Source organism: Shewanella sp. AC91-MNA-CIBAN-0169 (genome assembly GCF_040310165.1).
GTDB lineage: Bacteria > Pseudomonadota > Gammaproteobacteria > Enterobacterales > Shewanellaceae > Shewanella.
In genome coordinates this window covers 1-57671 of record NZ_JBEOPM010000023.1, presented here as the reverse complement: position 1 = coordinate 57671, position 57671 = coordinate 1, and the positions used below count along the sequence as shown (strand labels likewise).

Here is a 57671-nt window from a genome sequence, read left to right as displayed (position 1 = left end):
AATCGCTTCAGCCGAGAAGAAACTGACACCACATTCACCAAGCTTTTTCGATAAAATTTCAGGGAATTTCAACGAGCCGCCAGCGCAATCAGATAAAATCATGTCAAGCTTATGCTCACGTAAACGCTCAATAAGGCTATCGTGGGTTGATTCATAACACGCCAAATGAACCGAACCATCATCTGGAATAACAGTTAACAACACTCTACTCACTAAAGCTTTAGATAAAGCATCGGCAATACCTACCTCAAACAGCAGTGAATCATCTTTTTGATAATTAAGTATATCGAGCATTTCATAGCTCAAGCTAAACATTTTATCGGCATAACGAAATACTAATTCGCCCAACTCTGTAGCAACTAAATTACGACCGACACGCTTAAATAACGAGCCTTTTAATCGCTCTTCTAATGCACGAATTTGCCCCGTTATGGTTTGCGGGGCCAAACACAATGCTTCAGCCGCTTTAGTCACTGAGCCTTTTTTTTGTACCATCCAAAAATAATATAAATGGTTATAATTTAAATGCTGCATATCAATCATTAACCTAACAAAATTTACTCACACTACTATAGCAAATAAACCGCTACTTCTATTGCTCATTAATCTATACCAATCAACGACAATATTAGTTCACCATAGATAGTTCACCATATTGATTAGCCAAGATTAGTCATAAAAAAACGCAGCCAAATGGCTGCGTTAAGTAAAGACGTAGTTACTGACTCCGTCGGCAATCCATCAAACTAGTGATCACTGACTCAAGCTCATCACTGTTATTGACATTGTTCAACGACACCTGCTCTGTGAGTGCTGATACAATTTCAGATTTCACCGGTATATGACTAGCGCAATAATTCAAATTCGCCGATTGATAACGTTTTCCTGCTCGGTATTTTAGTGCTCTTGACTCGTAATCGTTAGGATCTATTCTTTTCTTTGCCAAATCATCACGATACATTAGTGCACCATCTACCACACCTTCTAGATAACTTTGGCAAGTCGGTGAATCAGATGATTCTAAACAAACATTAAATGATTCAGCCGATACAGGAATAACAAAACTGGTCAGTAGTATTCCAAAGGTTAATTTATTCAATTTCATGATTTTACTCCATTTTCAGGCAGTACCTTGGCCAACCAAAAGTAGCCAATCACAGCCGCAAATAACGATCCTGTTAAAATACCTAGTCTTGCATAATCACCAAATGCAGCGGGTGAGTTCTCAAATGCTAACGAAGCAATAAACACCGACATGGTAAAGCCGATACCACACATAACAGCAACCGGTATGATATGCCTCCAACCAATCCCAGGTGGTAGTTCAGCTAACTTAAGTTTTACTGCTAAATAACTAAATAACAGCACCCCGATCGGCTTACCCAACAACAGACCCATGATGATACCTAGGGTGATAGGTTCAGCAAATGTATCAAATGACATATTAGTTAATGACAGACCAGCGTTGGCAAAAGCAAATACCGGCAGGATCATAAAGGTGCTCCAAGGGTGCAACTTATGCTCTAAATGCTCAGATGGCGAGGAACCATCTTTTGCTCTAAGTGGAATACAAAATGCAATAATTACTCCGGCCAATGTCGCATGTACTCCAGACTTCAATACTGCAACCCAAAGAATAAAACCGAGTAAACCGTAAGGCAGAATTGAACTGACTCCTTTCCTGTTCAGTGCGACCATCAGCACGATCGATACCGCGGCAATAACCAAACTAAGCATTGATAAATCAGTGCTGTAAAACAGAGCAATAATAACAATGACTCCTAGATCGTCAATAATTGCCAGTGCTAACAAAAACACTTTTAACGCCACGGGCACACGACTACCGAGCAGTGCCATAATACCTAGCGCAAAGGCGATATCAGTAGCAGCAGGAATAGCCCATCCGATCTGAGTTTCTGGGTTTGAGTAATTAAATGCTAAGTAAAATAATGCCGGAAACACCATGCCACCAATCGCAGCAAAGCTGGGCAATGATGCCTTAGCTACGCTCGATAGCGCACCTTCAAGTAATTCACGCTTTACTTCTAAACCGATTAATAAAAAGAATAATGCCATCAAGCCATCATTGATCCACAGTAAAAGCGGCTTATCGATATCAAGATCACCTACTCTAAGCTGCACTTCGGTGCCTAAGAAATCTTGATATACACCCGCTAACGGTGAATTGGCTAAAATCATCGCCAACGCGACGGCAACGATTAATAAAATGCCACCCGCAGACTCTTGGCTTAAGAAGTTCTTAATTGCTCGTTCCATATAACACTCCTAAAAAAACAATGGGATCAGTCTATCTGATATGTTCAAACAATAATAATCGATTGTTTCTTGATGTTAACTCGGCTTAACCGAGGTGTCGATCGTAAAGTTAGCTCTAAAAGTAAAAATAATTAATTGAACCTGCATTTCATTTGGCAATGATTTGCCGGCCTTGATTAGGTATAATCGATAAAAGCAAAAAAGGAATTGGGACCAATGAAACAGTATTTAGACCTGTGTAAACGCATTGTCGAAGAAGGCGAATGGGTTAATAATGCACGAACAAACAAAAAGTGCCTAACTGTCATTAATGCCGACTTAGTTTATGATGTTGGTAACAATCAATTCCCTTTGGTGACCACACGTAAAAGCTTTTGGAAGTCTGCCATAGCGGAGATCCTCGGTTATTTACGTGGCTACCAAAATGCGGCCGATTTTAGGGCATTAGGCACTAAAACATGGGACGCTAACGCCAATGAAAACCAAGCATGGCTAGATAACCCAAACCGTAAAGGGCCCGATGATATGGGACTGATATACGGAGCGTTAGGGCGTGCATTTCCAAAGCCTGATGGTGGTCATGTCGATTTACTGCAACAAATCGTCGATGATCTCAGTAACGGTATAGATAATCGTGGTGAAATTTTAACCTTCTTGCACCCTGGCGCATTTGACTTAGGCTGCTTACGACCATGTATGTACGAGCACCATTTTTCATTACTCGGTGATACTTTATACCTTAACAGCACACAACGCAGTTGTGATGTTCCACTAGGGTTAAACTTTAATATGGTACAAGTATATGTATTGCTTGCGTTAATGGCTCAGATTACTGGCCATAAACCGGGTAAGGCATACCATAAGATAGTCAATGCTCATATTTACGAAGATCAACTCGAACCAATGCGAGATGTTCAGCTCGCGCGTGAACCCTTTGCATCGCCTAAGTTAATCATCAATCCAAAGATTAACACCCTAAAAGACATCGAAACCTGGGTAACCTTGGATGACTTTAGCGTTGAAGACTATCAACATCACGATGCGATTAAGTATCCTTTCGCTGTGTAATAGCTGTTAGGTTAACTAAAAACGCCTTTGTTCAACTACTTGAACAAAGGCGTTTTTGTAATCATTTAGAACAATTTAGAATTAACTTAATAGTAGTTTTAGCCCTACCACAACAAGCAAACAAGCAAATATTTTTTTCAATACTGGTGTCGGCCAAGAACTCGCCGCTTTTACGCCAATAGGCGCACACAACATGGAACTAATGATAATGCCGATTAATGCCGGCAAATAAATAAACCCAACCGAGCCCTCGGGTAAATTGGGTACATCGAAACCTGCGATAATATAACCAATGGTACCGGATACTGCGATAAGCATCCCGGTTGCCGACGAAAACCCAACAGCTTGACGCATTTGCAAACCGCAATAACTTAAAAATGGCACCAGCAGAACCCCGCCACCAATGCCCATTAAACCAGCAATTAACGCTATCGCTGTCGATATCACCAGTAACACGGCAAAATTTGGCATACTGCCACCCGTTTTGACTTTAAACGGAAATGCCATTTGTACAGCCATTAACACCACAAAAATAGCAAAAGCCTGTTGCAAATCATCTGATGCAATTTGCTCAGACACAAAAGCTGATGCTAACGACCCTATTACGATACCCGGAAATATAGGCTTAAATAGCTCCCAAGGTATATTTCCACGTTTGTGATGCGCGGTGGCTGATGACATAGACGTTAAAATAATCGATGCCAGTGACGTAGCGATAGCGACATGAGTAATTTGGGTTGAACTGATACCTACTGAAGGTAAAATATACAATAGCGCAGGCACAATAATTAACCCACCACCAATACCTAACAGCCCAGCCAAAAATCCCACGACAGAACCTAAAACAAGGCAAATTAAAAATACCTGCAGTAAACTATCCACGATGACATCCTTAAAATGACGCTTGATTATGTTACGAACCACTAGGAAAATCATTTAAGGTTTTCCGAAGCAGATTCAATCGTACTGCTAATCGATGTTGATTAAATCTAAAAGGTTATGTTTTCGCAAGAAACTGGCTAACAAACCGCGAACCTGGTTTCCATTTGACTGTTGTAAAATAGATTCTAATAACTCAGTGAGCTCTTGCTTTGATACACGCCTGAGTAAAAAATTGATTCTGGCTAAGCTGCCTTGGTTCATACTAAGTTTGTTATAGCCCATTGCGACTAAAAGCAGTGCACCATAAGGTTCACCCGCAAGTTCACCACAAACACTCACATCTAAATCATACAATTTACACTCATCGACAGCTCGTTTAAGTGCCCTAAGAATACCTGGATGATAACTATCAAATAACGAACTCACACTCGGATTATTACGATCGACGGCCAGTAAATATTGCGTTAAATCGTTACTGCCCACCGACACGAAGTCGACCCGTTTTGCCACATCTTGCAATTGATACAACAATGCAGGAACTTCAAGCATAACGCCGACCTTCGGCCTCACTAAAATAGTCTTTAGTTCTTGGCTTAGTTCGGTAAACGCTTGCTCTAAATATTTTAATGTTTGATCTATCTCATCCAGATTACTCACCATTGGTAGTAATATTTGCAATTGATTGCCGTTTCCAGCAGCTTGTAGCATCGCGCGCAATTGCACTAAAAACAACTCAGGATGATCAAGCGATAAACGAATGCCACGCCACCCTAAAAATGGGTTATCTTCTTTAATTGGAAAATACGGTAACGGTTTGTCGCCGCCAACATCCAATGTACGCATGACAACAGGTCTATCACCAGCGGCACTCAATACCTGACGATATACATTGATTTGTTCACTCTCGCTCGGAAAGCGCTGATGGAGCATAAAGGGAATTTCAGTTCGATACAGCCCAATACCATCTGCGCATTCAGCAATTTCAGAAGCGATACCACTCAATAAACCTGCATTTAAATACAAATGGATCCGCTGACCATCAGTAGTCACTGATGGTAGGTTTAATTCGGCAGAAAATTGCTTTTGCTTTTCAACATCGGCATCAATCAGTAATTGGTACTCTTCAATCACTGCTGGCGATGGCGATACCAATAGCTGGCCACGATTCGCATTGAGGACTAATAGTTTTTGATCGATGTCGATTGATAACACATCATCAACGCCAACAATGGCAGGTACACCCAAGGCTCGCGCTAAAATAGCCGCATGAGCATTAACCCCACCACGCTCAGTGACAATACCAGCGAGCTTTTGCCGTGGAAACTCAGCCAATAAAGTGGCATCCACTTCTTTAGCGACTAAAATAACCGGTTTATCTGGCTCTAACTCTAACCGACCCGGTTCAATAAGCTGTCGAAGTAGTTTTTGCCCAAGCTCACGAATATCACTGGCGCGCTCTTTTAGATATGGATCTTCCATTTCTAAAAACTGTTTGATATAGCGCAATGACACTCGGCTTACCGCAGACTCAGCCTGCCAGCCTAAAGCGACTTCACGGGCATATTCACCACCAAGGCTAGAGTCGTCTAGCAATAATTGAAATGCGGTAAAGATAGAGGCCACATCAGCAGACTTTTCACGCTCAAAACGTTGCGATATAGACGACAACATGTCTTTACAACGCTGCATGGCCAACTTTAAGCGGTGAATTTCAACATCTATATCGAAGCAGCTGACCTCGGGTTGTTCCAGAGAAATAACACCGCCTAATACCAGGCCATGAGCAATCGCAATACCACTTGATGCATTAACACCACTGAAAACCACTTGCTGTTGCACATTAGTAACAGCCGCTTTGTGTTTCAAGCTGCGCACAACCACCGCCAACTGAGCGGCTAAGGTCATTAAAAATGCTTCTTCACTTTCGCTGAACTGACGGGCTTCTGGCTGTTGCACCACAATAACGCCCACAACCTGTTTTTGAAAAATAATCGGCACAGCCAAAAATGCACGATATTCTTCTTCTTCAGCTTCGGGAAATAATTTAAAACGAGGATGAATACGGGCATCGGCAAGATTAACGGCTTCTTCACGCTCAGCAACTAAGCCTACTAAACCTTGCGATAATGGCATGCTCACTCGGCCAACGGCAGATTGCTGTAAACCTTCGGTAGCGGATAACACTAGATGTTGTTGTTCAAGGATATAAATAGAACAGCAATGGGTAGCCATCGCTAATCGAGTTTGTGACACTAATATATTTAATGCACTTTCAAGGCTGCTGGCTCTGGCAACAGCTTGAGTGATATCCCTGAGCATATTTAACACTGTTTCAATCCTCTTTGAAATCAGTTAACTCCGTTGTTTGCTTCGTTTTTTACTAAACTCGCGCGTTTGCAGCGCTAATGTCGTCGATGCGAACTCTTTCATTACCTTTCTATATACGTCGCGCTTAAAAGACACAACCTGACGAACAGGATACCAATAACTCACCCAACGCCAATCATCAAACTCAGGATGACCAGAAGAATTCAAGTTAATAGTATTATCGTGACCTTTCAATTGTAGTAAAAACCATTTCTGTTTTTGGCCAATGCAAACAGGTTTGCTTTCTTGGCGTACCAAACGCTTGGGTAACCGATAACGTAACCAAGATCGAGTGGATGTTAAAATTTGAACATGCTCAGGTCTGAGTCCCACTTCTTCGTAAAGTTCGCGATACATGGCTTCTTCTACTGATTCGCCATCATCTAACCCACCTTGTGGAAACTGCCATGAATGTTGACCAAAACGTCTGGCCCACATAACTTGTCCAAATTTATTACAGATAATGATGCCCACATTTGCGCGAAAGCCGTCGCTATCAATCACATGGACTCCAAAAATAACAAATTTTATATCGTCTGATTGTTTCACAAAGCATGCCTATCGGCAAACCTCTATTTACTGTGGATAATTGAATAACAATGTTAATAAATCAAAATTATCAACAATTAAACCAAGCTACCCTGTGGATTATCCACAAAATCTGTGGATATCTCTGTTCGAAACTTTGCTAAAGCTTGATAACAGGCTAAAATTTAGTTGCACCCTTTCTAAGGTAAACTGCTTTTTATTATAATATACTGCAATATAATTAGTAACTTAAAAAAAATTATAAATTAACATTATAGCAAATCGCCGCTATCGTACAAAAAACAAACAACACCAATTAAGATAGCCAATCACTCATTTAGCAACTTAAGTTATACACAAATAACAAGGCTTATTTTAAATTAAACCGGCTAAAAAGCTGTTTTATTGCGTTGACTTGGTGTTTTTAATCAGTTAAAGACAGGTTTTATTACACTTATCCATTAAATCTGTGGATAAGTATGTGTGAAATGTAGGGGAAAAACGAGTGTAACTCGGGACAAGTATAATATAAAAACAACCACAACCTAAAAAAAACTTTTAAAACAACCAATTACAAAGGAATTCAATCAAATAACTTTAACCAACTAAAACATGGTCGTTTTTCAACCACATCGCAAATAACTAACTAAACTTGTTCTCGACGAATATTACTTGATAGCATAGCCTGTTGATTTTGATCGTCTATTCATTCTTTTTTCCAGAGGAAAATACTCATCCATGGCTAAATCATCGCCATTAAATATAAGCGAATTAATGCAAAGAGCGCACAATATGGCTGGCATTCGTTTAGCTGATATTGCGGCCGATAATGACATCATTGTACCAGCCGATTTACGCCGAGATAAAGGTTGGGTAGGCCAACTGATTGAATCTGAATTAGGCGCGCTGGCAGGATCAAAGCCTGAACAAGACTTTTTACATTTAGGAATTGAACTCAAAACGATCCCGATTGATCGCAAAGGCAAACCGCTTGAGACCACTTATGTCACCGTGGCACCGCTGACAAACATTCAGGGTATGACTTGGGAAAACAGTTTGGTTTATCATAAATTGCAGAGAGTGTTATGGGTTCCTATTGAAGGCGAACGTAGTATCCCAGTCGGTGATCGTCGTATAGGCACCCCCATATTGTGGCAACCGAATACGGCACAAGCCAGACAGTTGCAACAAGATTGGGAAGAGATAATGGAGTTAATTGCACTAGGTCAAGTTGATAAAATTACTGCACGTCATGGTGAAGTACTGCAATTACGTCCAAAAGCAGCTAATAGCAAAATACTCACCGAAAGCATCGCCGAAGACGGCAGCATTCAGTTATCTAATCCCAGAGGCTTTTACCTTAAAATTGATTTTACTCAACAGATATTAACCAATGCCTTTTCATAATCTGCCGTTGTTACATTGCTTGCTATCTAGGGTCTGTTGATCATTAACATCAATTTTTCAGTGGTACGTGGCAATGTTTTACAAAGCAGAGCTTACGACATCTCGTGATACAACATGAGTAAGCGATAACACACAGAAAAAAGCCAAAAATGCAGCTCAAACGAACCAGCTAAAAGGTGTTTTTAATCTTTATCGAATAAATTGGTGACAAACCGTTAGCCTAATTGAAAACTTCGTCTCTAATATTTATGCCGCCTAGTTAAATAACAAGCCGTTTATCTCGAACAAATTTCAGCCACTAAAGTTCAACAAGCCCTAGTAATGTTGAAAAAACTTTGCGTTAGTGCACATATTTCTTCACTTCTATTGATCTAAATCACAAATAAACTATCACATGTAAGCAAATTTTCTATAGACTACCCCCCTTATATACTAAGTCATTTGGGCAACCACATCCTCCGTGAAAGCACGCCGTCAAACTCAAAAATTATTGTTCGCTATTTTTGCCTGGTGTGTAGCAATGGCTTCTTTCGTTTTTTTTCGCTACTCACAGTCATCGCAACTGCCTGAATGGGCTGTTGGCAATGCCGATCTCGCCACGCTTGCCATAATGATGGGTGTTGTATTTGGCGGCTTGCATTGGATGTCCAATCTCATTGCAGATTTTAGCGCCATCAGCCGTTTACCTTATTTATTTTCAGTGGTGTTTAAAGGATTGTTTTTGCTCCTTGGGGCAACAACCTTGGCGTATGTGACACAATTTTTAAACATGTGGGCCATAGAGAACCACATGGTGACATTACGACAAATGCTCACAGTACAGATTATTTATAGCCCATCGTTTCAGGCATTAGTGGTTTATCTTGTTGTGGTAAGGGTCAGCTTAGCTTTTATCGAACAAATGTCACTGTTGGTTGGCCCTAAAGTCTTGCTCAATATAGGCCTTGGCAAATACCACAAACCACGTTACGAGCAACAATTATTCTTATTTATCGATATGGTCTCATCAACAGCTCATGCAGAAACCTTAGGTGATTATCGCTTTAGCCGCCTAATTCAAGATAGCTTTAGCATGTTAGCGGACACAGTAACCGATAATGAAGCTGAAATTTATCGTTACATGGGTGATGCCGTACTTATCCACTGGCCATTAGAGCAAGGTATTAAACAAGACCGTTGTATGAATATCTATTTCGAATTTTGCCAGCAATTGCAGTGGCAAAGGCAATATTTTGAACAACAATATGGTTTTGTGCCAAAATTCAAGGCTGCAGCGCATTGTGGCCAAGTTGTAGCTGCGGTAGTCGGCGTACATAAACAAGAGATTAGTTTTTTCAGTGATGTATTAAATACCTTGGCACGGCTACAAGACCAATGTAATCCGCTCGGTCAACGAATGTTGCTATCTGGAGATGTTGTGCATCGACTTGAGCAGCAAAATAGTCAATATGACCTGACTGATTTAGGCCCAATCATGCTTAAAGGTAAAAAACATCCGACTGAAGTGTATGGCGTTGCACCGATAAAACTGACCAACGCCTAAAACTGAGGTTAATTGAGTTTAGTTAAGCTCAATTTCAATCATAAACATGCCTGAAACGCACAGTGCTACGCGACAGATAACAATAAGGCTATTGACGCTTCATTAGCCTTATTAACGACACAAATCGCACCTTTGATATTGCTAACCGGAAATAAACCATTTTATCGATTCATCCCATCTCTCATTTATCCCAAGTTGCGGTTAACCTGGTAACGATTGTGCTAGCAGCTTTTGTTGAATCGCTAAGCCTAAGGTTCTAAACGTTGAAATACGGCTGGTAGTTTGACGCCAAACTAAGCCAATATCACGATAAGGAGCTTCACCCGGCGGATCCATTGCAACAAGATCAGTATCAGTTAAAATACCGGTATCAATGGCCATTTGGGGTAAAAATGTGGTGCCTAATTTACTGTTTACCATCTGCACCAAGGTATGCAAACTGGTTGCAGCAAATGGATTGATTTTGGCACTATCACCCAATTGGCATGCTGTTATCGCGTGACCGGTAATGCAATGTTCAGCTTGGAGTAAAAAGATGCTTTCGTCTGGCATTTTTTGATAGTCAATGGGTTGCAAAAATTGTTGCGATACCTCTTTATGCATCACCATTTTAAACGGATCGATGCCGACTTTCATGCTATGAAAACCACTGGTGTCGACAGGTAACGCTAATATTAATAAATCCAACTCACCTTTTGCTAAGGCATCTAATAGACGCTCGGTCGTGTCTTCTTTTAATAACAAACTGAGTTTGGGGTAGTCTTGCTGGCATAACTTAACGACTCGGCTAAGTAAGAAAGGCGCGATAGTGGGAATACAGCCTAAACGAATTTCTCCGGTCATCGGTTCGCCTTGATTTTTCACTAATTCAACTAAGTCATCAACATTAGTTAAAATATTTCGAGCACGCTCAACCACTTCTTCACCGATAGCGGTAAACATAAATGATTTATGATCACGTTCAATCAACTGATAACCCAGTTGTTCTTCAAGGTTTTGGATACCACTAGATAAAGTCGATTGACTCACAAAGCACATCTTAGCAGCACGATTAAAATTTTGCTCTTGATGTAAATGAACCAAATAATAAAGGTTCTTGAGGCTAGGAAGATTTTTCATATAAACGATTACCCTTATCCATATTAATTCAAATAATGAATTAATTTAGCCAAAATAACAAGACACTGATGGTCAATATTGAACAAACGGCCATAAAAAATGCCTCTTCAATAAAGAGGCATTTCAACAAACCGATTGTAGGCACTAATGTAGATGTTAATCTAAACTGATTATGCTGCCTACTCTACTCGTAATTACGCTTTCGCTTCTAAGTAAACTTTCAGTTGTTGTAAATCTTGTGCAGCATGCGCAACGATTTCAGCAAGCCATACTTTATGTTCTGTTTCCCATTTAGCTTCTTCACCGTGTTGTAGTAACTGTGAAAATTGCTGAATGCGTTTAAGGCCAACAGATCCTGCTGCACCTTTAAATTTATGAGCTTCTGCACATAACGTTTCTTTATCATTTGCATCGCCAGCTTTCACTAGGCTACTGACATACTCAGGCATTAACTGCTCGAATAACACTACGCTTTTCAATAACGTTCCAGCACCAATGGCACTGATATATTGCTCAAGCGTATTGAGATCCAATATTGAGTCTAACTGCGTTGTGGCCATAAAGGCACCTCTATCAAAATCTAACTCTATAAAATTACAAATATGATACCGAGTAAAATACCCTATGCAAGGCTTGCTAATATTTAGCCGCTATTTAATGGTAAAAAATCACATTTTTACAACATAACTACTCAACTGGTATTACCAATGTTTAAAAAACACTCACTTTGGTAATGTTTCGTCCAATTTATAACTAATAATAGCGATTAGTCTGATACATCTTCACAAAACCTAGCGCTATCTTTACTTTGTCCATATTCAACAGAGACATAATATATCTGCCTAAATACACCACACTAGGCCGTTTTACTTTGGCTAAACATTAATGCACTGCCTTGGCCACCGTATTCTTTAAGCTCATCCACAATGGCCACTAGTCCATCCCATCTAAATGCGCACCAATCAGGGGCGAGTAACATTGGTTTTTTGGCATAGGCGGTTACGCGGTGAAAGATAATCTCTTTTGGGGTGTGGCGGATAAGTTTTGCCGCCTCATAGGCATACTCTTCAAGACTTATTAGCGGCATAGGATGATAGCGCCATTGTTTCGCCATAATACTGCCTTCTACAATATGCAAAGGGTGCAGTTTTAGTCCGTCAACGCCAATTCCTAATACGGTTTGTAAACTATTAAAATAATCAGCAGATGTTTCACCCGGCAGCCCTAATATTAGATGGGTACACACCTTAATGCCTTTAGCGCGAGCCTTTTTAACTGTCTGACGATACTCACACAATTGGTGACCACGATTAATCCGTTTTAACGTGTGATTATTGGCCGTTTGTAGGCCAAGTTCCAACCACACCTCAATACCTCTTTGTTGATACTCAACGAGTAAATCAAGTACTTCATCGGGTACACAGTCAGGACGAGTACCTATATGAAGCCCGACAATATCGGCATCTTCAAGTGCTTGATCATACTTTTGCTTTAGCACTTTATACTCGTCGTAAGTACTGGTATAAGCTTGAAAATAAGCGATGTATTTAGCGGTAGGAATAGAATTAATATCCGCAGAGGTAGTACATTTTTTTGCAGATTGGGCGCGTACTTTACCTTCGGTTAACTGCATCGCAATCGGCTGTTCTCTACCTTGTTCGCCACTAAATGAAACAACATTACAAAAAGTACAACCGCCTACCCCTAACGTGCCATCTCGATTGGGACAGGTAAATTGGCCATCAATAGTTAATTTTTTTACTCTTTGGCCATATAAATGTTTGCAATGTGCCCCAAACGTATTAACGTAATCATCTAAACCCACAACTTACTCTCATCATCATTCCAAAGTTCGCCAGTGTAGTCAGACGGTAAACATCTGTCTTGGTGCTAAATCAATAAATGCTCTATCAATTCAAGCGCTCGCTAAAGTTGTGCACAAACTCAAAAAACGTTTAAAACAATTTAAGTAATTTATACATCACCTAAAATGAATATTTAGTCATTTAGAATAATTTTTTACCCAAAGACTGTATTTGAAATAAAATTCACTATTTTTATTTCAAAAATAATTCCCTGTTGTTGTTGCAAAAAGGTAAACAATTGTTTGAATATTTTCTAAAATTCTTTTTATTCAGAACGTTATAGGTGATATATCACAGTTTACGTTAACGTAAGGTTGGTGGCTTATAACGTTTTTTTAGTAATAATATTTCAGTTTGTTGCATTTTTTTGGTTTGACCTTTATTCATTCTCAGTTTAATTTGAATGGTTCGGGTGCATATCTATGGATATTCTTCAAATTTACCCCGAGTCGTATCAAGTAGAGGTTTAGGGGGTTTTTTGTATGAGCTTGTATCATCCCAGTTTTGAGCGTGACAATTGCGGATTTGGTTTGATTGCACAAATGGACGGCGACGCGAGTCACCGCATTGTGCGTACCGCGATTCATGGTCTCGATCGAATGAAGCATCGTGGTGGTATTGCAGCTGACGGACGCACAGGTGATGGCTGTGGTTTATTAATGCAAATGCCTACAGATTTTTTTGAAGCTATTGCGGCAGAAAACGATTGGCATTTAAGCCGAAAGTTTGCCGTAGGTATGCTATTTCTCAGCCAAGATGAGCAACGCGCTGATGAAGCGAAGTTTATCTTAGAAAAAGAACTACAACGAGAAACACTCAGTGTCGCTGGCTGGCGTAAAGTACCGATTAATCCGGATGTCTTGGGGGAGATTGGCCGGGAAAGCTTGCCACAAATTTATCAAGTATTGATCAACGCGCCGGTAGGCTGGCGGGAAAAAGATCTTGAGCGTCGCCTATATATGGCTCGTCGCCGTCTTGAACAACAGATCACCGATGACAAAGACTTTTATGTCGCCAGCCTTTCTGGACAAGTCATTGTCTATAAAGGCTTAATGATGCCAGCAGATCTGCCATCATTTTATACCGACCTAGCAGATATTCGTTTGAAAAGTGCGATTTGCTTATTCCACCAGCGCTTTTCAACTAACACATCGCCAAAGTGGCCATTAGCTCAACCGTTTCGATACCTCGCTCATAACGGCGAAATCAATACCATTACCGGTAACCGCCAATGGGCAAGAGCGCGCGCCTATAAGTTTAATTCGCCTTTACTACCAGATTTACAACAAGCCGCCCCTTTTGTTAACGAAACAGGTTCAGACTCGTCTTCTTTAGACAATATGCTTGAAATGTTGTTATCTGGAGGGATGGATTTATATCGAGCCATGCGCTTGCTTATTCCACCTGCATGGCAATCAAATCCTGAAATGGATGACGAGTTAAAAGCCTTTTATGATTTTAACTCAATGCACATGGAGCCGTGGGACGGCCCTGCAGGCATTGTAATGACCAATGGTCGCCATGCTGCCTGTGCGGTAGATCGTAACGGTCTACGCCCTTCTCGTTACGTTATAACCAAGGATCGTATCCTCACCTTAGCGTCTGAAGTCGGTATTTGGGATTATTCCGCCGATGAAGTGATTGAAAAAGGCCGCGTTGGGCCCGGTGAGTTACTAGTACTAGATACCTTGAATGGTCGTTTGTATCATTCATTTGAAATTGATAATGACTTAAAGCGTCGCCATCCTTACAAAGAGTGGATGGCTAAAAACAGTCAGACATTGATCCCTGCTGAGGATATGGCTCCAACCAAACAAGGTTCAAGTGGTTTTGATAGTAAAACATTACTGCAATATCAAAAACAGTTTGGTTTTACCCGTGAAGAATTAGAACAAGTTATTTGGGTACTTGCGAGCAAAGGTGAAGAAGCCATTGGCTCAATGGGTGATGATACGCCTATGGCAGTATTGTCGAAAAAGTCGCGTTCACTATACGACTATTTCCGTCAAAAATTTGCTCAGGTAACCAACCCGCCTATTGATCCATTACGTGAAAAACACGTGATGTCGTTAGCCACTTGCGTCGGTCGCGAGCAAAATCTATTTAGCGAAACCACCGGTAATGCTTACCGAGTGATGTTCAATTCACCGATTTTGTTATTCAGTGATTTTAATCAGTTACTGGGATTAGACAGCACTAACTATCGCGCCAACACAGTTGATTTAAACTATGATGCCAATGAAACACTAGAGCAGGCTATTCGCCGTATTACCGACGAAGCTGAACGCTTAGCTCGCAGCGGCACAACATTGTTAGTATTGTCTGACCGTGCAGTAGCGAAAAGTGCTCAAGTTATCCCTGCCGCTATGGCTGTGGGTTCTGTGCAAACTCGATTAGTCGATAAAAGCCTACGTTGCGACACTAACATTATTGTTGAAACCGCTTCAGCACGCGATCCGCATCATTTTGCGGTATTAATTGGTTTTGGTGCCACGGCTATCTACCCTTACCTCGCCTATGAATCTATTTCAGCGATGGCAAAACTGCATCAAGTCGATGATGTAACCCATTTAATGCTTAACTTCCGTTACGGCATTGAAAAAGGCTTACGTAAAATCATGTCTAAAATGGGCATTAGTACCGTAGGTTCATATCGTTGTAGCCAACAATTTGAAGCTGTGGGTTTAGCCAGTGATGTGATTGAGTTATGTTTTAAAGGCGTGATAAGCCGTATTGAAGGTGTCAGTTTTAACCATATTGCCGATGACCAGAAAATACTCCATACCGCCGCCTATCGAGCCCATGTACCGTTACCACAAGGTGGTTTATTAAAGTACGTTGAAGGTGGTGAATATCACTGCTTTAATCCAGACGTGGTGAATACCTTACAAGCATCATTAAAAGACAAAAACTACGCTGAGTACAAAAAGTTTACTCACTTAGTTGATGATCGCCCAGTGGCCACTTTACGTGATTTAATTGGTATTAAAGGTCAACTTAACGCCATTGAAATAGACACGGTAGAAGGCGCTGAAAAGCTTTACTCTCGCTTTGATAGCGCAGCCATGAGTATCGGTGCATTAAGCCCTGAAGCTCATGAAGCGTTAGCGGTTGCGATGAACCGTCTTGGTGGACGCTCAAACTCAGGTGAAGGTGGCGAAGATGCACGTCGTTTCAATAGCGAACGTAACTCGGCCATCAAACAAATTGCATCGGGTCGCTTTGGCGTTACTGCACATTACTTAGTTAACGCTGATGTACTGCAAATTAAAGTAGCTCAAGGTGCAAAACCGGGTGAAGGTGGGCAATTACCTGGCCATAAAGTTAGCGTTGAAATCGCAGGACTTCGTCATGCTCGTCCTGGTGTGACCTTGATTTCACCGCCGCCGCACCACGATATTTACTCAATTGAAGATTTAGCTCAGCTGATTTTCGATTTAAAACAAATCAATCCAAAAGCCTTAGTGTCGGTCAAGCTAGTATCAGAACCCGGTGTTGGCACCATTGCAACCGGTGTTGCAAAAGCCTATGCCGATATGATCACCATATCAGGTTACGACGGTGGCACTGGCGCAAGCCCTATCACCTCGGTGAAATACGCCGGTTCTCCTTGGGAGCTTGGTTTAGCGGAAGTGCATCAGTCGCTAGTAGAAAATGGTTTACGTCATAAAATCCGTCTGCAAGTAGATGGCGGGTTAAAAACCGGTACCGATGTTATTAAAGCAGCCTTATTAGGTGCCGAAAGCTTTGGCTTTGGTACAGTGCCGATGATTGCGCTTGGGTGTAAATACTTACGTATTTGTCATCTTAATAACTGTGCAACAGGTGTCGCAACCCAAGATAAAAACTTACGCGAAAACCATTATCACGGCTTACCAGAACGTGTCATGACCTACTTTGAATTTGTGGCTCAAGAAGTGCGTGAATGGATGGCTGCATTAGGGGTAACTCAGTTCGAAGATTTAGTCGGACGAAGCGACTGGTTATATACACTTGAAGGCCAAACAGACAAGCAACGTGGTCTTGACCTTGCGCCAATTTTATATAAACCCAAAGTGCAGGCAAACTCGTCACTCACATGGAAAGAAATTAACCCTCCATCTGATATTGGCAAGTTAAACCAAACATTGGTTGCAGATTGCAGTGCTGCAGTTGATGCGGGTGAACCGTATTCAGGTCAATATGCAATCAACAATACCGACCGTTCAGTTGGCGCGGCATTATCTGGTTATATTGCAACTAAAATTGGTGTCGCAGGCGCAAAACAACCAATCAAACTTGGCTTTAGCGGTAGTGCTGGCCAAAGCTTTGGCGTATGGAATAGCCCTGGCCTTGAACTTAAGCTGTGCGGCGATGCTAATGATTATGTCGGCAAAGGTATGTCTGGCGGTAAGATCGTTATTCACCCACCTATTGGTAGCCCGTTCCAAAGTGAACGCAGTGCTATTATGGGGAACACCTGTTTGTATGGTGCTACTGGCGGCAAACTGTTTGCCGCAGGTCAAGCGGGTGAGCGTTTTGCTGTGCGTAACTCAGGGGCCATCGCGGTCGTTGAAGGAACGGGTGACAATGGTTGCGAATACATGACCAGTGGTATCGTGGTTATCCTAGGCAAAACGGGGGTCAACTTTGGTGCGGGGATGACTGGCGGATTTGCCTATGTATTTGATCAGTTTGGTCGCTTTAATCGCCGAGTAAACACCGAAATGGTCGATACTCAAAAATTAGAATCGACCATCCACCAGCAACACTTAAAAGGCCTGATTGAAACTCACTATGCTGAAACCGGCAGTGAACATGCTCATATGATTTTAAGTGATTTTGAAAACTGGTTGGATTGTTTCGTATTAGTTAAACCAAAGAATATTGCCGTTGCTGACCTGCTAAAAATTGAGCAGAAGAGTCCGGAATTAGTAGTAAAGGCAGGGTAATTATTATGAGCAATGACTTTCAATTTATAGAAGTGGGTCGAGTAGACCCCATTAAACTTGAAGCGAAAAAACGTGCTACACAATTTATTGAAATTTATCAGCCGTTTACGCAACCAGAAGTAAAACAACAAGCCGATCGCTGTCTTGACTGCGGTAACCCGTATTGCGAATGGAAGTGCCCACTGCATAACTACATTCCAAACTGGTTAAAACTGGCAGAAGAAGGTCGCATTATGGAAGCGGCAGACTTGGTGCATGAAACCAATACTCTGCCAGAAATATGTGGCCGGGTGTGCCCACAAGACCGTTTATGCGAAGGTGCTTGTACCTTAAACGACGACTTTGGTGCGGTCACCATTGGCAGTGTTGAAAAATACATTACCGATACTGCAATTGCCCAAGGCTGGCGCCCAAACATGAAGGATGTGACGCCACGTAAAGAGCGTGTTGCCATTATTGGAGCGGGTCCTGCGGGTCTTGGCTGTGCTGATGTGTTGGCTCGTAATGGTGTGCAAGCCGTGGTGTATGATAAATACCCACAAATTGGTGGTTTGCTCACTTATGGCATCCCTTCTTTCAAGCTTGATAAAGATGTTATGGCCACTCGCCGTTCAGTGCTTGAAGGCATGGGCATTCAATTCAAAATGGGTGTAACTGTCGGCAAGGATGTGAGTTTTCAAAGCCTATTAGACGAGTACGATTCTGTCTTTCTGGGTATGGGTACTTACACGGCCATGAAAGCTAAACTGCCCAATGAAGATGCTCAAGGCGTGATTCAAGCGCTACCGTATCTTATTGGCAATACTCATCACATTATGGGTACTCAAGACGACGCTACACCCTATCTAAGCCTTGAAGGTAAAGATGTGGTGGTGTTGGGCGGCGGTGATACTGCAATGGATTGTGTGCGTACAGCCATTCGTCAAGGCGCGAAGAGCGTGACATGTGCTTATCGTCGTGACGAAGCCAACATGCCGGGCTCTCGCCGTGAAGTGCAAAATGCGCGCGAAGAAGGCGTTAACTTCTTATTTAATCGTCAACCAGTGGCAATTAAAGCTGAAAACGGTCAAGTAGTCGGGATTGAATGTGTTGAAACTCAAATGGGTGAAGCTGATGCTAGTGGACGTCAACGCGCCGAAATCATTGCTGGTAGTGAACAAGTATTAGCAACCGATGCGCTGATTATCGCCTTTGGTTTCCAAGCGAGCCCTGCTGCTTGGTTTAGTGATTTTGGCATTGAAACCAACGAATGGGGATTAGTTAAGGCCAAGAAAACCGACAACAACCCTTTTCAAACCACTAACCCTAAAGTGTTTGCCGGTGGTGATATGGTGCGAGGTTCTGACCTCGTTGTAACGGCTATAGCAGAAGGACGAGATGCTGCATTAGGCATTTTAAACTATTTAGATTAACAGCTTGCTAGCCTATATAGGGCTAAAGACAGGCTAAAGGTAGCTTACCTTTAGCCTACTTTCAGACTAACAATAAAAGCTGTAATACCGTGTTTGCTTGTGAATTTTCGCGCATCTTTTGATGCGTTTTTTTTTATCTTTTTTAAGGACGATGATTCACACGGATAGCCCACAACTAGGATTCACTTAGGGTCATGATTTTGTAGTTGAACTGACTAAAAAATAGCTGAAAATATTATCTTTTAATTGTGGATGCTCATCTGAAAATTTCACCCCAATATTCAATACACCTTCAATGTTTTGAACTTTGACCATGCTACCCGTTAAGATCCCTGAAAGATCAGTGTTAATAGAGATAGCCACATGTATCTCTTCGCCTTGTTCAATATTCACCGTTTTGGCGTCTACCGTCAGTAAGCAGCCAGTAGAAGAAAAGTCGAGCATTTTTGCACTGATTTTATTGTCATTGTGCATAATAAACACTTCTTGCTCGATATTAACTCGCAACTGCTCTCTGACTTTTTTCTTGATGATGGTTTTAGGCACACTAAGGCACAGCATTCTAATCGGTTGATTAACCACAGAGAATATGGTCGACTTAAAAGCAATAATATCTTTAAAACCACTATTCGTCATCGCCCTTACCACAATTTCAGCATTCACTAGCATATGTTGATAAGCCTCAGAAAAACCTTTATTGGGATACTCAATCAAGATAAACCGCCCAACCTGATAACCAATTAAGCTCGAACGTGACTGCACTGTTTTACCATTGGCAAAATGAATTTCAATAAACAATTCCATACCTATGTCAATTAGGCGAAGATCAGCATATAACGAAGCACTTACTGGCGTTGTCATTGGTTATTTACCATAGTGTTACTCATCATAATGGACCTCATTTCTATCAATCTATCGACTCCAATAACACTTAATAACATTAACATATCAGGTTTAGTTTGTTAGTCACTAGCGTAGTGCTAATCCTAGCTAACCTCAAGCCTGAGCAATCGATACAAAAATCATTAGCGGCCATGGATAATTATTTCGAGACTGGCTGATGTCGAAATTATGATAGCAAATTTGGCATGTATTTTATTAATAATACGTATTGGCACATCAATCGTTAACCTACAGTAAGTCCATAAAATGCAGATAACAGCACAAAGGCTGTTTCATAACCTTCAGTTATAAACATCTAAGGTCACTTATACCAAACAGCAATAATTAATACTGACTATTGTATATCAGCAAGGCACAAGGCTAATGCTTATATAGTACCAATATAACAATTATCTAATTGTTATAAATAGAAAATATCTATTTAAATGCTGTCTCGACATAATTATCCATGGCCAACAATCTCACCTCAAACCGCTTTTTACACTGACAGTATTATCTAACAAGCCTTCAGAGTGATTGATTAGCCTCAAGCAAGAAAGTAGAATAGAAATCATTATCATTTATTTAATTTAGTTTAAAGAATAATTCCTTCATTCCTATTAAGGCAATACCTTGAATACTTTCTTAAGCAGCTTCACGTTATGGCGACAACAGCTCACATCTTCGGTCTTCAATAGATGCCTATTGATTGTCATTACTTCGGTGTTTTCAACTTCTTTATGGGCACAGAGCCCGGCAGTCTCATCACAAGAGATATCACCAGAGACATCGCAAGATCTCTTAAAACAAACACGACAAATTCTTCAATTAGCTGAATACATTGGTGTTGATTACTCAGAAGCGGTGACCGAAGGTCGTATCTCTAATCCTGATGAATTTGCTGAAATGCAGCAATTTGCTAGCATCATTATCGAAAAAACTAACCTGCTCGCCAATGATGTGCCAAATTCGTTAACAGCCGATGCATTGCAATTACAGCAAGCCATTGCAGAAAAAACATCACTGGATGTTATTCAAGGGCTTAGCCAAAAAATACGTAACCAGTTATTAAGCCAGTCTCCAGCATTAGTGTTACCAACACAGCTATTAGCCAAAAACCATGTTAAACAGCTGTTTATCGAAAATTGTTCGACCTGTCATGGTGATTTAGGCCAAGGCGATGGGCCTCTGGCAAAATCATTGTCACCAGAGCCAACCAATTTCACCGATCAAGAAAGAGCAATGAATCGTTCATTATTGGGACTTTACGATGCGATTTCCGACGGTTTAGATGGCAGTGCTATGCGTGCTTTTAGTGAGTTAAATGATCAACAGCGTTGGTCACTGGCTTTCTATGTAGGTAGTTTAGCTTTTGAGCCAACAGCTGCCACCACGGAGCACATTAAGCATGATGCGAATATTGAATTACAACAGTGGGTCAATAGCAATCCAACCCAGTTAATTCAGCAAAATGTCGGAATTGATAAAACCCAATTATCATCACTACGCTCACAACCTGAGCGACTGTTTCAACATGCTGACTCACCTATTTCAGTCGCGCGTACTAACTTGCAGGCTGCTGTAAAAGCATATAAAGCCAATGAGTTTGCTCAAGCACAAACCTTAGCAGTGAGCGCCTATCTCGACGGTTTTGAATTAATTGAAAACAATTTAGATGCTCATGACAGTAGTTTACGTAAATCAATCGAAAGCCAGCTGCTTAATTTTAGAAACATCCTAAAAACAGCAGGACAGGACAGCCAGGTAAATCAACAGTTGACCAGCATATTGGCTCAACTAGACCAAGCCGACACCCTATTAACAGGGCAATCACTATCGAATAACGCCATGTTTTCGGCTGCATTAATCATCCTGCTACGCGAAGGATTAGAAGCACTGCTCGTTATCATTGCTTTAATGACAGTGTTAATTAAAACCGAACGTCAAGATGCGATTAAATTTGTTCACTTTGGTTGGATATCAGCACTCGCTGCTGGCGTATTAACCTGGTGGGCAGCAGATAACCTAATTAGCATTAGCGGAGCCTCAAGGGAGTTAATGGAAGGCGGCGCGGCATTGCTAGCCGCTTTGGTGTTGTTTTATGTTGGTTATTGGATGCACAGTAAAACCCAAGGTTCCAAATGGCAAAGTTACATTAAAAATAATGTCGACCGCCATTTAAACACTGGCACCTTATGGGGTCTCACTGGGCTGGCATTTATTTCGGTCTATCGTGAAGTCTTTGAAACGATTTTGTTCTATCAATCATTACTGACACAAGCCATAGGCTCTGCCAGCAGCAATGAACAAGTCAGTTACTTGGTTTACGGCTTGCTAGCAGGTATGGCTATTTTAGCGGTGATTGCTTGGTTAATGATGCGCTACTCAGTTAAATTACCATTAGCCCGCTTCTTTGCGGTGAGTTCTTACTTCATGCTTATTTTAGCGTTTATCTTGGCAGGAAAAGGGATTTCAGCGTTACAAGAAGCAGCAGTAATTAGCCTTACTCCCTTCCCTATAGATGTGTCGATTAGCTGGTTAGGTATAGCATCAACATGGCAAGGCTTGAGTACGCAAATGGTGATTGTAGTGTTATTTAGCTTTTTGGTTATCCGTAATCGTGACACCAAATAAGGTTTAGCTTTGACAACTAAACCTTGAGTGCTTAACGCTTAGCATTAGCGTTTAACATTGAGCGTCTAATAAAAAGGCCGGCTAAATATATTTAGCTGGCCTTTTTGTGTCGATAAATCGTTAGTAATTTATTTCACTGTAAACTTAGTGTCTTCATCTCTTAACATGTACAACGCAAAACACGCGGCCCACATTGGCCATGCTGCAAAAAACAATAAATTATTAAATGCATCAAAATATAGATTAAATGCCGATAATGTTGAAGCGCCATGCATCAGAAAGATAACCCCGTAAGTAATACGCTTTTTAATACCTAATACAAACGCAAATACTAAGGCTAATTGCAGTGCGCCCATAACATAAGCAGCAACCTCACTCATTCCGCCGATGCCATAAAACTTTTCGAAAATCTTCATACTATGGCCAGGATTGACAAACTTATCTAATGTCCATACCAGCATCACCACAAACACGCCTAAGCGTAAAGAAAGTAACGACCACTGCAGTTTTTTCTGAGTATCATTGCTAATTGATGTTTGCATCTTAATTCCTTAAAAAATATATAAAATAACATCATCTAGGGTCTGTTGACCGTCTAAATAAGCTAAACTGACTGTTACTGAAAATCATCAGCCGTTAATTGACCGAGTAAAACGCAACTATGTTGCACTAGCAGTTATGCCATTTAGATCTAACACAATTAAAATTGGCATAACATGATTGAAATAAACTTGTTAACAACAAGGTCTCTTTCACCAAGTTCATTACAGCAGAAAAAATTATGCCTATTTATCGTTATCCTAATCGTTCACTTACCGCACTCGCTATTAGCCTAGCCCTGTACTCATCAATAACGTCATCAATGGCTACAGCAGCCGAAAAACCTGAATCTATTGAAGTCATTCAAGTATCAGGTAAAGCGATTAACGATAAAGGCATGTCACCTAAAAACAGCACTGTAGATGGCCCATTTGGTGATGGAATAGCATTGAAAGATATCGCACGTTCGGTTACGCCTATCACCAGTGAAATGATTGAACAGCTCAACATCACTGATTTATCTGACATACAAAAAGTCAGCCCAAACAGTTATTCAGCCAGCGGCTTTGGCGCATCAAGCCTACCCACTATTCGTGGTCAGTTAGGTGAGTTATATCAAGACGGTGTGCGTCGCCAAGCGGGCAACAATGGCTTTGGTGTACCCATGTCATTTAACGCTGTCGAGCAAATTGATGTGGTAAAAGGTGCGCCGCCAGTGCTATTAGGCACCAGCCAACGTAACGGTGGATTTGTTAACATACATTCTAAAGTCGCGCCTACTGACGAGCAATTTAATAAGCTCACCCTATCTGGCGGCAGTTGGGATCATTACCGAGCTCAAATAGATGTTGGCACTGACATTGTCGCCAATCAAAGCGGTGTTCGCTTAAGTGCAGAACATATCGATAATGGCAGCTACTACGATTATTCAGGCTTTAAAAGCGACAGTATTTTTGTGGCATTTCGTTTACTGCCAGACGATGCCAGCACCTGGGACATTAATGTCGAATACTATGATGTTGAGTTTACCGACAACGCGGGGATTAACCGTCCAACTCAAGCATTAATCGACAACGGTTTATACGTTACAGGTCAAGGTGTACAACCTAACGGCAGTACTATTGCTGGCGCCAATGCTATCGTATCGCCAACAGGGTTAGTTGAGATAGATCGCAGCCAAGTATTAACCGACCCAGACAATATCAATAACGCCCAAACCTTCTTACTTCACAGTACTTATGTGCGTGAGTTAAGCGATAAAGCGACTTTTAAAAACATTACCTATTATCAGCATTTAGAACGTGAAGAAATTGCTCAAAATAGTTTTGTTGAAATTATTGATGGTGCAGATACTGCACAAAACAGAGTTGAATTAGCCTATAAATGGAGCGATGCTCAAAGCACCATTACTGCGGTGGATATCCGCTACAACAAAGTGTTAGGTTACAGTCAATTTACCACCGAAGCTGACTTACCTATCGATTTAACTGGCCCCATTGAAAACCGCCGTATTCCGCTTACTGCAGCACAACAAGGTCGATTAGTTGAACTGCGCCCTGGTGTGTTTGTGTCACCCGGAGCGCAGTACGATACCAATGCCGATGGCAGCGGCGATTTTTCATTATCTGACACCACTGACTCTACCAGTTGGCAAACCGGTCTAGCCATTCAACATAACAGCCAATGGACAGATAAGTTTTCCACCAGCGTAGGTTATCGTGCCGATTTTTATAATGTAGATGCGCGCGATGCTATTGCCCCACAAGGACAAGTTGCTGCTAGCGATTCGATAAGTGAAATGCTTGAATCTGGTCAAGTCAGTTTGAGCTATCGCCTTAGTGACGATATCACTACCTATGCCAGTGCCAGTTATAACGAATCAACCTCAAACAGCATGGCTGGCGGCACCACGTTAGGCGCCAACAACCAAATTAGTAGCCAAAACTTTGCCACCGAAAATACCTTAACCGAAGTGGGCATTAAATATTCACCCACGGACAGTGCTTGGTATGTTGACGCTGCAGTGTTTGACCAAAAACGCAGTCTACGTAACCGTGATGGCAGCAATACCGGCATTCGCACTAAAGGCTTTGAAGCCCAAGCTTTTTATGATGCCGATCCGTTTTGGTTAAGCGCGGGCTACAGTTATTTAGACGCTCGCTATGATGATTCAGCCAGTAGCCAAGATACGGTACAAGTTGCCGATACATTTGATAACTCAAGACCCGATATCATTCAAGGCACAGGTATTGGCGCACCAAACTTCGCTTCATTTGCACCGTCGGACCGCCGTGTACAAGGCTTACCTGAACAAACGTTCACAATTAATGGCGGAATGTCGATTACTGAGAAATGGAAAGCCGGTTTCTCCGGTCTATATACCAAGAGTTACCCATTGGACTATTTAGCGACTGTGTATATTCGCGATCAATACACGCTTAACATTAACACTCGCTATGATTTTACCGAGCAAACAAGTTTAAGGCTTGACGTCAATAACGTGACTAACCAAAAGAACTGGCGTCCGGTGTTTGAAGGCGGTTATTTCGGATCAACATTGGTTTTTCCTGAACTACCGGTTAACGCTACCCTTACCTTACAGCACTCATTTTAAGGCTATAAATTATGTTTAAAAAAATTGTGTTATTACTGATTGCTGCATCATTAGTGGGATTATTTTTCCACTTTAACTTGCATCAATTACTGACCTTAGAGGGCTTAAAAAGCTCGATGAATGACTTTAGTCAATTACGTGAAGAGTCACCTTTGTTGGTTATTGGCGGGTTCTTTTTATTGTATGTGGCAGTAACAGCATTGTCCTTACCTGGTGCCGCGATTCTTACCATTGCATCGGGTGCCTTATTTGGCATCGTCGAAGGATTAATTATTGCGTCGTTTGCCTCTAGTATCGGCGCAACACTAGCATTTTTAGTGTCGCGTTATTTATTGAGGGATTCAATTAAACAACGTTTTCCTGAGCGCTTAGCGGCTATTGATGCCGGCATTGAAAAAGAAGGTGGCTTTTACTTATTTACCTTACGTTTGGTACCAATATTCCCGTTCTTTTTAATCAACATGTTAATGGGTGTGACCGCCTTTAAATCGTGGACTTTTTACTGGGTAAGCCAAGTTGGTATGTTTTTAGGCACCTTTGTTTACGTTAATGCCGGTACCCAGCTGGCACAAATTGACAGCTTATCGAACATTTTATCGTTTAACCTTATTGTGTCATTTGCACTATTAGGTTTATTCCCCATTATTGCAAAAGGTATTGTTAACATGATCAAAAAACGTCGCGTATACAGCAAATGGACCAAGCCAGCTAAATTTGATCGCAACATGATTGTGATTGGCGCAGGTGCTGGTGGCCTAGTAACCAGTTATATTGCTGCCGCAGTCAAAGCTAAAGTGACCTTAATTGAAGCCGGCGAAATGGGCGGCGACTGTTTAAACTATGGCTGTGTGCCGAGTAAAGCGATTATTAAGAGCGCTAAAATTGCTCAACAAATAAGAAACGCCCATCATTACGGCTTAGAAGACAGTACTCCTGAATTTTCATTTAAAAAAGTCATGGCGCGCGTGCATCAAGTGGTTGCCGATATTGCTCCTCACGACAGTGTTGAGCGTTACACCAACTTAGGTGTCGACGTAGTTAAAGGCTATGCCAAATTAGTTGACCCATGGACAGTTGAAATTAGCCACCCAGACGGTCACACCAGCCGCTTAACCGCGCGCAGCATTGTTATCGCCACAGGTGCTCGTCCGTTTGTGCCACCGTTACCAGGCATAGAAGAAGTTGGTTATGTCACCAGTGATACCTTGTGGGACGAGTTTGCAAAACTCGATACAGCACCACAAAAATTAGTGGTACTAGGCGGCGGCCCAATTGGCTCAGAACTGGCACAAAGCTTTGCCCGTCTTGGTTCACAAGTGACTCAAGTTGAAATGGCTGAGCGCATCATGATCAAAGAAGATCTTGAAGTGTCTGAGTTTGCGACCCAAGCCTTGCAAAAAAGTGGTGTGAATATTTTAACCTCACACCAAGCGCTGCGCTGCGAACTGCGTGACGGTAAAAAATATCTTATCGTTAAACATCAAGAGCAAGAGTTAGCGTTAGAATACGACCAACTATTATGTGCAGTCGGTCGTAGTGCTCGCTTAAGCGGTTACGGGTTAGAAGAGTTAGGCATTGAAACAAACCGCACTATCGTCACCAATGAATACTTAGAAACCTTATACCCAAATATCTATGCGGCAGGTGACATTGTTGGGCCTTATCAATTTACTCACGTAGCAGCACATCAAGGCTGGTACGCAGCAGTCAATGGACTGTTTGGTCATTTGAGAAAGTTTAAAGTGGATTACCGCGTTATCCCATGGACTACGTTTATCGATCCAGAAGTGGCTCGTGTGGGTATTAATGAATATGAAGCCAAACAGCAAGGTATTGATTACGAAGTGACTCGCTTTGATTTTGCCGAGCTTGATCGTGCCATTACCGACAGTGCTACCGAAGGGTTTATTAAAGTGATTACCCCTAAAGGTAAAGATAAAATATTAGGTGTGACCGTGGTGTCTGAACACGCTGGCGACTTAATTGCTGAATTTGTGCTGGCGATGAAGCACGGCTTAGGGCTTAACAAGATTCTAGGCACCATACACAGTTACCCAACATGGGCTGAAGGCAACAAGTACGCTGCGGGTGAATGGAAGCGTAACCACGCTCCGGAAACCGTATTGCGCTGGTTAGAAAAATACCACACTTGGCGTCGTGGCTAACCCTACAGAGTAATCGCTAAGGCTCGTGAAAATGGGCCTTAGATTATTGCTCCTAAAAAGATGAAACTTAAGTAAATGCTCTTGATTATGACGCTTAGAAAATAACTCGAGATAACGGTTCTTACAAACTCAAAGTAGGTCTCAGATAATGAAAAAATTAACACGATGTACTCAATCGTTTGTACTGACAGTCGGTCTATTGCTGAGCTTGCTTGGCAGTAATGCGGCTATTGCTGCAGTGGATGAGTCTGAAGCGCTTTCTGATGCGAATCGTCTTGTGCAGACCCAGACGAAAATGGTGCTACATGATGAGTGGAACACCTTACTCAACCGTCATGTTAAACCGATTAATTCAGGTCACAGTAGCGCGATAGATTACGCAGCGACACAACAAGATCGAGCCATATTGACCGGGTATCTCAACCAACTGAGTCAGATAACCCAAGCTGAATTTGATGCTTGGGACAAAGAATCGCAATTGGCATTTTTAATCAATGCTTACAACGCGTGGACCGTGGAACTTATCTTAACTAAATACCCTGATATAGACTCAATCAAAGAGTTAGGCGGGTTATTTAGCTCACCTTGGGATAAAAGTTTTATTCCATTATTAGGTAAAACCCGCAGCCTTAATGATATTGAGCACACACTCATTCGTGGTAGCGATCGTTACAACGACCCAAGGATCCACTTCGCGGTAAACTGTGCCAGCATTGGTTGCCCTGCACTGCGTGAAGAAGCCTACACAGGCGCTAAACTCGAACTGCAATTAACCGAGCAAACTGAACGTTTTCTTGCCGATAATAGCCGAAATTATGCCAAGGGAGACAGCTTGTATTTGTCTTCTATCTTTAAATGGTATGGCGATGACTTTACCAAAGGGTTTCGTAACACTCATTCGATTGAAGCGTTTTTACTGCTTTATTCTAATAGTGATAAAGGTGTTCTGACACTTACGCCAGCACAGCGTCAAGCGGCAGAAAAACAACAACTTGATATTGAATTTTTAGATTATGACTGGTCACTTAATGTTGCTGGCTAATTTACGCTGGCAGCATATCGTTAGCACAGCCTTTTACTGCAACCTTATAAAATCTAAGGTTGCAGTAAGCTTTGGGCTTAGTGCTTTTTTGCTTACTGCTAGTCTTTGGGCTGGTATGGCTAATGCATCTAGCAACGGTGTTGTAAATGTTGCAGACAAGCCGTCAGCACGAATTCAAACATCAACATCAATCCGCGAGTCTGCTCAAACATCAGTTCAAGCATCAGTTAAAACAGCACAAACATCAAAGTCATCATGGCCAGAGGTTGAATCTCGAGGCGCTAATCAAGATGTGTACTTTCATGCTTGGGGTGGCGATCCGCAAATAAATCGTTATATTCAATGGGCCGCGAAACAAGTTAAGCAGCAATATCAGATCAATTTACACCATGTAAAACTCACCGACACCAGCGAAGCGGTCAGCCGAGTATTAGCCGAAAAATCAGCAAGCAATGATCATCAAGGCCAAGTCGATTTAGTGTGGATTAACGGTGAAAATTTTGCCGCCATGGCCAAGCATCAACTGCTAGCGCCAAATTGGGTTACGCAATTACCCAACTTTGGTTTAACCGATCCAGATAACAATCCCGCGATGACCCGTGACTTTGGCGTGCCAACACAAGGGATGGAAGCACCATGGGGTAAAGCTGCGCTGACGTTTTACTACGACAGCATAGTGACCACATCACCACCGCAAACTTTGCAACAACTAAGCCTATGGGCCAAACAACACCCAGGCAGATTCACCTACCCTAAGCCACCTGACTTTTTAGCCACCAGCTTTTTAAAGTACGCCTTAATTGTACTGAACAACTCACAACCTGGGGCGATTAAAAATCTGCTTTATCAACCCGCAACAACGCAAAGCCAGGCTTTGTTATTACCGGTATTGTGGCAATATTTAGATGAGCTACATCCGCATCTATGGCGCAAAGGTCAACACTTTATGTCCAGTGGCATGGAGCTACGTCGCTTAATCGGCGATGGTGAAATTGCCCTAGCGTTTACCTTTTCAGCCGCCGAAATTCCCGCGGCCGTTGCACGTTTTGAATTACCCGACAGCAGTCGTAGTTATCGTATGCAAGATGGCAGTTTGAGTAATATTCACTTTATCGCCATTCCCTATAATGCCGCTCACCTGGACAGCGCTAAATTGGTAGTCAATTTTTTACTGAGTCCACAAGCTCAAGCACACAAACAGCAAGCGAATATATGGGGCGACACCAGCGTGTTAGCACTATCAAAGCTGACAGCCGAACAGCAAACTTGGTTTGAGCCACCCGCTCAGTCACATCCCAGTGCCACTATTGCTAACCAAGCAATCAGCCCAGCGTTAAGTGAGCCAGATCCAAGTTGGAGTAAGGTTATTACAAAGCTATGGTTACAACGCTATGGAGTGATGCAATGAACACGGTAGCCAAGCTGTTCAATCCAATTGTGCGCTTCAGTCCATTTATGATGATGGCTTTGTTACTGATCCCGGTATTGGGTGGGTTAATTGGCGTTATTCTGCCTGCATTTGGTTGGATCCCAGCACTGGATCAAACCTATTTTAGCCTGAATGGTTTTAGCCAATTATGGCAAACACCAGGCATTGGCCACATGGCGTTATTGAGTATCACCACCAGCTTTGTTAGCACCTTGTTGGCCTTTTTAATCACAATATTGATCCTAGCAAGTTACTTTACCAGCCCGTGGCTGGGTTATATTCAACGCCTTTTAGGGCCAATTCTGGTTATCCCTCATGCTGCCGCGGCCATTGCTATTGGATTTCTGATTACCCCGTCGGGCATGTTGTCTCGCTTGGTATCGCCTTGGTTAAGTGGTTGGGATGCACCACCCGATTGGCTATATCCACACGATGCGATGGGACTGAGTATTATTCTAGGCGTGACCTTAAAAGAACTGCCTTTTTTATTGCTGATGGCGCTAGGCGTATTAGCACAACCCGACCTTGGGCAAACACTACGGGCGCAACATAAAGTGGCATTGAGTTTAGGTTATTGCCCAATGACAGCATTTTTAAAAGTGGTGTTGCCAAGCCTGTATCCTCACTTACGCTTGCCAATATTGGCAGTATTGGCTTACGCCAGTGCCAGTGTAGAAATCCCCTTAATTTTAGGCCCCAACAATCCGCCGACATTGGCTGTAGCGATTATGCAGTGGTTTCATGACGTGGATTTAAGTTTACGGATCAAAGCGTCTGCGGGGGCGATATTACAAATTCAACTGACGTTATTCGTATTAGCCTGCTGGTGGTTACTGGAACGCTTGGTGAGTCGATTCGCTCAATCGATGTTAACCAATGGCCAGCGCGAATACGGCGGCGCTATCATCCAAAAGATAACCCATGTCATCACCGCCTTAATGTTGACCATCATAGGTTTGGCATTAGTGGGAATGCTGTTGTGGTCTTTTGCTGGCTTTTGGCATTTCCCTGATGCCTTGCCGCAACAATTTGTAATGCTGCACTGGCAAACGGCATTGCAACAAATGCACACGCCACTTATCGACACGGTACTGATTGCCCTCTGCGCAACCGCCCTAGCGATAACCTTAACCTTACTCACTTTAGAAGCGGAGCAGCACAGCGGAAAACCGCTATCGCTGCTGGGCAGTGTATTAATTTATCTGCCCTTGCTTATTCCAAGTATCGCGTTTTTATTTGGTTTGGTGTGGTTACTTGAGCAAGTAAACAGTCAACATACCTTTATCAATGTGGTACTGGCCCATTTGTTATTTGTATTACCCTATGTGTTTTTATCGTTGGCCAGTAGCTATCGTCGTTTAGACCCACGCTTTAGTATTGTTGCGGCCAGTCTTGGGGCCACCAAAGCAAAAATATTTTTCCGGATTAAACTGCCCATGCTAATTGGGCCGATATTCATTGCTTGCGCATTAGGTTTAGCCATTAGCTTTAGCCAATACTTACCAACCTTACTCACTGGTGGTGGACGCATCAACACCATTACCACTGAAGCTGTTTCGCTCGCCAATGGAGGAAGCCGCAGGATCAGTGCAGTATATGCGTTAATGCAAATGATCCTCCCAGCTTTAGGTTTTTTACTGGCTTGGCTATTGCCTAAAATGTTAGTCAAACACCACCAACAAGGATAATAATGCAAACATTCGCGAGTACAGCCAACGGCTCAAATACCACCTCAACATCAGAACTCACCATTGATGGGCTGATCTTGCGTCGTCAGCAACAAAACTTATTATCATTAAGCGCGACCATTCGTGGCGGTGAAATATTGACTATTATGGGCCCATCTGGCAGCGGCAAATCAACGCTATTAAACTGGTTAACTGGCATGTTGCCAGCGGGATTTAGTGCTGAAGGTCAGTTACATTTAAACGGCCAAAATATCACCACAACAGCCAGTCATCTACGCCATATTGGTTTGCTCTACCAAGACCCATTATTATTTCCGCATTTATCCGTGGCAGGAAACATCGGCTTTGCCATGCCGCCAAGCCCCAAAGCACAGCGACAAGCCGCAATTAGTGAAGCGTTAACCCAAGTGGGTCTGGGTGGATTAGAACAACGTGACCCGCAAAGTTTATCTGGCGGTCAGCAAGCTAGGGTGGCATTGCTGCGGGTATTGCTTAGCCAACCCAAAGCCATATTATTAGACGAGCCCTTTAGTAAGCTAGACAGTCAGTTACGTCAAGAAACCCGACAATTAGTATTTGATCAAATACGCCAGCATCAGCTACCTGCCATTATGGTGACTCACGATCAAACAGATGCTGATGCAGCTCAAGGTAAAGTCATCTCACTTTGAGTTGTGGTACTAAATGACTAAAACCCTACTCAAATAGAAAGTACTGTAATCAACTGTACTGATGTAGGTAATACACAGATAGCTAAAAAATAGATAAGTCGTGACATAACAAACTCGCGACTTTAAAAAATTGAACAGATAATCAAGAGATTAATTGGAATGACATCATGTTAGATAGATTTATCACCCCAGTAATAAAGCCACTGTTAGCCCCAGTTGTGCTGCTACTAGACAAAAAGAATGTCCATCCCGATCAGCTCACATTGGTCGGTTTCGGTTTAGGCATGTTGGCAGTACCGTTACTGGCATTACAACTTTGGTATGGCGCCTTGTTTTTTATCGCACTGAATCGGATTATCGACGGACTCGATGGCGCCCTTGCCCGTCACCAAAAACACACCAGTGCCGCAGGTGGCTATTTAGATATTTGTGTCGACTTTCTGTTTTATGCGGCCATTCCGCTAGGATTCGCCTTGGCCAACCCTAATGAAAATGCCTTAGCCGCGGCAGTATTGTTAACCGTATTCATTGGCACAGGCTCAAGCTTTTTAGCCTTTGCCATACCGGCCGAAAAGCTGAATCTGCCTCGACCACAATTTGCCAATAAGAGCTTTTACTTTTTAAACGGCTTAACTGAAGGCACCGAAACCATCGCCTTCTTTGTCGCATTTTGTTTGTGGCCGGCTTATTTCCCAGAACTTGCCTATAGCTTTGCATTTTTAGGCGCAATTACCATTTTCACCCGTATACATGGTGGCTATCACACTCTGAAAAATCATACGTTGAAAAAAAACACTTCAGTTAATCAATCTCAACGAGGTAAATCAACATGATGGACGATATTTCATCCATTCGACTCGGGGCATTTTTAACGATATTGATAATCATGCTTTTACTGGAGTTTTGGTTGCCTGCTAGGCATTTGCCCAATAGAGCCAACGCACCGAAACCAGCTACGCGTTGGGTAGGCAATATCGGTATATTGGTTATTTCAGCAATAGCAGCCCGAATGGTATTACCAATAGGATTAGCAGGTATTGCACTGTACTGTCAGCAACAACAATGGGGACTGTTCAATTATATTGCATTACCTGATTGGGCTAGCATCACCATAAGCTTATTGTTATTAGACCTGCTTATTTATTGGCAACACAGGCTGTTTCATCGTGTCCCATTATTGTGGCGATTACATAAAGTTCATCATGCTGACGTTCATGTCGACAGTACGACTGCGTTGCGATTTCACCCACTAGAAATTATCGCCAGCATTGGGGTTAAAGCATTAGCGATCATCCTACTAGGGGTACCAGCCAGTGCAGTGATCTTATTTGAGATTTTATTAAATGGTTTAGCCATATTTAACCATGCCAATATCCGACTATCACCAAGGCTAGAACGCGTCGTCAGAACCGTATTAGTAACTCAAATATTGCACCGAATTCATCACAGCCAAATAATGTGCGAAACCAACAGCAACTTTGGTTTTAGTATTGTGTGGTGGGATCGTCTATTTGGTACTTATTCTGCTAAGGCCAGTAAAGCAGACGAGGATATCGACATAGGATTAATTGAATACCAAAACGCGAAACAAAACGCTTGGTTAACAGGGTTGCTATGGATGCCGTTTACCCATAAAAAATAACGGTTTACGTTGTTCTTGACCAGCACTAATGATTAAGCAATAAACAGAATAATACTACGATCTTATTTAATTTATAAATAGGACTTGGTACGGTTAAAGGTCAAAGATTAGAAGTATTTATTATGCATTTTTGTGATATGTGACTGCTGAAGCACTTGATTAATCGATGATAGTTTATCAAAATATTATTAATATATTGCTAAAGGATAAAGATACTATGATCGGTTTTACCCAAAGTTTGAAAACTAAAATAGCCGACTTAGAACACCAATTAGTCACTCATAAACAGCAACATTCAGATGAATTAAATCAATTACAACAGACTATTACGCAATTAAGCCAGCAATTAAACCATTCTAATAGCCAATCTGAATACGATACCGCACGCGCTAATTTACAATTGCTGGGCGCAACAATGCTCAATGATATTCGCGACACCACCTTGGCAAACTCAATTAAGTTAGACGAAGAAAAACAAATGCTATCTGAATTAGATAAGTTATTTAATCAAACACATGTCGCGATTGGCAACTTAAAAAAACGAGCTGGGCATCTAAATGACCATGCAGAAAAAAGCATGGCTACTGCCGCAGAATTAAGTCTTTCGGCTAATGGAATAAGTAGTTTAGTTTCATCTATCCAGCAAATTTCAGAACAAACCAATCTACTTGCTCTTAATGCAGCCATTGAAGCAGCACGAGCTGGTGATGCAGGCCGTGGCTTTGCAGTGGTGGCAAGCGAAGTGCGCCAACTGGCCAGTAATGCTCATGATGCCAGCGCTAATATTGAAAAATTAGTCGCCACAGTTATTGAACAAACTGAACAAATTAAGAATGTAGTCATTACCAACCAAACTTGCTCTAGGGATATTGCTGTATCTTCAGAACAAATTGATCAAGTGGTGACTGATGTATTACAAAGCTCAGGCGTGATGAAACGAGTCATTGGAGAAGCCTCTATGACTGCTTTCTTAACCACGGTAAAACTAGATCACAGCGTATGGAAAAGTAATGTATACAGCGTGTTGGCAAATAAAGATCTAAATGCCAGTGTTAATAGCCACACTGAATGCAGACTTGGTAAATGGTATTACAAAGGCGAAGGTCAAAATTTTGCCAGTTTATCCAGTTTTAAAACTATCGAACAACCACATACAACCGTACACAGTGCAGGTAAAGCAGCTGTTATAGCCATGCAGTCGGGTAATGAGTCGACTATTTTGGCTCATCTTGAAACCATGGAACAGGCCAGTATCAATGTGGTTCGCGCAATCGATCATTTGCTCACGCAAAGCCAGCAGTAAAATTAACCTCACAACTTCATGAGCCTACAAAATAAATAATATCGTGTTGCATGATTTCCCCTCTAAATAACGTCAATGACACTTTAATCTGCAATCCTGAGGCTAGCGCCTTGGATTGAGGTTATTGTGCTGTCATTAATTAAGGTTAAAAAGAGCAACCACTTCCAATTACTATGGATTAAATTAGCCATAATAGAATAATATCAACACGAGGTTTAGCCACAAATAACCAATTAATGGGTCAATAAAATCACTGTCAGTTTTCACTAATTTATCGAGCTCATGGTATATTAGCGCCCATTCGAATTTGCTTATTCAGTTAAGGTTTACACATGAAAATCGGTATTATTGGCGCAATGGAGCCAGAAGTTGTTCATTTAGTTCAAGCTATTGTAGAACCAGTACATACAACAATTGCTGGCATCGAATTTATTAGCGGCACCATTGCCGGTAAAGACGTGGTTGTGACCCGCTCAGGTATCGGTAAAGTAGCAGCCAGTATTGCAACCACATTATTAATCGAAAAGTTTGCCGCAACCCATGTGATTAACACCGGTTCTGCTGGCGGTTTTGTCGATTCATTGGCAATTGGCGATATTGTCATTTCATCAGAAGTGCGTCATCACGATGTAGACGTCACAGCATTTGGTTATGAAATTGGCCAAATGGCTCAGCAACCTGCGGCATTTATGCCAGATAGCATCTTAGTCAATGCGGCCAAAAGTGCTGTCGCTGAATTAGGTGAAGTTAAGGCAATTGAAGGGTTAATTTGTACTGGCGACAGCTTTATTTGCGATCCTGTACGCACAAAAATCATGCGTGAAAACTTTCCAACGATGGCAGCTTGTGAGATGGAAGGCGCAGCGATTGCACAAGTATGTCACCAGTTTAACGTGCCATTTGTGGTTATTCGCTCGCTATCAGACAATGCAAACAATGACTCACCCGTTGATTTTGACTCGTACATTATCAAAGCAGGTATGCATTCAGCAATGATGGTTATCGCGCTATTACAACAGCTGTAATCGGTCTACACTTAGCTCGGACTCGCTATGGGCCGAGCTAAGCAGGCTTCATTAACAATACAACAGCACATTATTGAGTCTCTATGGTCAATCAATTATTTAATCCTCAATTACTGAGCCAAGACGGCGGATTGCTTCAGAGCTGTTGTATTTTATTTTGCGCATTAATATTGGCTCGGTTTGCTCCTATTCCTAGAGAGCTGCAACCATTATTATGGTTTAACCGTTTAGCGGTATTAATTTCCAGTAAGGTTAACCACCCAGACCGAGCTGTGAGCCAACAACTTATCGCTGGGATTTTAGCCACACTTATTTTGATAGTACCTAGCGGGATTATCGTCAGTTTTTTACTCAGCCTTGCCGCCTACCCATGGTTTTTTGAGCTAATCATCTTGTATTTTTGTTTATGCGACTCAGCATTTAAACCCGTGGCTGAAAAGGTCGTTACAGCAATAAAAACCGGCAATAAGCAAGACGCAAAACAACTACTCACCCCATGGGTACGTCAGAATACTCAAGTGTTATCTGAAGTCGGTTTAAGTAAAACCACCATTGAAAAACTTTTTACCACTCCCATTTACGGCACCTTAGCGACTATATTGTTTTTTAGCTTAGGCGGCGCTACCATGGCATTAGTGGTGCGGATGTTAAGACAACTAGAACATTGCTGGCCACCATATCATCCACATTTTCACATTTTTTCGAGTTTTGTAGGCCAATTCAATCGGGTAATTTTTTTCATACCAACCTTATTATGGCATTGCTCGTTAGCGATTCAGTTTGGGCAACTGGGTATTAGGTCTATTTTTTCGCAGCCAATATCAGCTCAAACCAATAAAAATCAATTGAATAATCATTACAGCAGCTATGCATTAGCGGCTAAGTTATTGAAGATAGAGCTTGGTGGCCCCCAGCAATTTATCGAAAATGGTAAGACAATTCGGGTCGATTTACCGAAAGTAAAAGCGGGTCCCTTGCCAGATCATCGCTACATAAGCCAAGCAATCACAGTGACACAAACCGCGAACCTATTCTGGATAAGCTTAACGTTATTATTGCCATTAATATGGACAGGATTAAGATTACTTTAAACGTATAAATCTTGTTTTAAACAGGCTATTATTTAGCAATTATGAATCAATATTTGTCTATTTTGTCTGTGCGTCATATTCGCTTGTTAATATAAGAATATTACATCACAAGGTCATTGCATTTTTACAACATATTAACCTTTTAAATAACAAAAAATTGATTATTGTCTGCTTAAAAACCTGTTTAGGAATATCGCTTTGTTGAACAACTTACATGTATCGTTAACGACTCCGGCATTATTATTCCCGGCAATTTCCTTATTGCTATTGGCCTACACAAATCGATTTTTTTCATTAGCGGCATTAATCCGCCAACTCAGTAACGACAAAAAACCAGTGCAAGGCGAGCAAATTAAAAATTTACGCCAACGCATCATTATCATCCGAAAAATGCAAGAAGCCGGTGTCAGCAGCTTTGCCCTATGTGTGTTTTGTATGATTTTGATTTATGTTGGTTTTAACCAAATTGGTTCGATAGTTTTTGGGTTAAGTTTATTGTTGTTATTGTATTCGTTAATTTTATCTGTAATCGAGATCCGTATTTCAGTAGATGCTCTGACTATTCACCTTGAAGAGTTAAGTAAATGAGTCAGTGGATTTACTTTTTTGATTTATGTGGTACTGCGGTATTTGCCCTTTCGGGAGCGTTAGCCGCGGGTAAACATCGTATGGACCCCTTTGGCGTTATCGTGTTGGCTTCTGTTACAGCAATTGGTGGCGGCAGTATTCGCGATGCGCTAATAGGTGCTACACCGGTTTTTTGGATCCGCGATCCTAACTATATTCTTGTCATTCTTGCGACCGTAATAACCTGCTTAGTGTTAGTGCGAAAACCGCATAAATTACCGCCACGCTCATTATCTATTGCCGATGCACTCGGTTTAGCACTATTTACCGTAATTGGTGCGGAAAAAGCCTTATTACTCGGATTATCTGGTATGGTCGCGGTGGTAATGGGATTAATAACCGGTGTCGGTGGTGGTATTATCCGAGATTTGTTATGTCGGCAAATTCCAATGGTGTTGCGAACGGAAATTTACGCAACCGCTTCCATCGTTGGAGGGATCTGTTATACCTTAAGCATATTTGTCGGCATGGATAGCATGACATCGATGTTGATCGCTATGTTCAGCACGCTAATCATCCGTCTGAGTGCTATCCGCTGGCACTTATCTTTACCGGCTTTTGATTTGAAAACAAAGAGAATTTAATGTGCGAATAATCTTCATATTATGCTGTTTGCTATTGAGCTTTCCGAGCAAAGCCAATATTGGTGATATGCCACGAGAACAACAACTCGCGATGCAATACATGGAAGCGCTTACGGATCATGACTATACCGTCCTGCGTCGTTTCTACTCTCGCGACACGGTATTTTACGATAAAACAGCCAATACTACTTACACTGGCGGTCGGCATATTATTGCGTTTTTACAGCGGGCTCATGAAGGTGTATTAGAATACCGTTTAAACGTAGAACACATGTTTAATACCGGCTCTCTCGTGGTGATAATAGGCAGTTATCGATTACGAGGCCCCGGCGATCAATATGGTAAACCCGGTAAAATTATCGACCTTGCGGTACCAGGTGTCACCACACTAAAATTTGATAACAATACTGAGCGTTTAATTGAGCAAATGGACTTAATGGACTATCAAACCATGTCTGATCAACTTGAGTCTCAGTAGTGTTGCACGTATAAATTAGCCATAAATTAACCATGGTTCAGACATAAAAAAACGGCTTACATTATAAGCCGTTTTTTATTCGCTAACATCCGTGATTACTTTAAAATCACTTTAGCAAATTTGCGTTTACCCACTTGGAATACCGCTTCAAGACCTGCATTAAAAATTTGGCGACTGTCTTCAATCTTCTCGCCGTCCATTTTAACTGCGCCTTGCTTAATCATCCGCATACCGTCAGAGGTTGAACCCACAAGGCCTGCATCTTTAAGTAAGTTAGCAATAGCTAACCCGTCGCCCGCTTCTAATACCACTTCTTCGATGTCATAAGGGATGGCACCTTTTTGGAAACGGTCGATAAAAGCTTGATGCGCCGCTTGTGCTTGCTCTTCATCATGAAAACGAGCAATGATTTCTTTGGCTAACAAAATCTTGATGTCGCGTGGATTTGTGCCATTTTCAACGTCTAACTTGAATTGGGCTAACTCAGTTAACGGACGGAATGACAACAGTTCAAGATAACGCCACATTAAGTCATCAGAAATCGACATCAGTTTGCCAAACATTTCGTTGGCAGGCTCGCTCACACCAATATAATTATGCGCCGATTTAGACATTTTCTTAACGCCATCTAACCCTTCAAGCAATGGCATCATGATGACAGTCTGCGGCTTTTGGCCTTCAGATTTTTGCAGTTCACGACCCATAAGCAGGTTAAACTTTTGGTCTGTACCGCCTAATTCAACATCGGCTTTCAATGCAACCGAATCGTAACCTTGTAATAAAGGGTACATAAATTCATGAATCGCAATAGATTGACCTGATGCATAACGCTTTTTAAAGTCATCGCGTTCCATCATTCGGGCAACAGTTTGCTGTGATGCTAAGCGGATCATGCCAGCAGCGCCTAATGGCTCTAACCAGCTAGAATTAAATTCGATGCGGGTTTTTGCAGGGTCCAAAATTTTATAGACCTGCTCTTTATAGGTTTCGGCGTTAGCAAGCACTTGTTCACGAGTCAGTGGCGGACGGGTGCTGTTTTTACCACTAGGATCACCGACCATACCGGTAAAATCACCAATCAAGAAAATCACTTCGTGACCAAGCTCTTGAAAAGTACGCATTTTATTCAAGATGACCGTGTGGCCTAGGTGAATGTCCGGAGCGGTAGGATCTGCACCTAACTTGATGCGTAAGGGACGCCCTTCTTTCAGTTTCTCAAGCAAATCCGCTTCAAGTAATATCTCATCGGTACCGCGCTTAATCTCTGCCAATACTTGATCTAAATTCGCCATCTCTACTGCAACTCCCAGGGCTTGCACAAAAAATAAAGAGGTCTATGTTACTTGTTAGCCACAGCAAATGAAAGAGTGTACACTTAGCCGATAATAACGAAAGAGAGAAATTGGTAACAGAGTCAATGGCAAAGCTTCTTACTTTATTCACATTGCTGCCAAAAGCACATCAAATCACATTATCTTTATTGGTGATTCTAACGACAATTATTCTGATGTTTCCATCGGAAGACGCTCAAGCATCTAAACAAACCCAACTGGTAAGTCAATCTGCTGACAAATCAGACATAGAAACCAATAAACGTTATGATATTCCATTAGCCTTTCGCAGCCCAACACCACCGGGTAATAATGACAGTGTCGCTGAAGATGAATCGATTGATTTCATATCAAATGATGCCCTTGCATCACGTGATAATAGCGAAGAAGTAAACAGCGGCGAAACCCCTGACGATGAAGCGTTTGCCCATCATCTTGCCATGTTGCAAACAAGTACCTCTGATATTGATGGCATGATCAATGACATCGATCAGCAAGTTGCCACTCAAAAAGCCAAATTAAAACAACAAGCGGCTAATGATGATTATAGCGTTGAATACTATGAAGTGGCTAAAGGCGATACCTTAGGCGGTTTATTTAGCCGTGCAGGACTCAGCGCGAAAGATGTTTATGACATTACCCAATTACCCTTAGCGAAAAAGAATCTACTAAAAATCATGCCAGGCGAAGAAATCGCCATCAGTAAAAATGCTCAAGGTGAATTACAAGAATTAACCTATCGCATGGATAAAGTGTCGACATTAATTATCAGTCAACACAATGAGCAATACAAAGAAACCGTTAACACTAAAGAAGTCGTTAATCGCACCTCGTTTATTAGCGCCAATATCAAAAGTAACTTTTGGAATGCCGCTGCCGATGCAGGCTTGTCTGGTAACCACATTATGGAATTGGCCAATATTTTTGGTTGGGATGTCGACTTTGCTCTAGATATTCGTAAAGGCGATCACTTTTCGTTGTTATTTGAACAAGAATACGCCGACGGTCAATTTTTGCGTAATGGCAATATTCTCGCAGCAGAGTTTATTAACCAAGGTGAACGCTACACCGCAGTGCGTTATACCGACGGTGAATACTATTCTGAAAATGGCAGTAGCATGCGCAAAGCTTTTTTGCGTTCGCCAGTAGACTTTAAATACGTCAGTTCTAACTTTAACCCCCGTCGCTTACATCCGGTAACAGGCCAAGTTAAAGCCCACCGCGGTGTCGATTATGTTGCTGCCATTGGCACGCCGATTAAAGCGGCAGGTAAAGGTAAAGTGGTTGAGGCCGGTTATAACCAGTTTAATGGCAACTATGTCTTCATTAAGCACAACGAAACCTACACCACTAAGTATTTGCATTTAACTAAGCGCAAAGTAAACCGTGGTGAAACGGTTAAACAAGGCCAAATAATCGGTACTCTGGGTAAAACAGGCCGAGTCACTGGCGCTCACTTACATTACGAATTTATTGTAAATGGGGTTCATCGCAATCCACGAACCATCGATTTACCTAAATCAATGCCAATTGATAGCAGAGAGAAGAACAAATTCGCTGCACTCAGCAAGCAATTGATGACGCAACTAAAATCAAATCAACAACAGCAATTGGCAAGTAATTAATAAGCGGTTTTATTGCTGTTAACAGAGAGTCACTTCATGTCTAAGCCAGAGTATTTTATCGGTCTAATGTCAGGCACAAGCATGGATGGTGTAGATGCAGTATTGGTTGATTTTTCGGCCGAACATCCTGTGCTAATCGCCAACCATACAGAAGCCATTCCTGCGCATTTATTAAAAGGCTTACAGCGTTTATGTCAACCCGAAACAGATGAAATTAACCGCTTAGGTAGGCTCGATCGCAGTGTCGGCAAACTGTTTGCTCAGGCAGTAAATCACTTATTGGCAAAATCAACAGTGACTGCCGCTGAGGTGATCGCGATTGGTTCACATGGACAAACCGTGCGTCACATGCCCAATTTAGAAATGGGTTTTACCTTGCAAATTGGCGATCCAAACACCATTGCCATTGAAACCGATATCGATGTTATTGCTGATTTTAGACGTAAAGATATCGCCCTTGGCGGCCAAGGCGCACCGTTAGTTCCGGCGTTTCATCAACAAGTGTTTGCTCAGTCTGGTCATTCAAGAGTTATTTTAAACATTGGCGGCATTGCCAATGTTACTTATTTACCCGGCAATAGTGAGCAAGTATTAGGCTTTGATACTGGCCCAGGTAACAATTTAATCGATGCCTTTATTCAACAAAACTTAAACCAACCTTTTGATGAAGATGGTGCTTGGGCAGATTCTGGCACCACCCACCCAGACTTACTCAAGCAGCTATTATCACACTCTTATTTTTCACTAGCCTATCCCAAAAGCACTGGCAGAGAGTTATTTAATCAAGCTTGGCTTGAACAACAACTCGCTGACTATAGCCATTTAGATCAACAAGACATTCAATCCACTTTACTTGACCTTACCTGTCACAGTATTGCTAATGACATTAATAAATTGTCACCGACTGGCGAATTGTTTGTTTGCGGCGGTGGTGCGTTAAATAAAGCCTTAATGCAGCGACTAGCCACTTTGGTTCCCGGTTATAAAGTCGATACTACCAGCGCCTTAGGTGTTGATGCTAAGTGGGTTGAAGGGATTGCCTTTGCATGGCTAGCAATGCGTTATCACCATGATTTACCCGCCAACTTACCGGCCGTCACGGGTGCGTCACGTGCTGCTATATTAGGTGGTCGCTTTAAAGCAAGATAAATACACCAATATGTGCGGTTTACTTTTGCAATTGTGGCCTCAATGTTATGATGCCCACAAATTTGCTCAATCGTTTGAAATTGGGCAAAGCCGTAACTTAAGATGAGAGTCAATATGAGCAACAAAACCAAAAGTGTGTCTGAACTGATGAATCTAACGCCAGAAGGCCGTTACGATTATATGGTTGAGCAAATTAAAGCAGAAAAAATCATTTGGACACTTCAAGACCAAGATGGTTGCGTCATGCTAACTACAGAAGATGAAGATTGCATTCCAATGTGGCCTTCTGAAGAAACAGCTGCACTTTGGGCAGTTGATGAATGGAAAGACTGTGAACCATTAGCCATTCCACTAGACGAGTTTCAAGAACGTTGGGTGAGCGGCATGGAAGATGATGATTTATTTATCGCTGTGTTCCCAGTACAAGAAGACTTAGGTGTCGTTGTGCCACCGTTTGAAATGAACGAACGTATTTCGCCAAAGAAACAACAAAAGCATTAATGTGTTATGACAATAATCAGCTCGGAATCAAACCAAATAGATAAAGTAACGGTCAAACCACGTTTACCAAAACGACTTATCGGTTTAATGGTTATTTATACATTATCGTCTGTCAGTGGATTAATGGCCGCCAGCTCACTATCAGAGTTAAGTGCAATGTTATGCATTTTGACCTTGATGATGGTATTGGCAATTATCGGTCGCCAGAAAGCAGGTTTATATCTACTGCGGGTTTATTGTCTGTTGCAACTGCTGTTGTATAGCCTATTACCGATCATAATGTATGACCCAGATAATTTGGTTGCCGGACCAACGACATTTGATTTTGGTTTATTTCAAGCCGTAGTGCCTGATTGGCTTATATACTCAGTGCTGATTACCCTAGGTATTATACAAGTGTGGATTAGCTTTAATGCCAAAGTGAAAGCGTGGTTTAAACCGCGGATGAACCTCAACATTATAAGTAGCTAATCATCGATTGTATTATTTAGAGATGTTGTCCAGAAATCAAAAAAGCCGTCGAAAGACGGCTTTTTATTATATAAATCCATTCTACAGTGAGATTGTTATCTCATTTATCGCGTGGTTTATCGCTGCTGTAAGACTCATTACACCGAGAAACTAGCCCCGCAGCCACATGTGGTGGTCGCATTAGGGTTTTTAACAAAAAAGCGTGAACCTTCAAGACCCGATGTATAATCCACTTCACCACCAACAAGGTACTGAAGACTCATTGGATCAACAACCAACTGCACACCTTGCTTTTCAATGGTGAAATCACCTTCGTTGACTTTTTCATCGAATGTAAAGCCATACTGGAAACCAGAGCAACCGCCACCTGTTACATATACACGTAGCTTTAATTCAGGATTCTGTTCTTCTTCTAACAGACCTTTTACTTTTATCGCCGCCGCATCGGTAAATTGGATCGGCATTGTTGCATCAACTTGTTCAGTCATTACTACCTCTTACTTCGGTGTCTACTGAGAATTATCCTTTACCTGACTATTTTGTTCAAGTATTACCCGCAGTTCTTTTTCACCCATCAACAGCTCTGGCACATTAAAGACTTGTTCAATCTCCCCGCCTTTCACCCCACGACTCGCAGCGACCTTCACTTTAACCATAATTCGTTGTAAATTAAAACCACTTGGCAGCACAAAATCACTGTCCATTATTTGAAAATAATTAAACTCAAAATCCAGCTTTTTATTAATTAACTTGCTCAAAGACAGTTCGGCCGGCTGGTTATTTAGTGTGCCAAGCAACAATACAGTGGCGTTGGTTTTCACTTTTACTTTGCGTTTTTGCAACTGAGTTAAGATTAGTCGTAACTGATATTGCTCGGGAGCTACACCTTGAGATAATTCCACTCCATGAATTGCCACCCCTTCAACATCAGCATCGGTAACCATAACACTGCGATAAAATGCTAATTCTTTTTCTAACGCTTTCTGTGCAGATAATTGCTGACTAAACATTTCTTGCATTTCTTTGTTGGCATTATCAGCAATACTTAAGGCTAAATTACGACTGGCAAGCGCTTGCGCTTGAGTCTCCAGTTCTTGCAATAATTTACGCTTTCCACTGGCGCTATTTGGTGTAGCTTCTGGTGCAAATGAAAGCCATAGGTTAAAACTTATCGCTCCCAGCAAAAAACACACTACCATTAACCCTATTAAGTATATGCTTGATGTCCGGTTTTTGCGTTCTAAAACTTGCAGTCTGTCTAACCAGCGGTGATAATTTAACATTACGTTACAACCTTTTAATAAAATACAGTATGCTTGATGAAGCTTATTTGCTTAGGGCTTATATTTCTGTAGAGCTTAACATCTTGTTCAAATCCTATGCATTGTAAATAAGGTTCTAATGATAATAATTTGCTTGCCAAATAAAGCTTTGCCAGCCAACGTAAAGAGCTAAACAAACATGCGCAGGCAGTACTTTGACCTGTTAAAAGGCGTTAGTGCAAATTGATGGAGAGTCATAACATGACACATACGCGTTATCGGTCAATCAATAAAAAATTGTCAAACATAACCCTAAAATATCAACAGACTTTAGAGTCAAACCGTGCAATTTAAGATAAATAAAGCCGCTATTATTCACGCCAAAAGAACTACGCGCAAATATCTACGTAACGAATTTAGAGATAAGTTATCTCAGGCTAAAATTAGTGTGCAACTTTGTGCACTCGCACTGTTATTTGCCATCATCGCCTCATTAGTGATTATCTTATTCCGGTTAAGCTTGGTGTGGGCAGAACAATACCTGCATGCAGATTCCATGAGCCTTAGCTCAACCTTAAGCGATTGGCGCTCTTACTTACCTTTAATCGGCGCGCTGCTTATTTGGTTGCTGTCATTGTTGGGGTCAAAGCGTTACCGGCGCATGGGCATTGCTTATGTATTGCATCGATTTAAATTGCACTACGGTAAGGTACCGCTTCAATCAGCTGCTGGACAGTTTTTTCAAGCATTAATCGCACTGATGACCAATTTTTCTGTCGGAAAAGAAGGCCCAGCGATTCATTTAGGTGCGGTGAGCGCAAGTGTTATGGCTGAGAAGTTCTCGCTACCAGACAATAGCGTGCGCATTATGTGTGCTAGTGGTATTGCCGCGGGTATTGCTGCCACCTTTAACGCACCGCTGGCTGCGGTTTTGTTTGTATTTGAAGTCATTGTACGAGAGTACAAAATTCATTACTTTTTCCCTATCATGCTATCTGCTATTTGCGGCGCGGTATCAAGCCAACTTGTATTTGGTAATATTCACGAATACGATTTGATCAATGTGATCCACATTCCACTCGATCATTATCCTATTTTACTCATTGGCGGACTTGCGCTGGGATGTGTCGCTGCCCTGTTTAACTTTTCACTGATGAAAGTCACTGCCACTGGCCAGCACTGGCCATTAATTTATCGTCTGCTCATTGCTGCAGTAGTCACCACTCTAGTTGGTTTAGTCATGCCACAGGCATTAGGCTCAGGCGATTTTGCCATCAATGAAGCCATTAGTGAGCATCCTAGTTTGTTGTTTTTAATCGCGCTGTTATTAGCAAAAATGTTGGCGACCATTGCTGCTATTGGCTTTGGCGTACCAGGCGGACTTATCGGTCCGCTCTATGGTATTGGCGCCTTAATTGGGGCAATTCTAGCGTTAATCAGTAGCCTAATATTCCCGTCAATTGCGCCATATGTTGGCTTATATACCGTGATTGGGATGACGGCAATGATGGGGGTTTGCCTGAGTGCGCCCCTAGCAGCATTAGTTGCATTACTTGAATTAACCAACGATGCTTCGATTATTTTACCGGCCATGTTTGTCACCATCCCAGCATTTTTGGTGGCGTATCAGGGATTTAATACCAATTCTATCTTGCTAAAACAACTTGATATTATGGGGCTTGGTTACAAAATTGCTCCGCTTAACCAAGGGCTACAAAAGAAAGGTGTGAGGGTACTGATGGATAAACGCTTTGTCATTGTTAATGATGATGACGAACTGCTACTTGAAGTACTCAAACGGGCGGCAGGTCGCCCAGTACTAGTGCGTAATGCTGAAGGGGAAATTGAAATGCTGCGTCTTGAAATGCAGTCATTTGAAGATTCAACCACGCTATCACGCCTCCCTATGCCGGGGTTACCAGACACTGCCACCTTAAATGAAGCCTATGAAGCGCTGGTCGCGAAACGCTCCGGTGAAGTGTATATCTATCGAGGCACTAATCAGAAAGTCGTTGGGGTAATAAGTTGGGCTAATTTACTTCAAGAAATCCGCTCCGGGCAAGTATAGTCCCAGCCTATCCTCGGTATAAACTCTCACCGAGTGAAGAAGGAATATACCTATCCAATCAACCTATGTTCAAAATAGGTCTATTGGCTAACAAGACGTATTAACATCTTGAAAGCGATCATTTTATTAGCAAGTTAGACAGCTTAAATAGTGAGACGAAATGCTTTAACAAATATTCATTAACCCATACAGGGGCTGCTATAGCACAATGAAATTTGAGGTGGCTCGGTCAGTATGCCGCTCATTCAGCGCTGAATGAGTCATAAAGGCGCGCAACTTAATTCCATTAAAAAGTAAACTAAAGCCCTGCGAATGTTCTTCATAGCAGCAAGTGAATCTCAAAGTTCAGCACGGTTATTATATTTATCTGGCGGTTCTTTTCTGCTACAATTTTGCCTCAGCCACCCTACACATAACCTATATAACACTCTATATAATGCCCTATATAATAATACGGTAAAATAGCATGCTGTTCTGGTGAATATTTTGCCCCTAAACTTTGGAAATCAGGCTGATGACACAGTTCGAAGGTTCACATATCCTTTCAGTAAGCCAGTTAGATCTGGATTCGATTAACACTATTTTTAATGTTGCTAACAAAATGACCCCTTATGCTTTGCGTGAAAAACGCACCAAAGTGTTGGAAGGTGCCATTTTAGGCAATCTTTTTTTTGAACCTAGCACCCGTACTCGTGTCAGCTTTGGCTGCGCTTTCAATTTGCTTGGCGGACATGTACGAGAAACCACAGGAATGGCATCATCGTCATTATCAAAAGGCGAGTCCTTGTATGACACGGCTAGAGTACTATCAACTTACTCAGATGTGATTGCCATGCGTCACCCAGATGCCTACTCCGTCAAAGAGTTTGCTGAAGGCAGCCGAGTGCCAGTGATCAATGGCGGTGATGGACCAAATGAACATCCAACTCAAGCCTTGCTGGACTTATTTACCATCAAAAAAGAATTAAGCCATTCAGGTATGGGTATCGATGGTATGCATATTGCCATGGTAGGTGACTTAAAATATGGTCGCACTGTGCATTCACTTTCGCGCTTACTTTGTATGCATAAGGACATTAAGTTCACATTGATATCGCCAAGTGAGCTAGCAATGCCTGACTATGTGATCGCCGACATTGAAAATGCTGGCCATAAGATCACAATAACCGAACAACTTGAAGGTAATTTACATAACGCGGATATTTTATATCTTACCCGTATTCAAGAAGAGCGCTTTCCGTCACAGGAAGAAGCCAATAAATACCGGGGTAAGTTTCGCTTAAATCACAATATTTATACGCAACATTGCAAATCAAATACGGTGATTATGCATCCATTACCTCGTGATTCACGCGCGCAAGCAAATGAACTCGACAATGATTTAAACAGCCATCCAAGTTTGGCTATTTTTAGACAAGCCGACAACGGCTTACTTATACGTATGGCACTTTTTGCATTAACACTTGGAGTTGAAAACCAACTCGAAAAGTATGAGTGCCCAGTAAACTGGTATTCACGTAAAGCCGATAGATAATTGGCACACAATATTAAGGATTAGACATGACCCGTTCCGAAGTTTTATTTGAACAGGCTAAAAAAACCATTCCTGGTGGCGTTAACTCACCTGTACGTGCCTTTAATGGTGTCGGTGGTTCACCTTTGTTCATTGAAAAAGCTGATGGCGCTTATATTTTTGATGCCGATGGCAAAAAGTATGTCGACTATGTGGGTTCATGGGGACCGATGATTTTAGGCCATAATCATCCTAAAATTCGTCAAGCAGTGTTAGCTGCTGTCGAAAACGGCTTATCATTTGGCGCACCGACTGAACTTGAAGTAAAAATGGCTGAAAAAGTCATTTCAATGGTGCCATCGATGGAACAAGTTCGTATGGTAAGTTCGGGCACCGAAGCTACCATGAGTGCAATCCGTTTAGCCCGTGGATTTACTAACCGTGATGATATTTTAAAGTTTGAAGGTTGCTACCACGGTCATGCTGACTGCTTGTTGGTTAAAGCGGGATCAGGCGCATTAACGTTAGGCCAGCCAAGTTCACCTGGTATTCCAGAAGACTTTGCCAAGCACACTTTAACCGCGACGTATAACGACCTTGATTCTGTACGCGCTATATTTGAACAGAACCCAGACAATATCGCTTGTATCATCCTTGAACCCGTTGCGGGCAACATGAACTGTATCCCGCCAGTAGAAGGTTTTTTACAAGGCTTACGTACAATTTGTGACGAATTCGGTGCATTATTGATTATCGATGAAGTGATGACGGGCTTTCGTGTCTCTATGAGTGGCGCACAAGGTCACTATGGCGTAACGCCAGACTTAACCACTCTTGGTAAGGTCATTGGTGGTGGCATGCCTGTAGGCGCATTTGGTGGCCGTAAAGACGTTATGCAATTTATCGCACCAACAGGTCCAGTCTATCAAGCGGGTACATTATCAGGTAACCCAATTGCAATGACTGCAGGTTTAGCGCAAATGGACGCTTTATGTGAACCCGGTTTGTATGAAGCGCTTGCAGACAAAACTAAACGTGTTGCTGAAGGCTTTAAAGCCGCAGCAGACAAACATGGTATTCCATTAAATATTACTTATGTGGGCGGCATGTTTGGTTTCTTCTTTACTGAAGATAACACGCCAATGACGTCATTTGCCCAAGTCACAAAATGCAACATGGAGCATTTCCGTCATTTCTACCATGCCATGTTAGATGAAGGTATTTATTTAGCGCCAAGTGCTTATGAAGCAGGCTTCATGTCTATGGCTCATAGTGATGTTGAAATTGAATATACTTTAGCTGCTGTTGATCGCGTTTTTGCGGCAATGAAATAGCTCAACTTCATCAGTTAACCTCTTTTTAGGTTAAGCAAACTGTTGGTAACAAAAATAGGATAAATAACTACGTTGTTTATCCTATTTTTATTTATGTTAACAAATTCCTATTACCTTTCTCTGTGTTAATTATTTTATCCACGACTTTGGTCGATAATTGACGAAAAAACTGTGATCTATATTGCGAAAATGCCCGTGGTGTGATGTGATCGCCCCGCCAAACGGAAAGCTTAATTGAACCTTAAAAAAAAGGCTGAATTAGGTTAGCAAAAATTCATGGTAATGATGTTGATTACCTACAACACAAAGTTGGAATTGCAGTCATGCTACATACCTTTCTTATCTCACTTGCAGTGCTTGCGCTGTTAAGTATTGTGCTCGAAGAAATTACCCATATTAATAAAGCCAAAACCACCCTGTTCCTTGGCTGTATTGCTTGGATCACCTTATTTATTGCCTCTGGTAGCCCAGAGAAAAGTAAACTGGTCGGTGAAGAACTCAATGAAAACTTATTAGAAATTGCCACCTTATGGCTGTTTTTAATGTCTACTATGACCTTTGTTGCTTACCTTAACGCTAAAGGTATGATCCAAGTACTGGTGCAAAAAATATTTCCGCAGCAAGTGTCTGTTCGCATGCTGATGATACAAGTTGGGATGTTTTCGTTAGTACTGTCGACTTTTTGTGACAACGTGACAGCCACATTGGTGTCGTTAGGTTTACTGACCACCTTTAATTTAGACAAACAAATGCGTCGCCGTATGGCAGTGCTCATTATCTTTGCGGTGAACTCTGGTGGGGTTGCATTAATCACCGGCGATGTAACGACTCTGATGATTTTCCTTGCCGGTAAAGTGCATATTTCTGAATTGTTAATTCTGTTCATTCCTGCCAGCATCAGCGTTATGATCCTAGCAATATTGTTCTCACTCAAAGCCGAAGGGCATGTGAGCACATCGCCAATTGAGCAAAACTACAATACCGTTGATATCGTCATTGGCTTGATTTTCTTCACCACCATCGTATTAACCATGGTACTTAACGTGCTGTTTGGTATTCCACCTGTATTGACCTTTTTATTCGGTTTATCAGTAATGTTCTTAGTCGGCACTACCCATAAGAGTAAAACCGAAGAAGTTCAGGTATTAGAATACATTCGCCAAGTTGAGTTCGATACCCTGCTGTTCTTCTTAGGTATCTTGTTACTGGTTGGTATGCTTAAAGAGATTGGTACGCTTAACCTATTAACAGAAGTCTATGGCATGTATAACCCAAGCATTTCTAACTTCTTTACCGGTGTCGGTTCTGCATTATTAGACAACGTGCCACTAACTGCAGCATTATTAAAAGCAGATCCCGTACTGACAACAGCACAATGGTTAGGCTTAACTTATTCGGTTGGTGTAGGCGGATCGTTATTAATCATCGGTTCGGCATCTGGCATTATCGCGATGAGTAAAGTTGAAGAACTGACATTCGTAAGCTACTTAAAATATGTTCCAGCATTACTATTATGCTACTGCATAGGTTATGGATTAACGCTGTTTTTAGCCAATAACATTCACGGCTAATATTAAGTACGAGGGTTTTTCAGATAAAACAAAGGCGCTAATAGCGCCTTTGTTTTATGCCTAACATCCCAACATCGCCTTAAATTGCTGGCACTCTAAATTGCTCACCATCAATTTCTAATACGATATCTCGTGGCCGAATTTCTACAATCGTCAGCTTATTCTTGATCATATCGCCCTGCTGTAATTCAACCCCATCGACATTTAACCAACGATTACTGGGTGTTGATGAGTACACATGAGCATTAATATTAAACTCCGGTACTTGCAACTGCACACTCGCGGGTAAGTCACCATACTTAGGAATTTGCTGATTGGAAGGTCGAGGGATAGGATCTAATTTTGCTGACGTCACTTGCTGATTCGCCGACTGTTCATATTCAACGTCTTTAAGCGCAGTTTCAAACGCAGCAATCAAATTACTCTGCTCTTTAATTGATGGTGCTTTAACAGAGGCAAAATCGACGTCTTCTGCGGCAGCATTTACTTGCAAGCGCAATGCCTCAAGCTCTGCTAAACCTCGGCGATTAGCCTTAGCACCTAATGCAATGGCTTCTCGCTGCTGCGCCTGTTGACGATTGCTCTCTTGTGTCTGATATTCATCAACGCTGCTATCTTGCCCGCTTTGATAATTATCCTGTTCATAACCTGCTTGCTGCTGATAGCTTGGTTGCTGAAAATTGGCTTGTTGAGCGTTGGTTTGTTGAGAGTTAAATTGCTGAGAGTTGAATTGCTGGGAGTTAGCTTGTTGAAAACTGCGCTGGTCATCATTTGCTTGCAGATATGGTTCATTCACACCAGAAGGTTCAGCGTAACCATTGTTATTATAACTTGCCGCTTGCGTGTTCATTGCATTCGTATTGAAAGGTTTGGCAATAGGTAATGCCACCTTACCCGCTAAACGAATATCATCGTTATTTTGTACCGCTGATTCATTTTTATTAACGGCTAATGCTTCAGGTGTTTTATGTGGTGTAACAACAGCAACTGGCGCCGTGACAGTTTGTAGTACATTAGCGTCATTATGCTGGATAGTTGATAACGATGCAGACGGTGACTGTAATAGCACACTCATGCCCCATGCAGCGCCAATGCCCAAAGCAATGGCTACAGCCAATACACTATACTTATTCAACTTATTTGAGCTGTTAGATTGCGATGTATATTGAGGCGGCTGCGTCGACATAATATCGACAACATCACCTTGTTGCTGCTTTTTACGGTTAACCGCATCTAATAAAATTGACATTAACTGCGCACCTCAGAGGCACTTAAACGTGGGCCTTGCTGGCTCAAATATAAGTTAAGTTGCACCAAAGTCTGATTGCCTGCTATACCGTCTGGCTTTAACCCATGCTGACGTTGAAAATTCATTAATTGTTGCTCTAAATCACTATCAAACTGCGTCAGTAGCCGTGCACGTCGCTTGTTGACTAACGCTAAGCTATTTTCGAGCCATTGCACTTGTGCCAAGCTAGAGGACTGACCAATCTCACGCGGCAAGACACTATCTGGTTGCCACAAAATTTCAAAAGTGCCGCTAAAGTGGCGGTCAAACCAATCTTTATTCACCCAAAATTGTTGCTCGCCCAGTTGCAATAAAATCTGTTCGGCTTGACGCTCAACAATTACGCCATAAAACACGTTCGTTTGCGTATCTTGCAAGTAAACAACTGCGGGGTAATTAAGACGCATAATACTGTGCCAATTACCTTGTTGCTGATAACAGGCTAAATCTTGTTGCTGCGCAGCTTGGCAGGCAGACAAGCCGATAATAGGCTGTTTATTCCACAAGCCAAATAATCCGGCAAAGGCATTATCAATGCTACTGCTTTGTAGCATTGCTTGGCGCATAATTTGTTGTTGTGCATTGGCAACGGGAGTTGCTGCTTGTACTTGTTGAGTTTGTGCTGCTTGGTTTATCTGGCTAGGCATAACTGCAGGCGTTTGATTGGCTAGGCTAGATTGCGCTTGAACATCTGCTATCGCCGCATTCGCATTCATATTGTTTTCAATGGCTGAACGATTAAACAGATAAAATGATAAACCAAAAGCGAGCACCAACGCAGTAGCGGCAATAAATGGCCAGCGTTTATCGCCTGGTACATCAATATCACCCAATACTTCGACCGCAGCTTGATTAACCATTTTGTGATCAATCGGAACCTTAGCTTGCCCATAACCAGCCATTAATGCACGTTCACATAATAAGTTGGTTAAACGCGGAATACCGCCAGAATGTTTATGTAACGCGGTTATCGCCTTACGTGTAAATAGCGGCTCATGCCTACCGGCAACCTGCAAACGGTGCAACACATATAGAGCAATTTCATCTTTATTTAGCGGTAATAAATGATAGCGAGCGGTGATCCGCTGTGCTAACTGACGTAAGTCTTGACGCTTTAGCAGTTGTTGTAATTCTGGCTGGCCAATCAAAATCACTTGCAGCAGTTTTTTGGTGTTGGTTTCTAGATTGGTCAATAAACGCAGCTGCTCTAATACTTCCGAACGCAAATGCTGTGCTTCATCAATAATCAGCACCGTATTACGACCATTTTTGTGATTATTCAGCAAGTACATGCTGATTAAATCAGTCAACTGCTTTAACGTCGGATTTTTACCGTATTTAATTTCCAGCTCATCACATAGGGTGGCTAAGAGTTCAAGCTCTGTTAACGATGGGTTTAGAATAAACGCGGTGTCGGTATTATCGGGTATTTGTTGTAATAGACAGCGAGAAACAGTGGTTTTTCCAGTGCCGACTTCACCCGTTAATAATACAAAGCCACCGGTTTCACCTAGGCCGTAGGTTAAATGAGCCAACGCCTCACGATGACGGTCACTTAAGAACATATAATGAGGGTTAGGCGCGATAGAAAATGGATTATCGTTTAATCCATAGAAGGCTTTATACATTCGACCAAAAATCCTTATTTGAAACTGACGGCTCACGTTAATGCTTGTATGACAGCTTGTCAAAAGTTAGCCGTAAAAATCTAACTCTGATAAGATTTAAGCAACTTATTATTACACGTTGTGGTACGCCATGAAGATTTATTTAGTAGGCGGGGCCGTACGCGATACCCTTCTTAAACAAACTGTCGTTGATAAAGATTATGTGGTTGTTGGCAGCAGCGTAGAAGAAATGCTCGCATTGGGTTATCAGCAAGTCGGTAAAGACTTTCCTGTTTTTTTACACCCTAAAACTCAGCAAGAATATGCGTTAGCCAGAACAGAACGAAAAACCGGTAAGGGTTATCAAGGTTTCAGTTGTGACGCCAATAAAGATGTCACCCTCGCCGAAGACTTATTACGCCGAGATTTAACCATTAATGCCATCGCGCAAGATGAGCACGGCACACTGACGGACCCGTTCCACGGTATTGCAGACATTAACGCTAAAATACTTCGCCATGTGTCAGATGCCTTTGTTGAAGATCCTTTACGCGTGTTACGAGTGGCTCGTTTTGCCGCTCGATTTCACCACTTAGGGTTTACTATTGCACCTGAAACCTTACAGTTAATGACCGACATAGCTAATAGCGGTGAATTAGATCACCTCACCCCAGAACGCGTATGGCAAGAATGTGATAAAGCATTAAGCAGTCAAAGTCCGCAGGTTTTTTTCAATGTATTAAAGCAATGCCAAGCATTAACAGTGTTATTTCCTGAAATTGATGCGTTGTTTGGCGTGCCACAACCTGAAAAGTGGCATCCTGAAATAGACACTGGTATTCATACCCTCATGGTTCTCGAGCAAACGAGTCTGTTAAGTGACAACAAAGCAGTACGTTTTGCCGCTCTAGTTCACGATCTAGGTAAAGCGTTGACCCCAAAACAAGATTGGCCGAAGCATTATGGCCACGGGCAGAAAGGTTTGCCGGTCATTAAAAAGCTTTGTGAACGAATTAGAGTGCCAAACGAATACCGTGATTTAGCATTATTAGTCAGCGATCAACACCAAAACATTCATAACGCGTTTGAACTAAGAGCAGAAACCATCGTCAAATTATTTGATAAAGGTGATTTTTGGCGAAAACCTCAACGCTTAACAGAGCTACTATTATGTTGTCATGGCGACTTAAGAGGACGAACTGGATTTGAACAATCTTCCTATCCACAAGCCGAATATTTACTACATTGCTATGAGTTAGCGAGCAACGTCGATGTGCAATCGATTATAGCCGCGGGTTACCAAGGATCGCAAATTAAAAGTCAACTTCAGCTAAATCGAGCCGAAACGATTAATAACTATAAAATACAATACATTGAAAGCAAGCAGCTACATTAGCTATTGCCTATTTAGGGTTTTATGAAAAAAAGCGGAAAAAAGCATTTTTTAACAGGGAATAAGCAATAAATCACTAAGATTTATATAAATTCGGCAATTAATGATGCTTTTGGCCCGGTAGACTTGCAATTTTCATTTATTTCGCTATTTTAAATGAACAATCTTATATTTGCCTATAGCAAATAAAAAAATCTGTGACATAATTACGCCGTTGCAAAGGCACATGCCGTTGCACTATTTAACAACCTATATATTAAGGGATTTACCCATGAACAAGAAAGTACTGATGATTGCTGGTGTTGCGATGACTGCTTTATTAGGTGGTTGTGCTAACACTACTGCTTTAGAAGAAAGCGTAGCAAACCTAGGTAACAAAGTTGATCAACTATCAGCACAAGTTGGTTCTTTAAAGTCTGAGCAAAGCAAGCTATCTGCTGATGTTAAAGGCGCTAAAGCTGCTTCTATGGACGCACAAGCCGAAGCTAAACGTGCTAACGACCGTTTAGACAACATGGCTTCTTCTTACAAAAAGTAAGAATAGTTATTAAAAATTAGCTTATTTACATAGGTTGATTATTAGGGCTTGATTGTTGATACCACTACTCTAAGTAGTACTTCAACATCAAGCCTTAATTATTTGTGCTTCGCGTAGAAAAGTAATAGTAAGCGGTATCAAGCGGTATCAAGCGGTATCAAGCGGTATCAAGCGGTATCAAGCGGTATCAAGCGGTATCAAGCGGT

At 41.8% G+C, this 57671-nt stretch carries 46 protein-coding genes (1 of these 46 running past the window's edge); 30 read left to right on the top strand and 16 right to left on the bottom strand.

Translation table 11 applies throughout. The features are described from left to right. The 3 genes from nhaR to nhaA form a co-directional block, all read right to left on the bottom strand. Window positions 1-534 carry the 5' portion of a transcriptional activator NhaR gene (gene nhaR / locus AAEY98_RS17450; RefSeq protein WP_351018473.1) on the bottom strand. Its footprint begins 390 nt before the window's first position, so the window shows 534 of its 924 coding nt (coding positions 1-534); it begins with the start codon at window positions 532-534; its stop codon lies beyond the left edge, outside the window. A gap of 184 nt (window positions 535-718) precedes the next feature. Continuing rightward, a complete protein-coding gene (locus AAEY98_RS17445; protein ID WP_101086342.1) occupies window positions 719-1105 on the bottom strand; it encodes a hypothetical protein in 387 nt (128 codons plus the stop codon). After that, window positions 1102-2277: a Na+/H+ antiporter NhaA gene (gene nhaA / locus AAEY98_RS17440; protein ID WP_101086341.1), complete on the bottom strand. Its 1176-nt coding sequence runs from the start codon at window positions 2275-2277 to the stop codon at window positions 1102-1104. The genes AAEY98_RS17445 and nhaA overlap by 4 nt, the downstream gene beginning before the upstream one ends. Window positions 2278-2493: 216 nt before the next feature. On the opposite strand from nhaA, the gene AAEY98_RS17435 reads away from it, so the two are divergent. Beyond that, window positions 2494-3345, top strand: coding sequence for a thymidylate synthase (locus tag AAEY98_RS17435; protein WP_351018470.1), 852 nt, complete (start codon window positions 2494-2496; stop codon window positions 3343-3345). A gap of 81 nt (window positions 3346-3426) precedes the next feature. Here AAEY98_RS17435 and AAEY98_RS17430 read toward each other — a convergent pair whose 3' ends face one another. The 3 genes from AAEY98_RS17430 to rppH all read right to left on the bottom strand — a co-directional run bounded on the left by AAEY98_RS17430 (window position 3427) and on the right by rppH (window position 7098). After that, window positions 3427-4227 (bottom strand): sulfite exporter TauE/SafE family protein, encoded by an 801-nt coding sequence (locus AAEY98_RS17430; protein ID WP_101086339.1) that lies wholly within the window; start codon window positions 4225-4227, stop codon window positions 3427-3429. Between the two features lie 87 nt (window positions 4228-4314). After that, a complete protein-coding gene (gene ptsP, locus AAEY98_RS17425; protein ID WP_351018467.1) occupies window positions 4315-6555 on the bottom strand; it encodes a phosphoenolpyruvate--protein phosphotransferase in 2241 nt (746 codons plus the stop codon). Between the two features lie 24 nt (window positions 6556-6579). Next, a complete protein-coding gene (gene rppH, locus AAEY98_RS17420; protein ID WP_011638393.1) occupies window positions 6580-7098 on the bottom strand; it encodes an RNA pyrophosphohydrolase in 519 nt (172 codons plus the stop codon). A gap of 762 nt (window positions 7099-7860) precedes the next feature. Between rppH and mutH the strand changes: the two genes are divergently transcribed. Then, window positions 7861-8529, top strand: a complete 669-nt coding sequence (gene mutH / locus AAEY98_RS17415; RefSeq protein WP_101086337.1) for a DNA mismatch repair endonuclease MutH — start codon at window positions 7861-7863, stop codon at window positions 8527-8529. A gap of 520 nt (window positions 8530-9049) precedes the next feature. Continuing rightward, a complete protein-coding gene (locus AAEY98_RS17410) occupies window positions 9050-10072 on the top strand; it encodes an adenylate/guanylate cyclase domain-containing protein (RefSeq protein ID WP_220487333.1) in 1023 nt (340 codons plus the stop codon). A 201-nt stretch (window positions 10073-10273) separates the two neighbouring features. Here the strand turns inward: AAEY98_RS17410 and oxyR are convergent, their stop codons facing one another. From oxyR to mnmL, 3 genes are all read right to left on the bottom strand, one after another. Continuing rightward, entirely contained in the window at window positions 10274-11191 is a 918-nt protein-coding gene (gene oxyR / locus AAEY98_RS17405) for a hydrogen peroxide-inducible genes transcriptional activator OxyR (RefSeq protein ID WP_101086335.1), read from the bottom strand. Between the two features lie 194 nt (window positions 11192-11385). Then, a complete protein-coding gene (locus AAEY98_RS17400; protein ID WP_101088857.1) occupies window positions 11386-11751 on the bottom strand; it encodes an Hpt domain-containing protein in 366 nt (121 codons plus the stop codon). 296 nt (window positions 11752-12047) lie between these two features. Continuing rightward, window positions 12048-13016, bottom strand: coding sequence for a tRNA modification radical SAM protein MnmL/YtqA (gene mnmL, locus AAEY98_RS17395; protein ID WP_101088856.1), 969 nt, complete (start codon window positions 13014-13016; stop codon window positions 12048-12050). A 522-nt stretch (window positions 13017-13538) separates the two neighbouring features. On the opposite strand from mnmL, the gene gltB reads away from it, so the two are divergent. Next, the gene (gltB, locus tag AAEY98_RS17390) at window positions 13539-17987 is read left to right on the top strand and encodes a glutamate synthase large subunit (protein WP_101088855.1); all 4449 of its coding nucleotides are present in this window, start codon (window positions 13539-13541) and stop codon (window positions 17985-17987) included. A 5-nt stretch (window positions 17988-17992) separates the two neighbouring features. Further along, window positions 17993-19399, top strand: coding sequence for a glutamate synthase small subunit GltD family protein (locus AAEY98_RS17385; RefSeq protein ID WP_101088854.1), 1407 nt, complete (start codon window positions 17993-17995; stop codon window positions 19397-19399). A 192-nt stretch (window positions 19400-19591) separates the two neighbouring features. Here AAEY98_RS17385 and AAEY98_RS17380 read toward each other — a convergent pair whose 3' ends face one another. Then, complete coding sequence (locus AAEY98_RS17380) at window positions 19592-20260, bottom strand: flagellar brake protein (RefSeq protein WP_101088853.1); 669 nt, start codon at window positions 20258-20260, stop codon at window positions 19592-19594. A 726-nt stretch (window positions 20261-20986) separates the two neighbouring features. Between AAEY98_RS17380 and AAEY98_RS17375 the strand changes: the two genes are divergently transcribed. Further along, window positions 20987-22915, top strand: a complete 1929-nt coding sequence (locus AAEY98_RS17375) for a cytochrome c/FTR1 family iron permease (protein WP_351018462.1) — start codon at window positions 20987-20989, stop codon at window positions 22913-22915. Window positions 22916-23043: 128 nt separating this feature from the next. On the opposite strand, the gene AAEY98_RS17370 is transcribed toward AAEY98_RS17375, so the two are convergent. Then, complete coding sequence (locus AAEY98_RS17370) at window positions 23044-23457, bottom strand: hypothetical protein (RefSeq protein ID WP_101088851.1); 414 nt, start codon at window positions 23455-23457, stop codon at window positions 23044-23046. Window positions 23458-23696: 239 nt separating this feature from the next. Here AAEY98_RS17370 and AAEY98_RS17365 point away from each other — a divergent pair, with 239 nt between their 5' ends. The 14 genes from AAEY98_RS17365 to AAEY98_RS17300 all read left to right on the top strand — a co-directional run bounded on the left by AAEY98_RS17365 (window position 23697) and on the right by AAEY98_RS17300 (window position 39814). Further along, complete coding sequence (locus AAEY98_RS17365) at window positions 23697-26069, top strand: TonB-dependent receptor (protein WP_502959652.1); 2373 nt, start codon at window positions 23697-23699, stop codon at window positions 26067-26069. Between the two features lie 11 nt (window positions 26070-26080). Further along, window positions 26081-28234, top strand: a complete 2154-nt coding sequence (locus AAEY98_RS17360) for a dihydrolipoyl dehydrogenase family protein (RefSeq protein WP_351018459.1) — start codon at window positions 26081-26083, stop codon at window positions 28232-28234. Window positions 28235-28529: 295 nt separating this feature from the next. Then, window positions 28530-29276, top strand: coding sequence for a DUF547 domain-containing protein (locus AAEY98_RS17355; protein WP_351018485.1), 747 nt, complete (start codon window positions 28530-28532; stop codon window positions 29274-29276). 115 nt (window positions 29277-29391) lie between these two features. After that, the gene (locus tag AAEY98_RS17350) at window positions 29392-30684 is read left to right on the top strand and encodes an ABC transporter substrate-binding protein (protein ID WP_192114453.1); all 1293 of its coding nucleotides are present in this window, start codon (window positions 29392-29394) and stop codon (window positions 30682-30684) included. Further along, entirely contained in the window at window positions 30681-32393 is a 1713-nt protein-coding gene (locus tag AAEY98_RS17345; RefSeq protein WP_192114391.1) for an ABC transporter permease, read from the top strand. The genes AAEY98_RS17350 and AAEY98_RS17345 overlap by 4 nt, the downstream gene beginning before the upstream one ends. 2 nt (window positions 32394-32395) lie before the next feature. Then, window positions 32396-33064, top strand: coding sequence for an ATP-binding cassette domain-containing protein (locus AAEY98_RS17340; RefSeq protein ID WP_243756154.1), 669 nt, complete (start codon window positions 32396-32398; stop codon window positions 33062-33064). 167 nt (window positions 33065-33231) lie between these two features. Continuing rightward, window positions 33232-33897 (top strand): CDP-alcohol phosphatidyltransferase family protein, encoded by a 666-nt coding sequence (locus AAEY98_RS17335; protein WP_192114390.1) that lies wholly within the window; start codon window positions 33232-33234, stop codon window positions 33895-33897. After that, window positions 33894-34706: a sterol desaturase family protein gene (locus AAEY98_RS17330; RefSeq protein ID WP_101088846.1), complete on the top strand. Its 813-nt coding sequence runs from the start codon at window positions 33894-33896 to the stop codon at window positions 34704-34706. Before AAEY98_RS17335 ends, AAEY98_RS17330 begins: the two co-directional genes overlap by 4 nt. 217 nt (window positions 34707-34923) lie before the next feature. After that, complete coding sequence (locus AAEY98_RS17325) at window positions 34924-36009, top strand: methyl-accepting chemotaxis protein (protein WP_192114389.1); 1086 nt, start codon at window positions 34924-34926, stop codon at window positions 36007-36009. 332 nt (window positions 36010-36341) lie between these two features. Continuing rightward, window positions 36342-37034, top strand: a complete 693-nt coding sequence (locus tag AAEY98_RS17320; protein ID WP_101088844.1) for a 5'-methylthioadenosine/adenosylhomocysteine nucleosidase — start codon at window positions 36342-36344, stop codon at window positions 37032-37034. 83 nt (window positions 37035-37117) lie between these two features. Beyond that, the gene (locus tag AAEY98_RS17315; RefSeq protein ID WP_351018457.1) at window positions 37118-38125 is read left to right on the top strand and encodes a cobalamin biosynthesis protein CobD/CbiB; all 1008 of its coding nucleotides are present in this window, start codon (window positions 37118-37120) and stop codon (window positions 38123-38125) included. 198 nt (window positions 38126-38323) lie between these two features. Next, window positions 38324-38713, top strand: coding sequence for a DUF2721 domain-containing protein (locus AAEY98_RS17310; protein WP_101088842.1), 390 nt, complete (start codon window positions 38324-38326; stop codon window positions 38711-38713). Then, window positions 38710-39336, top strand: coding sequence for a trimeric intracellular cation channel family protein (locus AAEY98_RS17305; protein WP_101088841.1), 627 nt, complete (start codon window positions 38710-38712; stop codon window positions 39334-39336). Before AAEY98_RS17310 ends, AAEY98_RS17305 begins: the two co-directional genes overlap by 4 nt. Window positions 39337-39403: 67 nt before the next feature. Further along, window positions 39404-39814: a nuclear transport factor 2 family protein gene (locus tag AAEY98_RS17300; protein WP_081430168.1), complete on the top strand. Its 411-nt coding sequence runs from the start codon at window positions 39404-39406 to the stop codon at window positions 39812-39814. A gap of 95 nt (window positions 39815-39909) precedes the next feature. Here AAEY98_RS17300 and tyrS read toward each other — a convergent pair whose 3' ends face one another. Continuing rightward, window positions 39910-41106, bottom strand: a complete 1197-nt coding sequence (tyrS, locus tag AAEY98_RS17295; RefSeq protein ID WP_351018455.1) for a tyrosine--tRNA ligase — start codon at window positions 41104-41106, stop codon at window positions 39910-39912. Window positions 41107-41231: 125 nt separating this feature from the next. On the opposite strand from tyrS, the gene AAEY98_RS17290 reads away from it, so the two are divergent. The 4 genes from AAEY98_RS17290 to AAEY98_RS17275 all read left to right on the top strand — a co-directional run bounded on the left by AAEY98_RS17290 (window position 41232) and on the right by AAEY98_RS17275 (window position 44891). Next, window positions 41232-42770 (top strand): peptidoglycan DD-metalloendopeptidase family protein, encoded by a 1539-nt coding sequence (locus tag AAEY98_RS17290; protein ID WP_101088839.1) that lies wholly within the window; start codon window positions 41232-41234, stop codon window positions 42768-42770. 36 nt (window positions 42771-42806) lie between these two features. Then, window positions 42807-43919, top strand: coding sequence for an anhydro-N-acetylmuramic acid kinase (locus AAEY98_RS17285; RefSeq protein WP_351018453.1), 1113 nt, complete (start codon window positions 42807-42809; stop codon window positions 43917-43919). Window positions 43920-44033: 114 nt separating this feature from the next. Continuing rightward, entirely contained in the window at window positions 44034-44420 is a 387-nt protein-coding gene (locus tag AAEY98_RS17280) for a DUF2750 domain-containing protein (protein WP_162023702.1), read from the top strand. Between the two features lie 6 nt (window positions 44421-44426). After that, window positions 44427-44891 carry a hypothetical protein gene (locus AAEY98_RS17275; RefSeq protein ID WP_351018450.1) on the top strand — a complete coding sequence of 155 codons (465 nt, stop codon included), beginning with the start codon at window positions 44427-44429 and terminating at the stop codon, window positions 44889-44891. Window positions 44892-45028: 137 nt separating this feature from the next. On the opposite strand, the gene erpA is transcribed toward AAEY98_RS17275, so the two are convergent. Together erpA and AAEY98_RS17265 are read right to left on the bottom strand one after the other, a co-directional pair. Further along, window positions 45029-45379, bottom strand: a complete 351-nt coding sequence (gene erpA, locus AAEY98_RS17270; protein WP_011638424.1) for an iron-sulfur cluster insertion protein ErpA — start codon at window positions 45377-45379, stop codon at window positions 45029-45031. 21 nt (window positions 45380-45400) lie between these two features. After that, on the bottom strand, window positions 45401-46174 hold the full coding sequence (locus AAEY98_RS17265) for a DUF6776 family protein (RefSeq protein WP_162023704.1): 774 nt from the start codon (window positions 46172-46174) through the stop codon (window positions 45401-45403). Window positions 46175-46496: 322 nt separating this feature from the next. Between AAEY98_RS17265 and AAEY98_RS17260 the strand changes: the two genes are divergently transcribed. The 4 genes from AAEY98_RS17260 (at window position 46497) to nhaD (ending at window position 52639) form a co-directional block, all read left to right on the top strand. After that, entirely contained in the window at window positions 46497-48221 is a 1725-nt protein-coding gene (locus tag AAEY98_RS17260) for a chloride channel protein (protein ID WP_182744257.1), read from the top strand. Between the two features lie 514 nt (window positions 48222-48735). Continuing rightward, window positions 48736-49755 carry an aspartate carbamoyltransferase gene (locus AAEY98_RS17255; protein ID WP_101088833.1) on the top strand — a complete coding sequence of 340 codons (1020 nt, stop codon included), beginning with the start codon at window positions 48736-48738 and terminating at the stop codon, window positions 49753-49755. A 26-nt stretch (window positions 49756-49781) separates the two neighbouring features. Further along, entirely contained in the window at window positions 49782-51068 is a 1287-nt protein-coding gene (gene hemL, locus AAEY98_RS17250) for a glutamate-1-semialdehyde 2,1-aminomutase (RefSeq protein WP_351018446.1), read from the top strand. Between the two features lie 323 nt (window positions 51069-51391). Further along, window positions 51392-52639 (top strand): sodium:proton antiporter NhaD, encoded by a 1248-nt coding sequence (gene nhaD, locus AAEY98_RS17245; protein ID WP_162023706.1) that lies wholly within the window; start codon window positions 51392-51394, stop codon window positions 52637-52639. A gap of 79 nt (window positions 52640-52718) precedes the next feature. On the opposite strand, the gene AAEY98_RS17240 is transcribed toward nhaD, so the two are convergent. Together AAEY98_RS17240 and AAEY98_RS17235 are read right to left on the bottom strand one after the other, a co-directional pair. Then, window positions 52719-53888 carry a general secretion pathway protein GspB gene (locus tag AAEY98_RS17240; protein WP_351018442.1) on the bottom strand — a complete coding sequence of 390 codons (1170 nt, stop codon included), beginning with the start codon at window positions 53886-53888 and terminating at the stop codon, window positions 52719-52721. Further along, window positions 53888-55555, bottom strand: a complete 1668-nt coding sequence (locus AAEY98_RS17235) for an ExeA family protein (protein WP_351018439.1) — start codon at window positions 55553-55555, stop codon at window positions 53888-53890. The genes AAEY98_RS17240 and AAEY98_RS17235 overlap by 1 nt, the downstream gene beginning before the upstream one ends. Before the next feature lie 130 nt (window positions 55556-55685). Between AAEY98_RS17235 and AAEY98_RS17230 the strand changes: the two genes are divergently transcribed. Together AAEY98_RS17230 and AAEY98_RS17225 are read left to right on the top strand one after the other, a co-directional pair. Next, window positions 55686-56930: a multifunctional CCA addition/repair protein gene (locus tag AAEY98_RS17230; protein WP_101088828.1), complete on the top strand. Its 1245-nt coding sequence runs from the start codon at window positions 55686-55688 to the stop codon at window positions 56928-56930. Window positions 56931-57198: 268 nt separating this feature from the next. Continuing rightward, a complete protein-coding gene (locus AAEY98_RS17225; RefSeq protein WP_011638433.1) occupies window positions 57199-57465 on the top strand; it encodes an Lpp/OprI family alanine-zipper lipoprotein in 267 nt (88 codons plus the stop codon). Window positions 57466-57671: the final 206 nt, after the last annotated feature.

What these genes read in the sequence shown, in the direction of transcription:
- AAEY98_RS17400 (WP_101088857.1), bottom strand. Translation starts at nt 11,751, where the DNA reads ATGGCCACAACGCAGTTAGACTCAATATTGGATCTCAATACGCTTGAG.
- AAEY98_RS17335 (WP_192114390.1), top strand. Translation starts at nt 33,232, where the DNA reads ATGTTAGATAGATTTATCACCCCAGTAATAAAGCCACTGTTAGCCCCA.
- AAEY98_RS17240 (WP_351018442.1), bottom strand. Translation starts at nt 53,888, where the DNA reads ATGTCAATTTTATTAGATGCGGTTAACCGTAAAAAGCAGCAACAAGGT.
- AAEY98_RS17305 (WP_101088841.1), top strand. Translation starts at nt 38,710, where the DNA reads ATGAGTCAGTGGATTTACTTTTTTGATTTATGTGGTACTGCGGTATTT.
- AAEY98_RS17315 (WP_351018457.1), top strand. Translation starts at nt 37,118, where the DNA reads ATGGTCAATCAATTATTTAATCCTCAATTACTGAGCCAAGACGGCGGA.
- AAEY98_RS17435 (WP_351018470.1), top strand. Translation starts at nt 2,494, where the DNA reads ATGAAACAGTATTTAGACCTGTGTAAACGCATTGTCGAAGAAGGCGAA.
- AAEY98_RS17330 (WP_101088846.1), top strand. Translation starts at nt 33,894, where the DNA reads ATGATGGACGATATTTCATCCATTCGACTCGGGGCATTTTTAACGATA.
- AAEY98_RS17255 (WP_101088833.1), top strand. Translation starts at nt 48,736, where the DNA reads ATGACACAGTTCGAAGGTTCACATATCCTTTCAGTAAGCCAGTTAGAT.
- mutH (WP_101086337.1), top strand. Translation starts at nt 7,861, where the DNA reads ATGGCTAAATCATCGCCATTAAATATAAGCGAATTAATGCAAAGAGCG.
- AAEY98_RS17355 (WP_351018485.1), top strand. Translation starts at nt 28,530, where the DNA reads ATGGTGCTACATGATGAGTGGAACACCTTACTCAACCGTCATGTTAAA.
- AAEY98_RS17285 (WP_351018453.1), top strand. Translation starts at nt 42,807, where the DNA reads ATGTCTAAGCCAGAGTATTTTATCGGTCTAATGTCAGGCACAAGCATG.
- AAEY98_RS17280 (WP_162023702.1), top strand. Translation starts at nt 44,034, where the DNA reads ATGAGCAACAAAACCAAAAGTGTGTCTGAACTGATGAATCTAACGCCA.
- AAEY98_RS17445 (WP_101086342.1), bottom strand. Translation starts at nt 1,105, where the DNA reads ATGAAATTGAATAAATTAACCTTTGGAATACTACTGACCAGTTTTGTT.
- AAEY98_RS17230 (WP_101088828.1), top strand. Translation starts at nt 55,686, where the DNA reads ATGAAGATTTATTTAGTAGGCGGGGCCGTACGCGATACCCTTCTTAAA.
- oxyR (WP_101086335.1), bottom strand. Translation starts at nt 11,191, where the DNA reads ATGAAAAATCTTCCTAGCCTCAAGAACCTTTATTATTTGGTTCATTTA.
- nhaD (WP_162023706.1), top strand. Translation starts at nt 51,392, where the DNA reads ATGCTACATACCTTTCTTATCTCACTTGCAGTGCTTGCGCTGTTAAGT.
- gltB (WP_101088855.1), top strand. Translation starts at nt 13,539, where the DNA reads ATGAGCTTGTATCATCCCAGTTTTGAGCGTGACAATTGCGGATTTGGT.
- AAEY98_RS17385 (WP_101088854.1), top strand. Translation starts at nt 17,993, where the DNA reads ATGAGCAATGACTTTCAATTTATAGAAGTGGGTCGAGTAGACCCCATT.
- AAEY98_RS17275 (WP_351018450.1), top strand. Translation starts at nt 44,427, where the DNA reads ATGACAATAATCAGCTCGGAATCAAACCAAATAGATAAAGTAACGGTC.
- AAEY98_RS17345 (WP_192114391.1), top strand. Translation starts at nt 30,681, where the DNA reads ATGAACACGGTAGCCAAGCTGTTCAATCCAATTGTGCGCTTCAGTCCA.
- hemL (WP_351018446.1), top strand. Translation starts at nt 49,782, where the DNA reads ATGACCCGTTCCGAAGTTTTATTTGAACAGGCTAAAAAAACCATTCCT.
- erpA (WP_011638424.1), bottom strand. Translation starts at nt 45,379, where the DNA reads ATGACTGAACAAGTTGATGCAACAATGCCGATCCAATTTACCGATGCG.
- AAEY98_RS17360 (WP_351018459.1), top strand. Translation starts at nt 26,081, where the DNA reads ATGTTTAAAAAAATTGTGTTATTACTGATTGCTGCATCATTAGTGGGA.
- AAEY98_RS17325 (WP_192114389.1), top strand. Translation starts at nt 34,924, where the DNA reads ATGATCGGTTTTACCCAAAGTTTGAAAACTAAAATAGCCGACTTAGAA.
- AAEY98_RS17265 (WP_162023704.1), bottom strand. Translation starts at nt 46,174, where the DNA reads ATGTTAAATTATCACCGCTGGTTAGACAGACTGCAAGTTTTAGAACGC.
- tyrS (WP_351018455.1), bottom strand. Translation starts at nt 41,106, where the DNA reads ATGGCGAATTTAGATCAAGTATTGGCAGAGATTAAGCGCGGTACCGAT.
- AAEY98_RS17370 (WP_101088851.1), bottom strand. Translation starts at nt 23,457, where the DNA reads ATGCAAACATCAATTAGCAATGATACTCAGAAAAAACTGCAGTGGTCG.
- AAEY98_RS17340 (WP_243756154.1), top strand. Translation starts at nt 32,396, where the DNA reads ATGCAAACATTCGCGAGTACAGCCAACGGCTCAAATACCACCTCAACA.
- nhaA (WP_101086341.1), bottom strand. Translation starts at nt 2,277, where the DNA reads ATGGAACGAGCAATTAAGAACTTCTTAAGCCAAGAGTCTGCGGGTGGC.
- AAEY98_RS17300 (WP_081430168.1), top strand. Translation starts at nt 39,404, where the DNA reads ATGCCACGAGAACAACAACTCGCGATGCAATACATGGAAGCGCTTACG.
- AAEY98_RS17410 (WP_220487333.1), top strand. Translation starts at nt 9,050, where the DNA reads ATGGCTTCTTTCGTTTTTTTTCGCTACTCACAGTCATCGCAACTGCCT.
- AAEY98_RS17235 (WP_351018439.1), bottom strand. Translation starts at nt 55,555, where the DNA reads ATGTATAAAGCCTTCTATGGATTAAACGATAATCCATTTTCTATCGCG.
- AAEY98_RS17380 (WP_101088853.1), bottom strand. Translation starts at nt 20,260, where the DNA reads ATGACAACGCCAGTAAGTGCTTCGTTATATGCTGATCTTCGCCTAATT.
- AAEY98_RS17290 (WP_101088839.1), top strand. Translation starts at nt 41,232, where the DNA reads ATGGCAAAGCTTCTTACTTTATTCACATTGCTGCCAAAAGCACATCAA.
- AAEY98_RS17365 (WP_502959652.1), top strand. Translation starts at nt 23,697, where the DNA reads ATGCCTATTTATCGTTATCCTAATCGTTCACTTACCGCACTCGCTATT.
- AAEY98_RS17320 (WP_101088844.1), top strand. Translation starts at nt 36,342, where the DNA reads ATGAAAATCGGTATTATTGGCGCAATGGAGCCAGAAGTTGTTCATTTA.
- AAEY98_RS17225 (WP_011638433.1), top strand. Translation starts at nt 57,199, where the DNA reads ATGAACAAGAAAGTACTGATGATTGCTGGTGTTGCGATGACTGCTTTA.
- AAEY98_RS17350 (WP_192114453.1), top strand. Translation starts at nt 29,392, where the DNA reads ATGGCTAATGCATCTAGCAACGGTGTTGTAAATGTTGCAGACAAGCCG.